The following is a 57,671-nucleotide window of genomic DNA, read 5'->3' as shown; positions in this document are numbered from 1 at the left end:
CCTATCCTGGCCCGGCCGAAGTCACGATCGGCTGGCATGGCGATCGTTACTGGGACGGAAATCGCTATTGGGAGCGCCGCGACTGGGAGGCTCAGCACCCCGGCGGGCATGACGACCGCCGCGACGATCGCCGGGACGACCATCGCGACGATCAACGTCCGCCGCAGCAGTGGTGATGCCTTTCCCCTTCCCGTGACCCGCTATTCAACGACAGGACCTCAACATGAAGACGCTACTCAAGACCCTGACCGTCGCGGCGCTCGCCGCCGCCGTGCTCGTACCGGCGATCGCCGAAGCGCATCCGCACCGCGTGTGTCACTTCGATCATCACCATCACAAGATGTGCCGCTGGGTGCGCTGAGCATCGCGCAGCAGATGTGAAAAACGCCGGCTAGCCGGCGTTTTTTTCGTCTTACCGACTCTGCGGCAGCGACCTGCATCGAGCGAGCAACGCACGACCGGTTGGTGTCCGGCATACCGCGTCAATAGATGAACAATCGAATCGTCGCCGTCCCGTTGAACGGACCGATCTTCGGCGGCCCGAACGCCTTCAGCACGGCATCGAGCGTCACGCTCTGGTAGTTCACGCTTCCCGGCATCTGGGCGAGCACGAACTGTTCGTTGAACGCAATCGCCTTGCCGTTCCGGTCCTCGATACCGATGCCGAAATTGCTGTTGGAATCCGGTACCAGCAACCCGTTTCGCACCGTCTGCGACGTTTCGAGGTAGCCGTCCACACGCACCGCCACGTTGCATTGCTTGGTCAGCGCAAGACTGAACGATTTGCGCGGCACCGCAGGCATGAAACCGTTGCCCGTCGCCTGAACCTGGCCGAACTTCACGATGCCGGGTTCCGGTGTGACCTTCACATCGACGAGACAAGGCGTCGGTTTCAGGTTCCGCAGGCCGCTCAGCTTGTAGCGAAAGCTCGGATTGATGTAGTTCAGGCCGCCCCTGCCATCGAACTGGAACACCGCGTAGATGTCGGACGGCGGCTGCGACCAGTTGCCGCGCTTGCGCACCACGACCTGATAGGTGATGCTCAGCGGAAACTTTTCGCAACGCCCGGCCTTGACCTCCGCGTCACTCAATTTGCATTCCTCTACATAGGTTTTCGTCTGTACGCCATCCCCAGGCTGACTGCTGCGGCCGAAGTAATCTTCACCAAGATAGCGAATGCCGATCTCGAGCCCCCACGCAGCCGGGGTCTGCTTTTCAGGGTTCGCATAGAAATAGATCCATTCGCCGTAGGTCTTCTCCCTGCCGCCGAGATCCTTGTAGCAGTATCCCGTCGTCGTGCGCGGCGGCGACACCCAGATCACGTATCCATCCGGCGCATCGGTCGGATACGACGCAACATTGCCGATCGCTTCCGTCAGCGACACACCGCCGCTGTTTGCGATGCAGCGCACAGCCCACGCCGGCTGCGCCAGCGCAAAGAACAGCCCGATCACGCACCACTTGAGCCACGCGGGCATGCCCGACACGATTTCGTTTCGTCGCGTGCCGCTCATTTCTTCACGCTCTTGCAAGCACCGGCCTCACACGCATACTCGACCGCCACCTGGCCGCCGTAGTCGTCCACGTGCGTGACGAACAGCGTCGCCGGCGTCGCGGCCTTGAACGGCACGTCGGCCGTGCTCATCGGGCTCACCATCACCGGCTCCAGCGGCACATGCGTCTTCTGCGCACCCGAAGCCAGGTCGACGATCGTGATGTGATACGGCGTCGGATTGTCGAACACGAGCGTGTGCGCGGCCGAATCGACCCGCAACGTCATCGGCAGCGTCCAGTCCTCGTCGCGCGCCGGCTGCACGGCCTTCGGGCGATAGAACAGCTTCATCTGCGTATGCAGCGCGATCTGCAGCGTGTTCGGCGTATCCGTCTTCGGCGGCACTTCGCGGATATTCAGGTAGAACACCGACTCGCGATCGGCCGGCAGCTCGGTGCCCGGCAGCTTCGCGATCCGCAGCACGTTGCGCTCGTTCGCCTCGACGCGCTGCAGCGGCGGCACGACCATCAGCGGCGACGTGATCTTGTTGCCCTTCGCGTCCTCGAGCCACGACTGCACGAGATACGGGTACGTCGTGCTCTTGTTGGTGATCGTGACGACCGCGGCCTGTTCGCCTTCGTTGAAGATCACACGCGTGCGATCGGGAACGATCGCCGCCTGCGCGGCGCCCGCGAACAGCGCGCCGGCGGTCGCGAGCACGCACCATGCGCGCCGCGAAAAGGAAAGGGAGAAGGAATTTTTCATCGCTTGATCCGTGAATTCATCGTTCGACCCGTGCGGCCGCTGCATGCGACTCGCCGGGCGTCTGGCACGTCACCGGAATCGGCGTGCCTTCGAGTTGGAGCTGGTTCGGCAGCGTATCGATCGTGCAGAGCGTGCGTTCGCCCGCGCGCACCGCCAGCGTGGATTTCGGCTGAACCTGGGTCAGGAACGCCGCACCGCCCTCGCCGACGATGCCGAGCTCCTTGCCGTTCGCCGCGTCCTGCACCGACGCACCGAACGGCAGCGGCTTGCCGGCCGGGTCGGTCATCGTCAGGTACAGGTTGCTGCCGCGCGCGGCGGAAAATTTCACGAAGCCGATCGCGCCATCGGTCAGCACCATGCGCTGGATCGGGTTCGACACCTGCACTTCGAGCGGCAGCTTCTCGACGTTGACGGTCGCGTCGTACACGTTGTACGGCGAGATGCCGTCGAGCACCGCATAGCCGCGCGAATCGGTATGCGAGAGCGTGCCGGAAAGCGGCACGTCGGGCACGCCGTCGGTCGATACCAGCAGGCGCGTGTCGCCCGCATTGCCGTTCGCATGCGCCGACACGCCGTATTGCGTCGCGACGAACGAACCGTCGACTTCGAGCGATGCGGCCGCATACGCATTGGCGAGCGTCGACGCCTGCGCGGTCAGCTGATATGCCGACGAGCGCTGGCGGTAGCTCGCGTTCGCCGATGCGCGTCCGTCGGTCGCGCCCGCGTTGATCTGGTAGGTGCGGCCGGCCGGATCGTCGTAGATGTAGCCCGCGTTCACGCTCGTGCTGCCGCTGCCCGTCGTCAGGTTCGACGTGACCGTGTGGCGGCCGCCGATCGGCAACGTCGCGGTGACCGAGACCTGGTTGCCGCTTGCACCGGCGCTCTGCGTGCGGAAGGCCGACACGCTCACGTTCAGGTTGCGCAGCGTGCCGATCGAGAACGCCCGCGTGAGCGTAAGGCCGACGCGCTGCTCGTTCGCACGTTCCCAGTAGGTCGTCTGGTCGTAGGAAAAATAGGTCGACGTGTCGCCGAAACGCTTCGACAGCGTCGCCGAGTAGCGCTGCTTGCTGTTGGCGAGGCCGTACGCGGTCGGGTCGCCCGAGAACTGCGCGAAGTTCGTGTATTCGCGCTCGGAGAAGCGATAGCCGAAGAAGCGCACGTCGGCATCGAGCCCGTCGAAGTGCTTCGAATAGTTGATGCGGTACGAGTTGCCGTTGCGGGTCGCGCCGTTCCACCACAGCTTCGCCCGCGCATGCGTGACGTCGGCCGACAGCGCGCCGAACGCGCCGAAATCGCGGCCCACGCCGAGCGCGATCGACGTGTAGCCCGACGCGGCGATGAAACCGCCATACGCGGTGACGTCGAACGGCAGGCCGTACGCGATTTCACCGAAGCCGAAGAACGGCGTGATGCCGGCGCCGCCGAACAGCCGCGGCTTGCCGACGGCGGCCTTGTAGCGCAATTGCCCGGCGCGCGCGAGGAACGGCACGGCTGCCGTCGTCACCTGGAAGCGCTGTACGCTGCCGTCTTCTTCCTCGACCGCGACGTCGAGCGTGCCCTGCACGCTCGTATTGATGTTCTGCAGCGCGAAGGCGCCCGGCGACACGCGCGTCACGTACAACACGCGGCCCGCCTGCGACACGGTCACGGTCGCGTTGGTGCGTGCGACGCCCGCGATCAACGGCGCATAGCCGCGCAACGATGGCGGCAGCATGCGGTCGTCGCTGCGGATCGACGCGCCCGTCAGCGCGAACGTGTCGAAAATGTCCGAAGTCAGGTAGTCGTCGCCGAACGTCACCGTCGACTGGATCGACGGTAGCGCGCGAAATGCATAAAGCCGGCTGAAGCGGAACGTGCGGTCCGCGTAAGCCGTATTGCCCACGTTCGATTGCGCCTGGTAGTCGCCGCGAAAGCGCCATGCATCCCAGTTCGCGCCAACCGTCCCGTAGGCCTGGATCGAATTCGTCTGGCTGCCGCCCGTGCCGAAGTTGCGGTTCGTGTTCGCGATCACGCGATAGTCGAGCATCGCACCCGGAATCCCTTCGGACCAGCGCGACGGCGGCAGGTAGGTCGAGTCGGTGAACTCGAGCGCGGCCTGCGGAATCGTGATCTTGAGCCGCCCGTCGCTTTTCAGGTAACGCACGGTCGCCCCCTCGATCGCGCCGAGATCGACGCAACGTCCGCCCTGGAAGCGCGGCAGGTCCTTCGCGAGCGACGGCTTCAACCCGAACTGCGCGACGAGCTCCGGCGGCAGGCACGGTTTGCCCGCCCCCGACGTGTCGACGGCGATGAACTCGATTGCCTGCAGCCCGTAGAACAGGTCGTTGACCTGTACGTCGAGCATGTACTCGCCGGGCAGCGTGAAGTCCGCCTGCGAGAACTGCGACAGGTCGACGTTGTTCGAACCGTCGATGTTCAGGAACGACGAATTGAATTCCGTCGCATGGCTCTGGCTGCCGACAACCAGCACGGAGACGCAAAGGAAGGAATGTCTGATTCGCACGCGGCGCTACCGGAAGTCCAGGAAGGGGAAAAAGGAGGAAAGCGAACGAGGAAGGGTGCGCGCACCCTTCCCCGGTACGGCGGCTTACTGGTAGCGGACCGTGAAGTTCGCCACGCCTTCGGCGGTACCCGGCGTCACGCCGGCTGCGGTCGCTTCGTACATGGCCGCGAAACGCGCGACGTTCGTACCGTTCTGCAGCACGGTCGGTGCCTTCTGCTCGGCGCCGTTGTCGAGGTATTCGCCCGACGCTGCCTGCAGGCGGATGCCGACGTTGGTTGCCGAACCGATCGTCGCGAGCAGCTTCGGCTGGCCCGCGCTCGACGTGCCCGTGAACGTGAAGTACGCGTTCTGCGCGATGCTCGTGTCGCAGTCGGTCAGCTTGATGTCGAAGTTGGTCGGCGTGGACTTGTCGCCAGCCTGCTTGAACACGTTGGTCGGCACCTTGCCGAGGTTCACGGTCTGGTTGACCGAACCCGAATCGATGCCGCATGCGCCCGCGACGATCTCGCCCGTGAAGTTGATCGTGCCGGTGCCTGCTGCGAAGGCCGAGGTCGACAGGGCCGCGAGTGCGACAGCGGTCAGGAGGGATTTTTTCATGACGTTACCCGTAAGGAGTGCAAATGGAGTAGATGACGTGGCGGACACAAACGGCAGCGTGTGGTGGCTCCCGTCCGTCACGAGGCCGCATTATCGAGATAATCGTGAAAGTTTTCTGTAAATCATTGTCAAATGCTTCTGACAATGTCCGATTTACCCCTCTAAACCGACACTCTTTCCTGTCGATTTTCAATCCATCAATTTTTATCCGCAGTCCTTTTTTATTTTCCGGAAGCAATTGAAGATTAAAGATATTTTCGGTCGATAGCCAACACCACCCCGCTCCTCCTTACTGGCATTGGCTCCCGCAAAATCATTCGCGAAAAGGACAAAACATTGTCCAACGCCGCCATCGTTGCCAGACGACAACGCCAATATCAAATCATTTTCAACAAACAGGAAATTAACCAGCGATTCAATCAATTCAATTCTTTCGCGCAAACGATTGCGACATGAATACAAACGTTTTACTGCGACACTTTGCCGCCCTCATTATTTCCAATACATGGATTAATTCGATCGTCAATTCCGGATCGTAAATCGCACGCATGAGCGGTCGCCGGAGCCCGTCATCCGGGCCGCGTCGCAGGAGAGAAAGAAGGAAAAATGACCCGCACACGTTTGCGCGGAATGGCGACGCGAGCGGTCGCAAGACGAGGGCCGTTCCGGAACGCGCGCTTGCGCGTTGCTGCAGGATGAAAAACGTCCTGACCGACCTGTCGGTGGGGAAAGATATCGCTGGGACAGCGGTATGGATCGAAGGCAGCGGCGGCACGTCGAAGCGTACCGCCGCCGTCATGCCGCCCGACGCGCTTGCGTCAGGCGACGGGCATTACGCGGAAGCCGCGGCCTCCGCGGACGCCGGCGACCAGCCGCCGCCGAGCGCGCGGTACAGCGTGATCGCATTCGCGAGCCTGAGCTGCTTGAGGCGGATCAGCTCCTGCCCCGACTCGTACGTACTGCGCTGCGCGTCGAGCAGCTCGAGATACGTTGCCACACCGCCCGCGTAGCGGCGCTCCGCGAGCTTCAGCCGCGCGCCGTCGGCCGCATACACGTCCTGCTGCGCGGCAAGCTGGCGATCGATCCAGTCGCGCGCGGCGAATGCGTCGGCCACTTCGCGGAACGCGATCTGGATCGTCTTCTCGTAATCGGCAACCGCGATGTGCTTGCGCGCGTTCGCGACGTCGAGATTCGCGCGATTGCGTCCGCCCGCGAAGATCGGCAGCGTGATGCGCGGCGCGAACGTCCACACGCTCGTGCCGCCGGTGAACAGGCTCGAGAACGCATCGCTGACCGAACCATAGTCGCTCGTCAGCGTGATGCGCGGGAAAAACGCCGCGCGCGCGGCGCCGATCTGCGCATTGGCGGCCTTGAGTCGCGCCTCCGCCTGCCGGATGTCCGGCCGCCGTTCGAGCAGCGCACTCGGTGCGCCGGGCGCCACGGGTGCGATCGACAACGTGTCGAGCGCGGTCATGTCGTCGGGCACGTTGCGCGCGAAATCGCCCGCGAGCAACTGCAGCGCCCGCACGGACTGCGCATGCTCGCGCTGCAGCGCGGCCTGCGACGCGCGCGCGGATGCCACCAGCATCTCGGCCGAGCGCAGCTCGATCGCGTCGCTCGTGCCGGCCGCATAGCGGCGCTGCGTGAGCGCGGCCATGCGTTCGCGTGCATCGAACGTACGCTGCGCCAGCGCGAGCTGCTCGTGCAGCGAGCGCTCCGATACGTACGTGCCGGCCACGTCTGCGATCACGCCGATGCGAACCGTGCGTTGCGCGTCGGCCGTCGCGAAATATTCGGCGAGTGCGGCGTCGGACAAACTGCGCACGCGGCCGAACAGGTCGAGCTCGTACGCGCTGATGCCGACACCCGCGCGATACAGCCCGCTGATCGCACTCTGGCGGACGACCGGGTCGTACTGGCGCACGCGTTCGTAGCCGAGATTCGCATCGACCGACGGCATCAGGTCCGCACGCTGCACACCGTACAGCGCGCGCGCTTCCTCGAGCCGGCCGGCCGCGACCCGCAGGTCGCGGTTGTTCGCGAGCGCCGCATCGATCCATCCCTGCAGCGCGGCATCGGTAAAGTAGGTACGCCAGTCGTCGAGCAGCGCGACGTCGGCGGGCGACACCTCGGCCGCCGGTACGGCACTCCCATCGACCGGCACATAGGTAGCCGGCACCGGCGCCGCCGGCCGCTCGTAACGCGGCGCGAGCGTGCAGCCGGCCAGCGCGAGCGCGGCGGCCAGCGCAACCTGGACCCGCAGCGCCGCGCGTGCATTCAGCGCAAACATTATTGAGAACCCTCCATCGTCGCCGGCTGTGCGCCGCCGCGCCGGCGCGGGCCGACGTCGAACAGGCGGCCGACGATCACGAAAAACAGCGGGACGAGGAACACCGCGAGCACGGTCGCCGTGATCACGCCGCCCAGCACGCCGGTGCCGATCGCCATCTGCGCGCCGGACGCGGCGCCCGATGCGAACGCGAGCGGCAGCACGCCGACGCCGAACGCGAGCGACGTCATCACGATCGGCCGCAACCGCAGGCGCGCGGCCTCGAGCGCGGCATCGACGAGCGACTTGCCCTGCGCAACCAGGTCCTTCGCGACTTCGACGATCAGGATCGCGTTCTTCGCGGACAGCCCGATCGTCGCGATCAGCCCCACCTTGAAATAGATGTCGTTCGGCATCATCCGCAGCGTGACGCCGAGCACCGCGCCGATCACGCCGAGCGGCACGACCAGCATCACCGCGAACGGAATCGACCAGCTCTCGTAGAGCGCCGCGAGCGCGAGGAACACGACGAGCACCGACAACGCGAACAGCATCGGCGCCTGCGCACCCGACAGCCGCTCCTCGAACGACTGCCCCGACCACGCGTAGCCGGTACCGGCCGGCAGTTTCCCGGCGAGCCGCTCGATCGCGGCCATCGCCTCGCCGCTGCTGTGGCCTGCCGCGGCCGAGCCGTTGATCGTGAACGACGGAAAGCCGTTGTAGCGCGTGAGCTGCGGCGGCCCGAGCGTCCAGTGCAACGTCGTGAACGCCGCGAGCGGCACCATCTCGCCGCGCGCATTGCGCACGCGCAGCTTCTTCACGTCATCCGGATCGAGCCGGTGCAGCCCGTCGGCCTGCACGATCACGCGCCGCACCTGCGTGCCGTGCATGAAGTCGCCGATATAGTCGGAGCCGAACATCACCGCGAGCGTCGTGTTGATCTCGTCCATCGACACGCCGAGCGCGGACGCCTTCGCGCGATCGATGTCGAGCTTCAGTTGCGGCGCGTCCTGCGTGCCGGCGAACATCAGGTCGGTCAGCGCCGGATCCTGGCGGCCCGTCGCGAGCAGTTGCTCGCGCGCGGCGCTGAACGTCGCGTAGTCGAGCCCGCCGCGATTTTGCAGCCGGAAGTCGAAGCCGCTCGACGAGCCGAGATCGGGCAGCGCCGGCGAGTTCATCGCGAACACCGTCGTGTTCGGCGTGCCCGCGAAGCGCTCGTTGATGCGCGCGACGATCGCCTGCACGTGATCGTGCTCGGACTTGCGCTCCTTCCAGTTCTTCAGCGTGACGAAGATCATCCCGCCGTTCGGCCCTTCGCCGTACAGGTTGAAACCGCCGAGCGCGAACGTATACGCGGCCGGTTCGTCCTTGCGGATGTACGACTCGACTTCCTGCACGCTCTGCATCGTTTCCGCGAGCGGCGTGCCTTGCGGGCGGATCACCATCACCATGAAGTTGCCCTGGTCCTCGTCCGGCAGGAACGCGGTCGGCAGTTGCGTGAGCATCACCCCCGCAGCCGCGGTCAGCGCGCCGTACACGACGAGCCAGCGCACCGGCTTCTTCAGCATCGTGCCGACGCGCGTCGCGTAGCGCTCAGTCGAGCGCGCGACGAAGCGGTTGAACCAGCCGAAGAAGCCGCGCTTCTCGTGATGGCCGCCGGACACCGGCTTGAGCAGCGTCGCACACAGCGCGGGCGTCAGCGACAGTGCGAGGAAAGCCGAGAAGCCGATCGACACCGCGAGCGACAGCGCGAACTGCCGGTAGATGTTGCCCACCGCGCCGCCGAAGAACGCCATCGGCAGGAACACCGACGTCAGCACCACGGTGATCCCGATGATCGCGCCGCTGATCTGCTTCATCGCCTTGACGGTTGCGTCGTAGGGCCCGAGCCCCTCCTCGACCATCAGCCGCTCGACGTTCTCGACCACGACGATCGCGTCGTCGACGAGAATGCCGATCGCGAGCACCATCCCGAACATCGTCAGCACGTTGATCGAGAAGCCCGCCGCATACATCACGCCGAACGTGCCCGCGAGCGCGACCGGCACGACGAGCGTCGGGATCAGCGTCGCCCGCAGATTCTGCATGAACAGGAACATCACGAGGAACACGAGCACGCCGGCCTCGATCAGCGTCGTGACGACCTTGTTCATCGACACGCGCACGAACGACGACGTCTCGTACGGGATCTGGTACTTCACGCCCGGCGGGAAATACGCGGACAGCTCGTCCATCGTCGCGCGCACGCGCTTCTCGGTGGAGACCGCGTTCGAGCCCGGCGCGAGCTTGATGCCCATCCCGGTCGCGACCTTGCCGTTCACGTACGACGGGTAGTTGTAGTCGTTGCCGCCGAACTCGACGCGTGCGACGTCGCGCAGATACAGCGCGGAGCCGTCGGCCTGCGTGCGCAGCGCGATCGCCCCGAAATCGGCGGGCGTCTTCAGCGGCGCATCGGCGAACACGGTCGCCGCGATCGGCGCGCTGGCCGGCACCGCGGCGCGGCCGATGTCGCCGATCGTCACGCGCGCGTTGTGTGCGCGCACCGCCGACGCGATATCCGACGCGGTGAGGCCGTGCCCGGCCATCTTCACCGGGTCGGGCCAGATCCGCATCGCATATTCGGCGCCCCAGAACTGCACGCGGCCGACGCCGTCGACGCGGCGCAGCGCCTGCACGACGTTCGCCGACGCGTACTCGCCGAGCTGCACGTCGGTCATCCGCCCGTCGTCGGACGTCAGCGACACGACGAGCTGGATGTTGTCGGCGGCCTTCTCGACCTGGATGCCGTTGCGCCGCACCGGTTCGGGCAGCCGCGCATCGACCGTCTTCAGCCGGTTCTGCACTTCGACGGCCGCGAGATCGGCGTTCACGCCCTGCTTGAACGTCAGGTACAGCGACGCCATCCCGGCGCTGCTGGTGGCCGACGTATACATCAGCCCCGGCGCGCCGTTCATTTCTCGCTCGATCAGCGCGGTCACCGATTCCTCGACGACCTGCGCGGACGCGCCCGGGTACGTCGCATAGATGCTGACGACCGGTGGCGCGATGTCCGGGTACTGTGCAACGGGTAGCGAGCGGATCGCGAATGCGCCGCCCAGCATGATGAAGATTGCGATCACCCACGCGAAGACGGGGCGATCGATGAAGAAACGTGCCATGGTGGTGTGGTGTTAACCAGTCAGGTTTGACGGGCGGCCGCCTGCGAAGCGGCCGCTGCCGGCACCGCCTTCGACCGCGGCGCCTGCTCGACGGGCTTGACGGCCGTATCGGGCGCGAACTGTGCGGCGTTGTCGACGATCACGCGCTCGCCGCCCGCGAGGCCGCGCGTGATGCGCCAGTCACGGCCGCTCATCTGGTCGGCTGCGACCTCGACGTCCTTGACCTTGCCGTTCGTGCCGACGACGCGCACCGACGTGCGGTCGGCCGTGCGCAGCAGCGCATCGCGCGGCACGAGGATCGCGCGCTGGTCGACCGCCGTATCGAGCGCGATCCGCACATACGCGCCCGGCAGCAGCTCGCGCTCCGGATTCGGGAACAGCGCGCGCATCGCGACGGTGTCGGTGGTCGGATCGACCGCGAGATCGCTGAACAGCAGCTTGCCCTTCAGCGGATACGCGGTGCCGTCGGCGCGCAGCAGCGTCACCGCGATGTCGTGCTGCGCAATGCCCGTCGCCCGCCCGCTCTTCACTGCGCGGCGCAGCGCGTCGACGTCGGCGGCCGGCTGCGAGAAGTTCACGTAGATCGGATCGAGCTGCTCGACGGTCGTGAGCGGCGTCGCCTCGTTCTGGCCGACCAGCGCGCCTTCGGTCACGAGTGCGCGCCGTGCGCGGCCCGCGATCGGCGCGGTGACGGTCGCATAGTCGAGCTGCAACTGCGCCCGCGCGAGTTCCGCCTTCGCGGACGCAACGTCGGCCTTCGCCTGCGTGTCGGCCGCGACCGCCTCGGTGTGATCGCGTTCGCTCACCGCGCGGTCGCGCACGAGATCGTCGTAACGGCGGCGCTTGTCGCTCGCCGCGAGCGCGGCGGCCTGCGCCTTCGCAAGCGCACCCTGCGCGGCGTCGCGCGCGGCCTTCAGCGGTGCGGGATCGATGCGAAACAGCACCGCGCCCTGCTTCACTTCCTGGCCTTCCTCATAGGTGCGTGCGGTCACGATGCCCGCGACCCGCGCGCGCACTTCCGCCTGCCGGTATGCGTCGAGCCGGCCCGGCAATTCGACGGTCATCGGCACGGCCGTCGGGCGCACCGTCACGACCGTCGCCTGTTTCGCGGCCTCCGGCGCGGCGTCCTTGTCGCCCTTTCCACACCCGGCCAGGGCCAGCACGGCCGCCAGCGCGAACGGCGCCAGACGGTGGCGCAACAGGGAGCGATTGTTGTTCATATGTGACCTCGGATCGTTCGCCACCGATAAAATGCGGCGGCTCAGGGTGGCCGATTATAATCAGTCACGACTGATTAAATACACACCGTTTCAATCTGACCGTCACACTGTCTCAATAAAACGACAGCGAATTGTAAGGAATTTCAGGACATGGCCCGCAAGACCCGCGAAGAATCGCTCGCCATCAAGCACCGGATCCTCGACGCCGCCGAACTCGTGCTGCTCGAGAAAGGCGTGGCGCAAACGGCGATGGCCGACCTCGCCGAGGCCGCCGGGATGTCACGGGGCGCCGTCTACGGCCACTACCGCAACAAGATGGAAGTGTGTCTCGCGATGTGCGACCGCGCGTTCGCGCGCACGTCGGAAGGCTTCGACGCGGGCGAAGGGCTGCCCCCGCTCGCCACGCTGCGCCGCGCCGCGTCGCACTATCTGCAGGAGTGCGGCGAGCCGGGCCCGATGCAGCGCGTGCTCGTGATCCTCTATACCAAGTGCGAACAGAGCGAAGAGAACGGCGCGCTGCAGCGGCGCCGCATGCTGCTCGAATTGCAGATGCTGCGGATCACGAAGGCGCTGCTGCGCCGCGCGATCGCGGCCGGCGAAGTCGCCGCCGATCTCGACGTGCACCTGGCCGCCGTCTATCTCGTGTCGCTGCTCGAAGGCGTGTTCGCGTCGATGATCTGGACCAACCGGCTGCGCGGCAACTTGTGGAACGACGCCGAGGCCATGCTCGACGCCGGCTTCGACACCGTGCGCACGTCCGCCGCGCTGCAAATCCGCGCGCACAAATTGCCGGACCACGCGAAATTGTCGTAATAAATGCTGATTTAACCCGATTTACCGCACTGCGAAACGAATGAGCTGACCCCCTTTAAAATTTTTAACGTTTCGCGGAACATCGGTAGACTGACGCTGTCATCTTTCTTTAGCGTCTTCGTGATAACCGGGTACGACCCGGTACGCACGCCGCCGTTCGAAGCGGGCCCGCCCCGCGCGTTGGGTCGAACGGAAACGACACAGGCCCCTGGCGGGGCCTGTTTTGTTGCACGCCCGCCGCCCGCCCCGTCGCTGCCCGATGGATGTGCCGCCGGTGGACCCTGCCCACACCCCTTTGAACCGCTTTCCTGGATGTGGACACCTTGGTCAAGTCTGCCGCTACCCCTGATGCTTTCGCGCCCGGCCGCACGCAGCGCATTGCGCGCGCGCTCGTGCCGGCCGCCGTGCTCGGCGCCCTCGCCGCTCTCGGCCTCGCTGCGCTGCCGGCCGTGTCGCAACTGCCGGGCGCCGTCGATTCGGGCACGGCCGCGCTGCCGCAGCGCGTGCTGTCCGACACGCCGTTTCCCACCGCGCAGCATTTCGTGACGAGCGAGCTCACCCGCACGATCGGCGAGCGCAACGATACCGGCGAACGCAACGAGCGCAGCCAGCAGCCGGGCCTGTTCGCGCCGCTCAGCGCGCACCGCAACGACATGCTCGGCTATGCGAACCTGTTCCAGTTCGCGGCCCCTGAAAACCAGCACGGGATGCGCGCGGGCGACATCGAGCTCTCGCTGTCCGATACGCTGAACCGCCTCGACGTGCCGCCGGAAGTGCGCATCCAGCTCGGCGACCTCGTCAGCGGCAAGGTCGCGATGCGGGCAAGTGCGCAGCGCGGTGACTACTACCGCGTCGCGTTCGACACCAACGACGGCACGCCGCGCCTCACCGCGCTCGAACTGCGCGTCGCCGGCCGCACGTTCGGCGCGATCTGGTTCCGCGCACCGGGTGCCGAGCACGGCGCGTACTACGCGCTCGACGGTTCGCCGCTCGAAGCCGCCGCATTCACGATGCCGGTCAAGTGGACGCGCATCAGCTCGTTCTTCGGCGAGCGCATCCATCCGCTGTCGCAGGCGATGGCGTTCCACACGGGCGTCGATCTCGCCGCGCCGACCGGCACACCCGTCGACGCGGCGGCCGACGGCGTCGTGTCGTTCGTCGGCACCGATCCGGGCGGCTACGGCCGTTATGTGATCGTCGATCACGCCGACGGTTACTCGACCTACTACGCGCACCTGTCCGCGTTCGCACACGGCCTCAAGACGGGCGAGACCGTGAAGCAGGGCCAGCGCATCGGCTCGGTCGGGATGACCGGCGCCGCAACGGGCCCGCACCTGCACTTCGAGGTACGCGTCGCGAACAATCCGGTCGACCCGCTCGTCACGCTCGCGAGCGCGCAGACGGCGCTGTCCGACATGCAGCTCACCGCGTTCCGCCAGGAGGCGGCGCAATGGCGCTTCCGTCTCGCGTCGATCAATACGGCACCATTCGCGTTCGCGCAGAACGACGGGCCGCTGTGGGGCGATTTCGCGACCGATTCATCGACGCTGCGCGCGGTCTTCAATACGCATTACTCGGCGTCGTAACGCACGTGCCGCGCGCCGTTGCTCGACGAGCAGCGGTGGGCGGCCGATTCTCTACCGACGTTGCCGATACTGCGCGGCGCGCGATCCGCTGCGCAGATTCGCCGACACGTCCTCACACGCAATTCGAAACGGTAGCGGCATGCCGCTACCGCGCGGGTTCCGTATGCTCGCCCGCCACCTGCGCGACGCGTTCCGCGCGCGGCCGACGCGACAGCAGCCAGCGTGCCGCGCCATCGAGCGACGTGCACAGCACCAGATAGATCAGCGCGACGAACAGGAAGATCGGCGCCGGATAGACCATCAGCCGGTTGTTCACCTGCGTCGCGACGAACGACAGCTCCGGCACGCCGACGATATACGCGAGCGACGTGTCCTTCACGAGCGCGACCCACTGGTTGACGAACGACGGCGTCATGATCCGGATCGCCTGCGGCAGCAGCACGTAGCGCACCGTCTGCCAGCGCGTGAGCCCGAGCGACAGCCCGGCCTGCCATTGCCCGTCGCCGGCCGCGACGATGCCCGCATGCACCGCGTGCGCGAGATACGCACCGCCGATCAGCGCGAGCGCGCACACGACCGTCGCGAGCCCCGGCACGTCCATGTGCAGCAGCATGGGCATCAGGAAGTAGGTCCAGAAAATCAGCATCAGCACGGGAATCGCGCGGAAGAAGCCGATGAACGCGAGCAGCAGCACGCGTGCCGGGCCACGTGCGAGCGCCATGGCAACGCCGAGCGCGATACCGAGCACGGCCGATGCGACGGCCGACGCGATCGCGAGCAGCAGCGACAGCGCGGCGCCGCCGAGCGGCCCTTCCGGGAATGCGCCGACGAGCAGGTACGGCAGATTGGCGAACAGCAGCGAAAGATCCATCGTCAGCGCCCCGCTCCCAGCCGGTCACGCCATTGCGTGGCCGCGTATGCGCCCGCTTCGATCGCGGCCACTGCCGCGACGTACAGCACGGTCGCCACGCCGAAGGCGGCGAAAGTCTTGAACGTCTCGGTCTCGACCTGCCGCGATGCATACGACAGCTCGGCCACACCGATCGCCATCGCGAGCGACGAATTCTTCACGAGATTCATGTATTGGCCGAACAGCGGCGGCAACGCGATGCGCACGGCCTGCGGCAGCACCACGTAGCGCAGCGACTGCATCGGCGTGAGACCGAGCGCGGCTGCCGCGTCGTGCTGCGCGCGCCGCACGCCGCGCAGGCCGGCTTCGCACTCCTCGGCGACGAACGCGGCCGTATAGGCACTCAGCCCGACGCAGCCCGCGACGAATTCGAACGACGGCCAGGCGAGCGTGAACGGGCCCATGCTCACCGCATGGCGCGCGTTCAGCCACGCGACCCACGTGTCGGGCAGCAGCGACGCGACGCCGAAATACCAGAACAGCAACTGCACCAGTAGCGGCGTGTTGCGGAACGTGACGACGTACGCGGCCGCCACCGTGCGCGGCACCGCGCCGCGCGCATGCCGCATGACCGCGAGCAGCAGCCCGCCGGCGGTCGCGGCGACGGCTGACGCGGCCGCGAGGCCGAGTGTCAGCAGGAAGCCCTGCCAGAGCCAGGACAGATATTTGGGAGCCAACCCGAGCATGCTGTGTTGCGGGCGCGAAGCGCGCGATCGGAAGAAAACGGAAAGCGCCGCGCGGCCGATGGTCCGGCCGGTCGCGGCGTGCGTGCGACGCGGATCAGGTCTTGTCGCCGATCCTGAAGATGCGCGTGAGCGGCGTCTTCGTCGTCGGCCCGAACCATGCGTCGTAGATCTGCACGGCGCGGCCGTTCGCTTCGAGCCCCTTCAGCGTGTCGTTGACGAAGCCGAGCAGGCGCGTCTCGCCCTTCGGCACGCCGACACCCATGTAGTCGTTCGAGATCGTGAACGCCGGGATCTCGTAGTTCTGCTTGTCGGGCACGTTCGCGAGCAACCCGATCAGCTTCGGGCCGTCCTGCGTGATCGCCTGCACGTTGCCGGCGCGCAGCGCGGCGAACGCGAACGGCGTGTCGTCATACGCGACGATCGTCGCCTTCGGGAATTTCTCGCGCAGCGTGATCTCGTTGGTCGTGCCCTTGTCGGCGCCGACGCGCAGCGCGTTCAACTGGTCGGCCGATTTCAGCACGCCCTTCTTCGCGAGAAACTGCTGGCCCGACGAGAAGTACGGAATGCTGAAGTCGACCTGCTTCGCGCGCTCGTCGGTGATCGTGAAGTTCGCGAGCACCAGATCGACCTTGCCGGACGTCAGGAACGGAATGCGGTTCGCCGGGTTGGTCGGCTGGAGTTGCAGCTTCACGCCGAGCTTGTCGGCGAGTGCCTTCGCATAGTCGACGTCGAGGCCGACGATGTGATTGCTTTTACCGTCGACATAGCCGAACGGCGGGTTGCTGTCGAACGTTGCGACGCGCAGCACACCGGCCTTCTTGATGTCGTCGAGACGGTCCGCCTGCGCGACGGTGCCTGCGGTAATGAGCGCAGCCCCGACGAGCCACGTAGCGAGCGTGTGGAATTTCATGAGCACGACCTGATTTGTTATGAAGGCCGCCGCGGATCGCGCGGCGGCCCGGTTCGAAGAACATCGCGACCGAGTGTGTCGTCGCGAAGCCGCTAACGTATCAGCGCGTGCGGCGAATCCGAACCAACAAATGGTGCTTTGCTCTGCGGGTTTCGTGATGAGGCAAGCAAACCGGAGGCGCTGCATGGCACCGCGCGCTGCACGCCACGCGCGACCAACCGCGCCAGGGCCGGCGTGCGCCGCCGCGCGCGCCCAAAAAAAGACGCCCGCTGCAAGCAGCGGGCGCGAATCCCAGTCAAGGAGGTGTCACACGAACTACGGGTTCAGATTAAGGAAATCGCCCGTCATGGACAACGAATCGATTTCAATATCGATATGACGGGATTCGCTCACGCCGGCACCTCTCGCGTCGAACAGTGGATGCCGCCGCCGCCCGACGCGATGCCGAGGATGTCGACCTGCACGATCGCCCGGTTCCCCGCATACGGCCGGATCGCGGCGACCGCAGCCGCATCGGCCGCCGCATCGTTGAACTTCGGCATGACGATCGCGCCGTTGCATGTGTAGAAATTGATGTAGCCGGCCGCGAAATTCGTCATTTGCCGGTCGTTCAGGCTCGTACCGGCCGACGTGCCGAAATTGACCGGCGGCACCAGTTCGACGATCTGCAGCGGCCGGCCGTTCGCATCGGTCTGGCCCGCGAGCCGTTGCCGGTTGGCGTCCGTCAATGCGCGTTCGCCGGTCGAATTCGACGCGTCGTAGCAGCACGCGACCACGCCCGGCGCGAGAAAGCGCGCATAGAAATCGACGTGGCCGTTCGTGATGTCGGTCTCGCCGGCCGGCGTCGCCGCGCCGCCGGCACCGCCCGCGCCGCTGCCGCGCGGATAGGTCGCCGTGCCCGGCAGCCAGATGATCTTCTGCACGCCGAGCGTGCGCTGCAGTTCGGCGAGCACGGTGTCCTTCGCCGTCGGCAGCAGCGTCGCATTCGCGATCACGCCGTTCGGGATATCGAACAGTTGCGGATTCCGGTTCACGTGCAGCACGGACGACTCGGTGAGGATCGCCGTCGCGTCGCCGTCGAATTCGATCGCGCCGCCCTCGAGCGTCAACGTGCTGCGAATCAGGTTCGCACCTTTCGTCTGCGCCATCCAGCCCGCCACCGCGCTGTCGCGCCCGAACGGCTGGAAGAACTTGCCTGCCTTCGACCGGTTGCTCGCCGCCGCGACCTCCGGCGGGACCGCCGCGCCCGGACTCATGCCGGCGCCGTCGGTATTCGCGTTGCCCCAGCCGTTGAAATTGAAGCCGACCGCATTCAGCGCATTGTCGTTCGCCGTGCCCCTGACGAACAGGCACCCCGTGTCGCGCACCCAGAAATCGTTGAAGCCGTCGGCGAGCGGCACGAGGTTGATCCCGCCCGCACCCGCGGCGCGGGCCGCATAGCGCGCATGCAGGTCGGGATTCGCCACGCTCGCGCTCGCGAGCAGCGCGCGGGCCGCGTCGAGATCCGCCGGCAGCACCAGCATGTCGACCGGTTCGGTCGCACCGATCGCCTTCGCGACGTCCATCAGGTCGGCCCGTACGCGGTCGATGCCGGCATCCGTGCTTTGCGGCGTGACAGGCACCCAGATGCCTTCCGCGCCGGACGCGAAGGCCATGCAGGTCGACGCGTGCGGCGCATCTTCGGCCGGCAGCCGGTACGTGACCCGCCGCGTCGACGGCGTCGCGCTTGACGGCGCGGAAGCTGCGCCGGATGCACCGTCGCCACCGCCACCGCATGCAGCCAGGCTGCCCAGTAGCGGCATGCCGAGAAAGGCGGCCGAATATCGGATGAAGCCGCGCCGGCCGGTATCCGGCGTGTGTCGCGTACGCTTGCCTGCACTCGCGTGGGTACGTCGTTTCGTCATGTTTCAACTCCATTGCGCGGTCGGCGCGCACGCGTGCACGCCGGCTTCCGTCTCGCAAGACGGATTCCGCATTGTTTTCAGTAGTCCGGAACGAGCCGCTGCCCGCTACGGCCGTGCGGGCCGGTCATGCATGCCGGCCCGCGGCCGCGCTCAGGCCGGCTGCTGTTGCGTGGTGCAGTGGATGCCGCCGCCGCCCGCGGCGATGCCGTCGATGTTCAGCTGGATGACCTCGCGCCCCGGAAACAGGTCGACGAGCGTGTCGCGCGTATTGCGGTCGGCGCGGCTGTCGCCGAACTCCGGCGCGATCACCGCACGATTGCACACGTAGAAGTTGATATAGCCGGCCGCGAATTCCGCGTTCTCGTATTGATGCCGGACGGTCTTCGGGCCCGGCAGCACGACGACCTTCAACGGGCGGCCCTTCGCATCCGTGGATTTCCGCAGGATCTCCAGATGCTGCCGCGTCACCGCGTGGTCGTACGAGGACGGGTCCGGGTCGAGCCCGGCCACCACGACGCCCGGGCTCGTGAAGCGCGCGTAGAAGTCGGTATGCCCGTCGGTGATGTCCTTGCCCGCGATGCCCGGCAACCAGATGATCTTCTTCAGCCCGAGCAGCCGACTCAACTCCGCGTCGCACTGTGCCTGGCTGACGCCCGGATTGCGGTTCGGATTGAGCACGCAGCTGCGGGTGATGATCGCCGTCCCCTCGCCGTCCACCTCGATGCCGCCGCCTTCGAGCACCAGCCGCGTGTCGACCAGTCGCGCACCGGCGCGCTCCGCCACGAACGGCGCGACTTCCGCGTCCTGGTCGTGCTCCTGCTTGTTGCCCCAGCCGTTGAAATTGAAGCTCACGCCGCCGAGCTGGCCCGACGCGTTCTTCACGAACACGGGCCCCGTGTCGCGCATCCACAGATCGTCGACCGGGTGCTGGACGAGCTCGACCGACGACCCGCACAGCCGCGACGCGATCGCATAGTCCTGCTCGCGCACCAGCATCTTGAGCGGCTCGTGCGCGGCGATTGCCTTCGCGATCGCAGCCAGGTTCGCGCGCGCGACGGGCAACAGCCGCGCGCCCCAGATGTCCTCGCTCGGGCCGAACGCCATCCAGGTCGCCGTGTGCGGCGCACCCTCGTCCGGCATGTGCCAGGCTGCGCCCTGCTGCGCATGCGCGGCGCGGCCGAGCATCCCGCCCAGCGCGCTGGCGGCCAGCGCCGCCCCCGATACGGACAGGCCGCGTTTCAACAGTTGACGTCTCGTTGTCATGGCATTCCTCTTTCTCGTGCCGGTTACTTCGTTTGCTTCGGTTGTTTCAATCGTTCGGTGGCTTCGTGACGCGTGCTCAAGGTCGCGCCGTCTTGAAGCCGAGCCAGGTCCGGCCTTCCAGACGCATCGCGGCCGGCGATTCGGCGATCGGCGTGAACAGCGTACGACGCGTCGCTTCGTCCGGATAGATGCCCGGATCGCGCACCAGCGCCGGATCCATCAGCTTCAGTGCACCCTGGTTCGCATTTGCGTAGCGTGTCGAATTCGAGATCTTCGCGATCACGTCCGGACGCAGGATGTAGTTGATGAACGCATGCGCGTTGTCCGGATGTTTCGCGGAGGCCGGAATGACCATCGCGTCGAACCACATCAGGGTGCCGATCCGCGGAATGTCGTACACGACGTCGCGTTCCGGATCGCGCGCCTTCGCCTTCTGCGCGGCCAGGTTGATCGCACCGGAGAAGCCCACCGTCACGCACAGCTCGCCGTCGATCAGCTCGTTGGCATCCGACGAGTTGACGAACTCGCGGATGAACGGCCGGATCTTCATCAACATCGCCTGCGCGGCCGCATAGTCCTGCGCGGACGGATGCATCGGATCGCGGCCGATATAGCGCAGCGCCAGCGGCAGCACGGTGCTCGCGGAATCCTGCAGCCCGAGCCCGCACTTCGCGGCCACGCGCGCCGCGATCTCCGGCTTGAACAGCAGGTCGAGGCTGTCGGCCGGCATGTCCTTGCCGAGGATCGCGCGCACCTTGGCGCGGTCGTAGCCGACGCCCACGGTGCCCCACATGTACGGCACCCCGTACTGGTTGCCCGGATCGGATTGCGCCATCTGCTTCAGCAGCGACGGATCGAGATACTTCAGGTTCGGCAGCCGGTTCTTGTCGAGCTTGCGAAACACGCCGGCCTGGATCTGCTTGGCCATGAAGTCGTTGGTCGGCCACACGAGGTCGTAGCCGCTGTTGCCGGTCAGCAGCTTCGACTGCAGCGTCTCGTCGCTGTCGTACGCGTCGTAGCGCACCTTGATGCCGGTTTCCTTCTCGAAGCCGGCCAGCGTATCCGGCGCGAAGTAATTGCTCCAGTTGTACAGGTTCAGCACCTTCTCTTCGTCGGCGCGGGCCGTGCCGGCCAGCACGCACAGCGCGAGGCCCGGCAGCGCGAAGCGCAACCCTCCTTTCCGTTTCATCGCGCCTCCCTCATCGATAACACGACGACACGCCGTCGCTGGTCAGCAACGTGCGGTACATCTCCGGGCGGCGATCGCGGAAAAAGCCCCACGATTGCCGGTCGGCGCGGATCGCGTCGAGATCGAACGCATGCACGAGCACGGCTTCGTCGGTGCGGTTCGCCTCGGCCCGCTTCTCGCCGGTGTGATCCGCGATGAAGCTCGACCCGTAGAACACGCCCGTGAGCCCCTGCTGCTCCGGATTGCCGTTGCCGAAGCCGACTTCGCGGCCGATCCGGTTCGCAGCCACCACCGGCACCATGTTGGCGGCCGCGTGGCCCTGCATCGTGCGCTGCCAGTGGCCGGACGAATCGAACGCACTGCTGAACGGCTCCGAGCCGATGATGGTCGGGAAGCACAGGATCTCGGCGCCCATCAGCGCGAGGCTGCGCGCCGTCTCCGGGTACCACTGGTCCCAGCAGATGCCGATGCCGATCCGGCCGAAGCGCGTGTCCCACACCTTGAAGCCGGTGTCGCCCGGCGTGAAATAGAACTTCTCCGTGTAGCCCGGCCCGTCCGGGATATGCGTCTTGCGATAGACGCCGAGCACACGCCCGTCCGCGTCCGCCACGGCGATCGAGTTGTACGCGGCATTGCCCGCGCGCTCGAAGAAGCCTATCGGCAGCACGATGCCGAGTTCGCCGGCCAGCGCCGCGAAACGGGCGATCTGCGCGTTGCCTTCGAACGGCTGCGCGAGTTCGAGATGACGCACGTTCTGGTCAAGGCAGAAGTACGGCATCGCGAACAGCTCCGGGCACAGCACGAGATTCGCGCCCTGCGCGGCGGCCGCGCGAATCAGGCGCTCCGCGGTGGCCATGTTGTCTTCGAGATTCCAGCTGCCCGACGCCATCTGGACGGCGGCGACGGTGATGTGTTTGGACGGCATTGCGATTGCTCCTCGGTGGGACCGGAAACCGCTGACGAAACGTCGCTCAGTTCGCGACGGACGGCTGCTGCTGCGTCGAACAGTGGATGCTGCCGCCGCCGATCGACAGCGTCGGGATCGGCAGCATCTCCACGTTACGCCCCGGGAACGCGCGACTGAATACCTCGCGCGCGGCCCGATCCTGCTCGACGCCGAACGCGGACACGATCACCGCGCCGTTCACCAGAATGTAGTTCGCATAGCAATCGCAATAGCGTTCGGAACCGAAGCGTTCCGTAACGATCGGCGACGGCAGGTCGAGCAGCTCGAAGCGGCGCCCCGCCGCATCGGTCGCGAGCTCCAGCGCGCGACGGTTTTCCCGCATCACGTGAAAATAGTCGCCCTGCTCCGGCAGCGCCGTCTGGCACAGCATCCGGCCAGGCGCGATGAACGACGCGATGCCGTCCACGTGTCCGTTCGTCTCCACTTCGTCCGGATTGCCCGGCAGCCACACGATCTTCTCGACGCCCAGCATGCGGCGCAGCTCCGCCTCCATCTCCGCGCGGCTCAGATGCGGATTGCGATTCGGATGCAGCAGACAGCTCTCGGTGGTGACCAGCGTGCCCTGCCCGTCGACGTAAAACGAGCCGCCCTCCAGCACCATGTGTGAATTGAAGATCTCCGCGCCGGCCGCGCGGGCGATGTCCTGCCCGGCCTGCTGGCAGCCGTCGTACGGCTGGTACTTCTCGCCCCAGCAGTTGAAGCGGAATACGGCCGCGCCCAGCCCGCGCTGTTCGCTCACGAGGAAGATCGGCCCGCAGTCGCGCAGCCAGTTGTCCTCGGCCGCGACCGGCAGCACGTCGACGCTCGCGCCGAGCAGCTCGCGCGCGGCATCGGCCTGGCTGTGATGCGCGGCCACCACGCAGCGCTGGTAGCGGGCGATCGTCCGCGCGACCAGCACGAATTCGCGGCACACCTGCGCGTAGTGGCTCCCCCACAGATCCTCGCGATCGTGGAGCACCGGCCATCCGAGCCACGTGGCGTCCATGGATTCCCATTCCGCGGGCATCCGGTAACCGCGCTGGCGAGCATCAAAGCGACCCATCGTTCAGCCTCCGTTGTGATTGATGGCCGATTGTGCGTCAGGTTAAACTTGATGAATATTGATATTTCTTGGCCGAATCAATCAATTCATCTCATACCTCGATGCAACGCGTTCCGTCCCTGAAACTGCTGACCGGCTTCGAAGCCGCGGCCCGGCTGGGCAATTTCTCGCGCGCGGCCGACGAGCTGCACCTGTCGCAATCGGCGATCAGCCATCAGATCCAGCAGCTCGAAGCCCAGCTCGGGCAGCCGCTGTTCCGCCGGCGCGGCCGTGGCGTCGAACTGACCATCGCCGGCGAGGTCCTGCAGCGCAGCGTGCAGCGCGCGATGGACACGTTGCGCGGCGGCCTCGACCGCATCGCGACCTACCTGAACCCGGGGCTCGTCGTGCTGGTATGTCCCGCGCCGTTGCTGCACGGCTGGCTGCAGCCACGCCTCGAGCAGTTGCAGCAGGTCCTGCCCGACCTGTGCCCGCTGCTGTCGACCGACGAAACCGCGCGCTATGTCGACGAAATCGACGTCGACATGACGATCGGCACGCGGCCGATGCTGCAGCCCGGCCTGCTCGATATCCCGTTCATGCGGGACGAATGGGTGACGGTGTGCGCGACGCCGCTGGCCGAGCAACTCGAACGCGTGCCACGCGACGAGCACCCGCGGCATGCGGGGCTCATCTGTCTCGAAGCCAGCCTGACCGACGAGCGCCTGGCGACGGTGTTTCGCGAGCGGCTGTCGGCGTTCCGGATGCATGCGATCTACGACGACCAGCGGCTCGTGCTGGACGCCGTGCTGCGCGGCCGCGGCATCGCGTGCCTGCCGCGCCTCGTCGCGCAGGCGGGCATCGACCAGCGCGCATTGACCGTGCTCGCCGATTACCCGCGCCTGCCCGGCACCACGTGGTGGCTGTCGCGCATGGAAGGCCCGTCGCGCTCCCCGATCGTCGAGCGGATGTTCGAATGGCTGGTCGAGCAAGGCAGCCGGTCCGGCGCCTTCGATCCGGCGCCCGCCCACGAACCGCCACCGCCCGCGTAATCGCACGCCGCAAAAAAAAACGTCCCGCCGGCTGGCGGGACGTTCGTCATGATGCCAATGCGCGCAATGCGCAGCCGGTCACGGCTCGTGACGCAGATACCCTTCCTTGCTCGGATCGCGCATCCGCCACGACACGAGCAGCGAGATCGCGCACAGCACGGTCACGTACCAGTAGAAGGTCTCCTCGCTGCCGATCGACTTGAACCACAGCGCGACGTACTCGGCGGAGCCGCCGAAGATCGCGTTCGCGACCGCATACGACAGGCCGACACCCATCGCACGCACTTCGGGCGGGAACATCTCGGCCTTGATCAGCCCGCTGATCGACGTGTAGAAGCTGACGATCGCGAGCGCGACGGTAATCAGCACAAATGCGGCTACCGGGCTCGTCACGTCCTTCAGCGCATGCATCAGCGGCACCGTGCCGATCACCGCGAACGACCCGAACAGGATCATCGACGTGCGGCGGCCGATCTTGTCGGACAGCGCGCCGAACACCGGCTGCATCAGCATGTAGACGAGCAGCGCGACGGTCATCACGTTGCTGGCCGTCTTCGCATGCATGCCGGCCGTGTTCACGAGGTACTTCTGCATGTACGTCGTGAACGTGTAGAAGATCAGCGAGCCGCCGGCCGTGAAGCCGACCACCGTGAAGAACGCACCCTTGTGCTGCCATACGCCGCGGATCGTGCCCGCGTTTTTCTTGTCGCGCGATGCGGTCGTCGACGTCTCGTCGAGCGACTTGCGCAGGTACAGCGAGATCAGCGCGGCCGCCGCGCCGACCACGAACGGAATGCGCCAGCCCCACGCCTTCAGTTCGTCGGCCGACAGCGTCTGCTGCAGGATCACGAGCACGAGCAGCGCGCACAGCTGGCCGCCAATCAGCGTCACGTACTGGAACGACGCGAAGAAGCCGCGGCGGCCCTTCAGCGCCACCTCGCTCATGTAGGTCGCGCTCGTGCCGTATTCACCGCCCACCGACAGCCCCTGGAACAGCCGCGCGACCAGCAGCAGCGCCGGTGCGAGCGCGCCGATCTGCGCATAGGTCGGCAGCACCGCGATCACGAGCGAGCCGCCGCACATCATCAGCACCGAGATCATCATCGCGTTGCGACGGCCGTGGCGGTCGGCGATACGACCGAACAGCCAGCCGCCGATCGGACGCATCAGGAAACCGGCCGCGAACACGCCGGCCGTGTTCAGCAGCTGCGTCGTCGTGTTGCCGCTCGGGAAGAACGCCGGCGCGAAGTACAGCGCACAGAACGAGTAGATGTAGAAGTCGAACCACTCGACGAGGTTGCCCGACGAGGCGCCGACGATGGCGAACACGCGCCGCCGGGTGTCATGCGCGGACAGCGCAGCTTGGTCGGTCTGGACGTCCATGGATTGGTCAGTTCCTTTTAGTGCTTTCTGGGCGAGACGGCTGGGGCCGCCGCGTGCGGTCGCACGTGGCACCGGTTCCGGCGCACGGCGCTACGGGATTTTAGCGAAATGTAAAGTAACAGGCTCTCCGGGTTCGTCCGGATGTAGAAAATTTTTCTCCCGCCACGCGTTCGTCATATGAAAACGCCAGCCGCAAGGCTGGCGTCCGATGCAAACTTTCCGCGGAGATGGTCAGATCCGCACCTCCGGCGGCACGTAGCGGCACTCGTAGCGCTTGCGCACGGTACCGGCCTCGTCGACGCTTTCCAGGAATACGTCGAACTGCCAGAGCCGCGCCATGTGCTTGAGCACCTCGTCGCTGTCGTTCGACAGGTGACGGTTGTCGGTCATGAAGTGGCGCAGCGTGAGGCTGCGGTCGCCGCGCGTGTTCACCGCCCACACCTGGATGTTCGGCTCGCGGTGATGGATGTCGTATTGTCTCGACAGCGCCTGCCGCACGTACTGGTAGCCCGAATCGTCGTGGATCGCCGACACCTCGAGCGAGTCGCGCATGTCGTCGTCGAGCACCGAGAAGAGCCGCATGTCGCGGATCAGGCTCGGCGACAGGTACTGCGCGATGAAGCTCTCGTCCTTGAAGTTGCGCATCGCATAGTGCATCGCCGGCAGCCACGGGGTGCCCGCGATTTCCGGAAACCACTTGTAGTCTTCTTCCGTCGGCGCTTCGCAGATCCGCCGGATGTCGCTCATCATCGAGAAGCCGAGCGCATACGGGTTGATCCCGCTGTAGTACGGCTTCGTGACGGGCGGCTGGTAGACCACGTTGCTGTGCGAATGCAGGAACTCCATCATGAAGCCGTCTTCCAGCTTCCCCTGGTTGTACAGCGTGTTCAGCAGCGTGTAGTGCCAGAAGGTCGCCCAACCTTCGTTCATCACCTGCGTCTGCCGCTGCGGGTAGAAATACTGGCCGATCTTGCGCACGATGCGGATCACTTCCCGCTCCCACGGTTCGAGCAGCGGCGCGTTCTTCTCCGCGAAATACAGCAGGTTTTCCTGCGGCTCGGGCGGATAGCGGCCTTCCTGCTCCTCCATCAGCTCGGGCTTCTTGCCCGGCAGCGTGCGCCACAGTTCGTTCACCTGCGACTGCAGGTACGCCTCGCGCTCGCGCCGCAACGCGGCTTCCTTCGACAGCGACGGCTTCTGCGGCCGCTTGTAGCGGTCGACGCCGTAGTTCATCAGCGCATGGCACGAATCGAGCAGTTCCTCGACGCGATCGAGGCCGTAGCGCTCCTCGCATTCCGCGACGTAGTTCTTCGCGTACACGAGATAGTCGATGATCGCGTGCGCGTCGGTCCACAACCGGAACAGGTAGTTGCCCTTGAAGAACGAGTTGTGCCCGTACGCCGCGTGCGCGATGACGAGCGCCTGCATCGTCATCGTGTTCTCTTCCATCAGGTACGCGATGCAGGGGTTCGAGTTGATGACGATTTCGTACGCGAGCCCCATCTGGCCGCGACGGTAGCTCTTCTCGGTCGACAGGAAGTGCTTGCCGAACGACCAGTGACGGTAGTTGACGGGCATCCCGACCGACGCATACGCGTCCATCATCTGCTCGGCGCTGATCAGTTCGAGCTGGATCGGGTAGATGTCGAGCTCGTATTGTTCGGCGACCTGCGAGATGTGCGTGTCGTATTCCTCGAGCAGTTCGAACGTCCAGTCGGACGGGCACGGCAGCGGCTTGCGTTCGGCAACGTTCATACGCGCTTCCTTTTGCCCTGGGCCGGGCAAGTCGGCGGCCGGCGGCGACGGTTCGGCCTGCCCGCGTTGCTGCGATGCGGCAGGACCGGCCGTGTCGTCGCCGGAAGGGCGCGGCGCATAGCCGCGCGACTCGTTGTGCAGATGGCGGGTCGTCATGACATTTCCACCTGCTTTTCGAACAATTCGCGAAACACCGGGTAAATGTCGGCAGCCGATTCCACTTTTTTCATCGCGAGATGCGGCTGCGACAAGGCCAGTTGCGCGTATTCCAGCCACAGGTTCTGCTCTTCCGGCGCGACCTGGATATACGCGAAGTAACGCGTCTTCGTGAGGATATCCTCTTCCAGGATTTTGCGACACTTGGGCGAATCGTCGGTCCAGTTGTCGCCGTCGGACGCCTGCGCGCCGTAGATGTTCCACTCGGTCGGCGAGTAGCGCTCGTTCATCACCTTGCGCATCAGCTCGAGCGCGCTCGACACCACCGTGCCGCCGCTCTCGGTCGAATGGAAGAAGGTGTCTTCGTCGACTTCCTCGGCACGCGTGTGGTGACGGATGAACACGACCTCGATGCGCTCGTAGTTCCGCTTGAGGAACAGGTAAAGCAGGATGAAGAAGCGCTTCGACAGATCCTTGCGCTGCTCGTCCATCGAGCCCGACACGTCCATCAGGCAGAACATCACGGCCTGGCTCGACGGTTGCGGCTGCTTCACGCGGTTGATGTAGCGCAGGTCGAACGGATCGATGAACGGAATCCGCCAGATGCGCCCTTTCAGGTGATGGATCTCGGCCTCGAGCACCGCGATCTCCGCGCGCCGGTCTTCCGGATCGCTCTTCATCGCCTCGAGTTGCGCCTCGAGTTCGCGCAGCTCGTTGACGAGCGGCGAGCCGAGCGCGATGCGACGCCCGAGCGCGCTGCGCAGCGAACGCACGACGTCGATGTTGTTCGGCGTGCCTTCCGCCGACCAGCCCGCGCGCACGTTCTTCCAGCTCGGCACCGTGAGCAGGTGCGTCTTCACGAGGCGCGGCAGTTCGAGATCGTCGAAGAAGTACTGCATGAACTCGTCGCGCGACAACTCGAACACGAAGTCGTCCTGCCCTTCGCCCTCGTTGCTCGCCTGACTGCCTCCGCCACCCGCGCCGCCCTGCGGACGCGGGATCTTGTCGCCGCGCACGTAGTCCTCGTTGCCGGGGTGCACGTATTCACGACGGCCGCCAGGGGCGTGCCGAAAATTCGGCTCCGCGATGTCCTTGCGCGGGATCGTGATGCTCTGCGTGCTCTGGATATCCTTGATGCTACGGTCGCGCACCGCGTCGGACACGGCACGACGAATGTAGTTCTTGACGCGACGCAGAAAGCGTTCGCGGTTGGCGATGCTCTTGTTCTTGCCGGCCAGCCTGCGGTCGATGATTTGATGAAGCACTCCCGGTCTCCCGCTCGAAAGTCGATATGCCGGGACGCTCGCCGCACATGCCGTCTCCCGTCATGCGGGCGGCGTCTCTGAAAACACCCGTACGGCGACGCCGTACGGGCGCGGTACCGCGCGCGTCATGACGACTTGCGCACGCGCAGGTACCAGTCGCAAAGCAGCCTCACCTGCTTCGGCGTATAGCCCTTCGCGACCATCCGGTTCACAAAGTCCTCATGCTTGCGCTGCTCCTCCGCCGAACCCTTGGCGTTGAACGAAATCACCGGCAACAGTTCCTCGGTGTTCGAGAACATCTTCTTCTCGATCACGACGCGCAGCTTCTCGTAGCTCGTCCACACGGGGTTCTTGCCGGCATTCGCCGCCCGTGCACGCAATACGAAGTTCACGATCTCGTTGCGGTAATCCTTCGGATTACTGATGCCCGCCGGCTTCTCGATCTTCTCCAGCTCCGCGTTCAGCGCGGCGCGGTCGAAGCTCTCGCCCGTGTCGTGATCGCGGAATTCCTGGTCCTGGATCCAGAAGTCCGCATACGTGACGTAGCGGTCGAAGATGTTCTGGCCGTACTCCGAATACGACTCGAGGTAGGCCGTCTGGATCTCCTTGCCGATGAATTCCGCGTAGCGCGATGCGAGCACGTCCTTCACGAAGGACAGGTACTTCTGCTCGGTTTCCGGCGGGAACTGCTCGCGTTCGATCTGCTGTTCGAGCACGTACATCAGGTGCACGGGGTTGGCCGCGACCTCGCTCGAATCGAAGTTGAACACGCGCGACAGGATCTTGAACGCGAAGCGTGTCGACACGCCCGTCATCCCTTCGTCCACGCCCGCGTAGTCGCGGTACTCCTGGTACGACTTCGCCTTCGGATCGGTGTCCTTGAGGTTTTCGCCGTCATACACCTGCATCTTCGAGAACAGGCTCGAATTCTCCGGCTCGTGCAGGCGCGACAGCACCGAGAACTGCGACATCATCTTCAGCGTGCCCGGCGCGCAGACGGCCTCGGCCAGCGACGAGTTGCGGATCAGCTTCTCGTAGATCTTGGTCTCTTCCGATACGCGCAGGCAGTACGGCACCTTCACGACGAAGATCCGGTCGAGCAGTGCCTCGTTGTTGCGGTTGTTGCGGAACGCCTTCCACTCCGACTCGTTCGAGTGCGCGAGGATGATCCCGTCGAACGGAATCGCGCCGAAGCCCTCGGTACCCTTGAAGTTGCCTTCCTGCGTGGCGGTGAGCAGCGGGTGGAGCACCTTGATCGGCGCCTTGAACATTTCGACGAACTCGAGCAGGCCCTGGTTAGCCAGGCACAGGCCGCCCGAGTAGCTGTACGCGTCGGCGTCGTCCTGCGCGTACTGCTCGAGCTTGCGGATATCGACCTTGCCGACCAGCGACGAGATGTCCTGGTTGTTCTCGTCACCCGGCTCGGTCTTCGCGATGCCGACCTGCCGCAGGATCGACGGATAGCGACGGACCACGCGGAACTGGCGGATATCGCCGTTGTATTCGTGCAGGCGCTTGACGGCCCACGGACTCAGGATGTTCTTCAGGTAGCGGCGCGGAATGCCGTACTGTTCCTCGAGGATCGGGCCGTCTTCGTCGTAGTCGAACAGCCCGAGCGGCGATTCGTTGACGGGCGAACCCTTCAGCGAATAGAACGGCACGCGCTCCATCAGTTGCTTCAGACGCTCGGCGATCGACGACTTGCCGCCGCCCACCGGACCCAGCAGATAGAGGATCTGCTTCTTCTCTTCGAGCCCTTGCGCAGCGTGACGGAAATACGCGACCACTTGCTCGATCACTTCCTCCATTCCGTAGAACTCACGGAATGCCGGATAGACCTTGATGACCTTGTTCGCAAAGATCCGCGACAGGCGCGGCTCGTTGCGGGTATCGATGTGTTCAGGTTCCCCGATTGCTGCCAGCATGCGTTCACCAGCCGTCGCGTACGCGGATGGATCGTTCTTGCAGAGCGCGAGATACTCCTCCAGCGAGAGCTCTTCCTCTCGCGTTTTTTCGAAGCGGTTCGCGAAGCTGCTGTAAATATCCATGCTACCTCCCTCGCCTGAGTCTGAAGACGTGCCTGCCTTCGTACGACTGCGCAGAAGCAAGCGCGTTCGAATTCATCCTAAACCCTTTCTTATTTTTTTTCACGAACTCTTCGTCTGAAGTTCGTTATTCTCGACAACACCGCTTGGACAACACATTTCGTCGTTTTACAATCGATCTCCCGAGCCGCAGAAACTGCATCCGTCGCGTCTCGTCGAACGACGGAACGTCTTGTGCGTTGGACACATCCGACGTCGTCACTTCCCCCTTCATCCCTATACGTTCGAGCGATCGCGTGCGATGACACGTTGCGCGCGCCGTTACAAATTTTTTTCGCGGTGCCCTTACGGAGATACCCGTACAGCGGATGCGGGAACATGACGCACAACCTGTGCACACATCCATCGATGCATGTTTCACCCTGCACGCGACGTTGCACGATCGTCATTCATGCACATCGCCTGTCACATTTCTCCGGCGCAGAAACGACGACGCCCGCATGTCGCGGGCGTCGTTCGTCACCAAATGGGGATAGATGCGCGGCACGCGCGAATCAGAAGGTCTCCCAGTCGTCTGCGTCAGTGGTCGCGGCAGCCTGCGCAGGCGCAGCAGAAGCTGCGGCGGGCCTGCGCAGCGGCGCCGCTGCAGGCGCGCGTTTCGGCGCCGCGTCGCGATCGTCGCGCGCAGCTGGCTGAACGGGCGCGGCAACCGCGGCGGCGGCACGCGGTGCGTGACGCACTGCAACCGGCGCTGCGGCGCCCGGGCGTGCCGTGTCTTCGTTGAGCTGAAATACCGCTGCCGTTTCGCGCAGGCGCCCGGCCTGTTCGTCGAGCGATTGCGCGGCGGCCGCGGCTTCCTCGACGAGTGCCGCATTCTGCTGCGTGACCTCGTCCATCTGCGCGACCGCGCGCGCCACCTGGTCGATCCCGCCGCTCTGCTCCTCGGACGCCGCCGCGATCTCGCCCATGATGTCGGTCACGCGCTGCACCGCACCGATCACGTCGCTCATCGTGCGCCCGGCTTCGTCGACCAGCGTGGAACCCGACCGAATGCGCTCCACCGATGCGTCGATCAGCACCTTGATCTCCTTGGCCGCGGTCGACGATCGCTGGGCCAGGCTGCGCACCTCGCCCGCGACGACCGCGAAACCGCGGCCTTCCTCGCCGGCCCGCGCGGCTTCGACTGCCGCATTCAGCGCAAGAATGTTGGTCTGGAACGCGATTCCTTCGATGATCGCAATGATGTCCGCGATCTTTGCCGAACTGTCGTTGATCTCGCCCATCGTGCCGACCACCTGGCCGACCACCGTATTGCCCTTGTTTGCAATCTCCGACGCATTCGCGGCCAGCGAACTGGCCTGGCGTGCATTGTCCGCGTTCTGTTTCACGGTGCCGGTCAGCTGTTCCATGCTCGACGCGGTTTCCTGCAGCGCCGCGGCCTGCTCCTCGGTACGCGACGACAGGTCGATGTTGCCGGCCGCGATCTGGCGCGCCGCCGTCGCGATCGACTCGCTGCCGCCGCGCACGGTGCGCACCGTGTCGACGAGCCCGCGCTGCATCTTGCCGAGGCCCTCGAGAAGCTGGCCCATCTCGTCATGCCGGTCCACGACGATCGGCCGGCGCAGGTCGCCGGCGGCAATGGCGTCGAAATGCGCCAGCGCGTCGGCAATCGGGCGGCCGATCGCACGGCTCAGCGTCAGCCACGACATCAGCGCGGCGCCGATCCCGGCCACGAGCGCAACGATCGACAGCACGCGCAGCGTGTCGAACGCCGATTCCGCATGGTTGAAGCTTGCCTGCGCATCGGTGAACTGGAAGTTGCGCAGCGCCTCGCTGGCCACCGCGAGGTCGTTGTAGAGCGACTGGAGCTGCTTGGCGCCGTCGCCGATGCGATCGCGCTGATCCGCACCGAGGACGCTCGCGAACGCGTCACAGCCGCGCTGCAGCGCCTGGCGCTTCGCGATGACATCCTGCGCGAGCCGATCCTCCTCCGGCCCGCGCGGCAGCGCGAGATACTTCTGCCACCACGCGTCGGCCTGCGTGCGCATCGCGCGGCTGCGCTCGACGGCGGCCGCCGAATCGGGCGTGCCGGCCAGCAGCGCCGCGCGGTCGAGTGCGAGACGCTCGCGCGCCGCATACATTTCCGCCATCGCCACGTCGACTGCGCTCGGCATCTGGTTCGTGAAAATGTCGAGCGTCGTGTCGTTCGACCGCGTCATCCCGTACACCCCGAGCACGCCGGTTACACCCAGCAGCACCGCCAGAAACGCCATCGTCAAACCGATGCGCGCGCGAATCGTCAGGTTCCTGAACACCATCATCCATCCTGTGTTGCGTCATGAACGGGCCCGGCCCGTTGGCTCGAAGCGTTGCTTCACCTGATGCATTTACGACCATGCACCGCACAACTTGATGGTGTTTCCGCTACTTTTTCGAATTATTCGTCTGTTTATTACAAATAGCTGAACAAATAATGCGCACTTCGGGGTGTGCTGAAAGCAAGGCGATGGAAGGCCCGCCGCTGCCGGCGAGCGTCGCAGACGCGCGGCCGGCCGTCGGTTGCGACGAGCCGGCCGCGATGCGTGATCAGGCCCTATCCGGCCAGTTCGGCAAGCGTTGGAATCGACGGCTGCGCACCCGCTCGCGTGACCGACAGTGCCGCTGCGCGTTGCGCGAAGCGGATGGCCGTGTCAACGTCCGCGCCGGCCGCCAGCCGTGCGGAAAAGCCGCCGATGAAGGTATCGCCGGCCGCCGTCGTGTCGACGGCCTGCACGGCCGGCGCCGGATAATGCCGCGCCGCGCCATCGGCCGTCAGCGCCAGCACGCCGCGCGCGCCCAGCGTGACCAGCACGTTGCGTGCGCCGCCTGCCTGCAGCACGCGTGCAGCGGCTTCAGCCTCCGCCGGGTCGCGCACGGGCAGCGCGGTCAGCGCGGCCGCCTCGACCTCGTTCGGGATCAGGTAATCGACGAGCGGCAGCCAGCCGGCGGGCAGCGGTGCGACGGCCGGGGCCGGATTGAGCACCACCGTGCGGCCGAGCCGGCGCCCGGCCGACAACGCCGCGAACACCGCATCCGGCGGCGTCTCGAGCTGGCAGATCAGCACGTCGGCCGACGCCAGCGCGGCCTCGTGCCGTGCGACCGTTTCGGTCGTGACCTCTCCGTTGCCGCCCGCGACGATCACGATCGCGTTCTGGCTCGCATCGTCGACGACGATCAGCGCGACGCCGGTCGATGCCGACGCGCTCGTCGCGAGCCCGCCGCAGTCGACCCCCTCGGCTTCGAGGCCCGCGCGCAGTGCCGCGCCGTGCGCATCCGCGCCGACACAGCCGATCATCGCGACCTGCGCGCCGAGCCGCGCGGCGGCGACGGCCTGGTTGCCGCCCTTGCCGCCCGCCGCCTGCGCGAACGCATGACCGGCGAGCGTTTCGCCCGGCAGCGGCAGACGCGGCGCGCGCACGACGAGATCCATGTTGAGACTGCCGACCACCGTCACGCGGCCGGCGTTTGCTGCGGGCGCCGTCATGCGCGACCGCCGGAGGCCGGCGGCTCACGGTAGACCGCCGTCGATTCGCGCAGCACGAGGCGCGGCGATACGACGCGACGGCGGCTCGGCACGGCCGTCGAGCCGCCACCGATCCGCTCGATCAGCGTCTGCGCGGCCATTTCGCCGAGCGCGCGCACCGACTGGCCGACCGTCGACAGCGCCGGATACGTGTAGCGGGAAAATTCGATGTCGTCGAACCCGATGATCGAACAGTCGTCGGGCACGCGCATGCCGCGTTCTGCCGCCGCCCGCAGCGCGCCGACGCCCATCAGGTCGTTGCCCGCGAAGATCGCGCTCGGCCGCACCGATTCGAACAGCCGCGACGCCGCGTGATAACCGCCGAGGCACGAGAAGTCGCTTTCTGCGATCGCACCCGGCACGATGTCGACCCCGCGCTCGGCCATCGCACGGATGAAGCCGTGCACGCGCATCGCGCTGACGGCCGTATCGGTCGGCCCCGTGATGCAGCCGATCTTCGCGTGCCCGAGCTCGAGCAGGTGACGCGTCGCCAGATACGCGCCGCGCTCGTGATCGATCTGCACGAGGTCGGCCGCGAGCCCCTCGATGTTGCGGTCGACGACGACGAGCGGCGCGTGGATATCCGCGAGCGTCTGCGCGAGCACCGCATCCTCGCCGGCCGATGCGACGATCAGCCCGTCGATGCGCTTTTCCTGCAGCACGCGCAGGTAGTTGCGCTGCTTCACCGGATCGTCGTCCGAGTTGCAGAAGAACACGCAATAGCCGTTGGCCGCGCACTGATCCTCGATGCCGCGCGCAAGCTCCGCGAAGTACGGATTCGTGCTGTTCGGCACGACGAGGCCGATGGTCGCCGTCGCACGCGCCTTCAGCGAGCGCGCCACGGCCGACGGCACGTAATTCAGCTCGCGGATTGCGCCCTCGACCTTCGCACGCACATCCGCGGACACCGGCCGCGAATTGTTCACCACGTGCGAGACGGTCGTAAACGACACGCCCGCCATGGCCGCCACATCCTTGATCGTCGCCATTTCCCGTTTCTCTCTGGTCTGTTCTGTCTGTCTTTCTACCGCACGCGTGTGCGCCGGCTGCGATACGTATCGAGCACGACCGCCACCACGATCACCGCGCCGGTGATGATCCGTTTCGTCGGCTCGTTCGCGCCGATCTGCGCCAGCCCCGCGGCCAGCACGGAGATGATCAACACGCCAAAGAACGTGCTGATCACCGAGCCGCGCCCGCCCATCAGGCTCGTGCCGCCGATCACGACGGCAGCAATCACCTGCAGTTCGAGGCCGACGCCCGCGTTCGGGTCGGCCGCCTCGAGCCGCGAAATCTGGAACAGCGACGCGAGTCCTGCGAGCGCGCCCATCAATGCGAATACGAGAATTTTATACGGACGCGGGTTAACCCCTGCAAGTCGGACGGCTTCTTCGTTCGTGCCGATCCCGACGAGATAGCGTCCGAACACGGTGCGCGTCAGCACGAACTGGGCCGCGATCATCACCGCGACCGCGATCAGGAACGCCGGCGAGATGCCGAGCGCGATCGGGTTCGACAGGAAATCGAACGCGTCGCCGATATAGGCCGTGCGCGAATTCGTCAGCTGGTACGCGAGGCCGCGCGCGGCCTCCAGCACGCCGAGCGACACGATGAACGACGGGATCCGCCAGCCGACCGTGACCGCGCCCGTCAGCGCGCCCGTGACGGTCGCGACCGCGATGCCGATCAGCGCGGCCGGCAGCGGCCCCCACTGCCATTTCAGCGCGGCGACGCTGACCATCGACGCGGCCAGCGCGAGCACCGAGCCGACCGACAGGTCGATCCCGGCGATGATCAGCACAAAGGTCATCCCGACCGACATCACGACGAGATCGGGAATCTGGTTCGCGATCGTGCTGAACGTATCGTAGGTCAGGAAATGCGAGCTCAGCACCGAAAACAGCGCAATCATCGCGGCGAGCGCACCGGCGAGCCCGAGGTAGTTCGACAGGCCGAGCCGCGTGCCGGACAGCGTGCGCGCACGGCGCCCCGCCACGTCCTGCTGCGCGCCTGCGTCGGTCGGGGTTACGGGAGGCTGGGTCATGGATGTCGTCCTGTCTTCGAAGTGCCCGGAGCGGCGCCACGCGCCTGCCCCGCGTCCGGATGCTGCGCGCCGCCTGACGACGCTTCGCGGCCGAAGCCGGCGAACGCCGCGGCCAGCAGCGCATCCTGGGTCCAGTTGCCGCGCTCGAACACGGCGGTCATGCGGCCGGCCGACATCACGCCGATCCGGTCGCAGATCAGCATCAGCTCGCGCAGGTCGCTCGACACGACGACGAGCGCGCGGCCTTCGCGCGCGAGCGCGCCCATCAACGTGTAGATCTCGAACTTCGCGCCGACGTCGATCCCGCGGGTCGGCTCGTCGAACAGCAGCACGCCCATGTCGCGCGCGAGCCAGCGGCCGATCACGACCTTCTGCTGGTTGCCGCCCGACAGCTCGCCGACCGTCTGCGTCGCGCCGTGCGTGCGAATCCGCAGCGTGTCGATCTGCTGCTCGGCGAGCGCGGTTTCGCGCGCGCGGTCGACGATGCCGCCGCGCGCGAGCCGGTCGAGCTGGCCGAGCGACACGTTCGCGGTGATCGACTGCGACAGCAGCAGCCCCTCGCCCTTGCGATCCTCGGTGATCAGCGCAATGCCCAGCTTCACCGCATCGACGGGCGAACCGATTCGCGCCGGCTTCAGCGGCTGGCCGACCGCGATCGTCCCCGCATCCGGCGTATCGGCGCCGTAGATCAGCCGCAGCAGCTCGGTGCGTCCCGCGCCGATCAGCCCGGAGATGCCGAAAATTTCGCCCGCGCGCACTTCGAGCGACACGTCGCGCACCGCCGCCCCGCGGCTCAGGCCCGATACGACGAGCCGCGGCGCGCCAAAATGGCGCTCGCCGAGATCGATGTGCTCGCCGATCTCGCGCCCGACCATCAGCGTGACGAGTCCGTCGGACGTCGTCGCCGCCATGTCGCCCGTATGGACGAGCCGGCCGTCGCGTAGCACCGCGACGCGCTCGGCGACGCGCGCGAGCTCCTCGAGTCGATGCGAGATGTAGACGATCGCAACCCCGCGCGCCTTCAGCCGGTCGATCTGCTCGAACAGCAGCTCGACTTCGCGCGCGGTCAGCATCGCGGTGGGTTCGTCGAGAATCAGCACGCGACAGTCGCCGATCAGGTTGCGCGCGATCTCGACCATCTGCTGATGGCCGATGCCCAGTGCGCCCACCGGCGTATCGGGATCGACCGTGTCGAGCCCGACCTGTGCCATCGCCGCCCGTGCATCTTCACGCAGCCGCGCACGATCGATGATCCCGAAGCGCCGCGGCAGGCGATTCAGGAACAGGTTCTCGGCAACCGTCAGCGTCGGCAGCAGGTTCAGTTCCTGCATCACCATGCGCACGCCGAGCGCCTCGGCCTGCGTCCGGCTCGCCGGCGCATACGGCTGGCCGCCGAGCTGCATCGTGCCGGCGGTCGGCTCGACGAGCCCGCCGATGATCTTCGACAGCGTGCTCTTGCCGGCGCCGTTCTCGCCCGTCAACGCTAGCGCGTGGCCCGGCTCGAGCGTCAGCGTGACGTCGGCGAGCACGGGTTCGGCATAGGTCTTGCCGATGCCGGATACGGACAGCACGGGAGTGGCTGCGCGGGAGGGTTGGAAAGTCGGGTCCATCGCGATCCTGGTTGCGGCCGCGCGCACGCGGCGCGCGGGTGTGACGCTCACAAGTGCATGTGCATGCAGTGGCCGTGATCGCGCTCACCCCGGATAACGGCCGCCGCGCCAAATTCTTGAGGGCAGCGGCCGCATCGGGGTTGCGTCACTTCGTCACGAGATCCACCGGCGTCTCGACCACGCCCGACATGTCGGCCTGCTTGCGATGCTCGGCAATCGCCTTGAGCGCCGTGTCGATGCCGAACACGGCCTGCTTCGCCGCGTATTGATCGGCGGTCGCGAGCACGCGGCCATCCTTCAGCATCGGCTTGATCGCGTTGATGTTGTCGTAGCCGACCACCAGCACCTTGCCCTGCTTGCCGGCCGCGCGCACGGCCGACACGGCGCCGATCGCCATGTTGTCGTTGCCGCACAGCAGCGCCTTCAGGTTCGGGTATTCGTTGAGCATCGCGGCAGCGACCGCATTGCCCTTGTCGATCTCCCATTCGCCGGACTGCACCGACACGACCTTCATGCCGCCCGCCTTCATCGCGTCCTGGAAGCCGGCCGTGCGCTGCTGCGCGTTGGTCGTCGTCGACACGCCTTCGACGATGCCGACCTGGTCGCCCGCCTTCAGCCGCTTCGCGAGGTAATCGCCGATCTTGCGCGCGCCCTTGCGGTTGTCCGGGCCGACGAACGGCACGTTCAGGTTCTTCGACTTCAGCACGTCGGGGTCGAGCCGGTTGTCGATGTTCACGACGATGATGCCTGCGTCGACCGCCTTCTTCACGACCGGTACGAGCGCCTTCGAATCGGCCGGTGCGAGCACGATCGCGTCGACCTTCGACACGATCATCTGCTCGACGATGCGGATCTGGTTCGCGGTGTCGGTCTCGTCCTTGATGCCGTTGGTGATCAGGTCGAACTGGCTCGCGTTGTGTTTCTGGTATTCCTTCGCGCCCGTTTCCATCGTCAGGAAGAACTCGTTAGCGAGCGACTTCATCACGAGCGCCACCTTCGGCTTGGCGGCAGCTTGCGCGTGGACGGCCGGGGCGGCGGCGACCGCGACGGCGGCGAGCGCGGCGGTCAGGAAGCGACGGCGAAAGAGGACATTCATACACATCTCCTGGCGACTGGCCCAACGGGCCGGACGATTGTTTGACTGTTGTTTTAATGTGAGCAAACGTTTGCGCCACACTACCCGGGCAATGGCCATCGATGCTGCTGTCGGTACCACGGAATGGAAGCGAGGCAGACGGCCGACTGCCTGGCGCGTGCTGTCGTTTACGCGCCGCCGCCGGCGGGACGCCGGCGGAGTGAAGGCTATGCTGTACCGATTCGCGTCGGCGCGCAACCTGTCTGATCAATATTTAAGGGTTTATTCTGAGCGCGCGTCACGCCGGGTCCTGCGGTGCCGGCTCGTCCTCATCAACCGACGGCGGCTCGCCGAATCGGTTCGCATGCGGCGTGCCGGCGATGAAGCCGTTCATCACGAACAACGCGATCGCGCCGACGATCGGCACGAACAGCAACAGCATCCACCATCCCGACTTGTCGATGTCGTGCAGCCGCTTCACGCCGACCGCAATCGACGACCACACTGCAACGACGGCAATGACGACGAGCACCAGCATCGCCAGCAGCGGCAGATGGTCATCCGGCGCGCCTCGGGAACCCGCATCGAGAATCGCGCTGAGTACAGTGGAAACCAGCGCGTAGATCCACCACGGCAGGCGCCCGATCCGGCCTTCGAAGGAAAAGAGAAACCATTTCAGATTCATTGTTTACCTCTTCGTCACGCGTGTTGCGTGCTGCACGATATGTTGCCCAGTGTGTCGGGACGGGCAAGCCGCGTGCATGGTTTTGTGGAGGTGGACGGCCTGCCGGCTTTGCTTTTCTCGCTTCGTTCCGGTGTTGTGCCGCTGGTGCGGACCGGCCGGTCAGGATGGTCGTCGAGGGGTGGCCCGAACGCTCGTCACCGGGCATTCACGCGCATTGAATCACATTTGCCGGGCAACGGATCGCTCGATATGGCAGATGGCCGAATCCAGAACGACGCGTTCAAGCGTGCCGTGTTGCTCTGGTAGTTGTGCAGGCAATCAAATACATGTCGTTCGCCGCGGGCGGCGAAGAATCGGACGGGAAACCGCGATCGCGGTCGATGATTCGGTAAGTCGAACAACCAGGGCGGCGGCAGATTACCTGTCGCTGCCCGATGCATGCCATCTCGTGCACGTACATCGCGCCATCCGCGGCAATGGCGCGGATGGCGTACGACGCGCTGTCGTCAAACGGCTTCGCGCAACAGCCCGGCGATTTCCGCTTCGTTCAGGTGCGGAGCGAACATCTCGATCAGCCGGTACGCATACGCGCGCAGGAACGCACCCTTGCGCAGCCCGACCCGCGTCGTGCTCGCCTCGAACAGGTGCTGCGTATCGAGCGCGACGAGCCCCGTGTCGCGCTGCGGATCGTAGGCCATCGCCGCGACGACGCCGATCCCCATCCCGAGTTCGACGTAGGTCTTGATCACGTCCGCGTCGATCGCGGTCAGCACGACGTCAGGTACGGCGCCCGCCTGCGTGAATGCCTGGTCGATGTGCGAGCGGCCCGTGAAGTCCTGGTCGTACGTGATGATCGGGTACTCGGCGATTTCCTCGAGCGTCAGGTTCTCGCGGCCGACGAGCGGATGGCCCTTCGGCACGACGACCGTGTGGTGCCACGAATAGCACGGGAACGTGACGATGTCCGGATAGCGGTCGAGCGCCTCGGTCGAGATGCCGAGATCGGCCTCGCCGTTCAGGATCATCTGCGCGATCTGCTGCGGGCTGCCCTGGCGCAGCGCGAGATGCACCTTCGGGAACACGTCGGTGAACTGGCGGATCACCTTCGGCAGCGCGTAGCGCGCCTGCGTGTGCGTCGTCGCGACGACGAGGTGGCCGCTGTCCTGGTCGGCGAACTGGCGCGCGACGCGGCGCAGGTTCTCGGCGTCGAGCAGCATCCGCTCGATCAGCTGGTGCACGGCCTTGCCGGGCTCCGTGAGCCCCGTCAGCCGCTTGCCGCGGCGGATGAAGATGTCGACGCCCAGCTCGTCCTCGAGATCCTTGATCTGCTTCGACACGCCCGACTGCGACGTGTACAGCACGTTCGCGACTTCCGTCAGGTTCATGTTCTGGCGCACCGCTTCGCGCACGAACCGCAATTGCTGAAAATTCATGGGTATGCCTCTTAGGCTGTCGTTGTTTGATTATCGAATCGGAGCAATTTCCGCCCCCTGCCCTGCATGCTTGCGTCAACGCGCGGGAAACACCCTCACGGCGCGCGGCACGGCCGTCGCGCCATCGCCGACCTGCAGCGACAGCGCACGCCAGGCATCGCGATCGAGTTCCGCCTCGAGCGCACCGCCTGCACGTGCCTCGAGTTCCACGCGCACCGACCCGCCGAGCGGGATCACGCGACGCACGTCCACCGCGATGCCGTCGCGGTGCCCTTCACCCACCGGCCACAGCTGCAGGTCGTGCGGCCGCACGTAGGCGTTCGCGGGGCCCGCGAAATCGGCGTCGACCTCGATCGGCGCGGCTGCGCCCTCGGCCACGAAACCACGCCCGGCGACCGTGCCCGGCAGCCGGTTGGCCGCGCCGAGGAACTCGTAGACGAACGCGCTCTGCGGATGATCGTAGACGTCCTGCGGGCTGCCGACCTGCTCGACGTGGCCGCGGTTCAGCACGACGATGCGATCCGCGACTTCCAGCGCCTCCTCCTGGTCGTGCGTGACGAAGATCGTCGAGATGTGCAGGTCGTCGTGCAGACGACGCAGCCAGCCGCGCAGCTCCTTGCGGACCTTCGCGTCGAGCGCGCCGAACGGCTCGTCGAGCAGCAGCACCTTCGGCTCGACGGCGAGCGCGCGGGCGAGCGCGATGCGCTGGCGCTGGCCGCCCGACAGCTCGGACGGATAGCGCTGCGCGAGCCAGTCGAGCTGCACGAGCTTCAGCAGCTCGTGCACCTTGTCGCGGATCGCGCTTTCCGACGGCCGCTCGCGGCGCGGCTTCACGCGCAGCCCGAACGCGACGTTCTCGAACACCGTCATGTGGCGAAACAGTGCGTAGTGCTGGAACACGAAACCGACCTGGCGGTCGCGCGCGCCGACCGATGCCACGTCGAGCCCCTGCAGCACGACCTGACCGGCATCCGCGTGCTCGAGGCCCGCGATCACGCGCAGCAGCGTGGTCTTGCCGCAGCCGGACGGCCCGAGCAGCGCGACCAGTTCGCCGGGCGGGAAGTCGAGCGATACGTTGTCGAGCGCCGTGAAATCGCCGAAGCGCTTCTGAAGGTTACGGACGGTGATACCCATTCTGGTTGCCTCTTTACGATTTCGACGAAACGACGCCGACGGGGCCGGCATGTGCGGGAACGGTGTCGCGCGCGCCGGCCAGTTCGGCGGCGAGATGGCGCTCGGCGAGCAGCTTCAGCGCGAGCGTGACGAGCGCGAGCAGCGCCAGCACCGACGCCACCGCGAACGCCGCCGCGAAGTTGTATTCGTTGTACAGGATCTCGACGTGCAGCGGCATCGTGTCGGTCTGGCCGCGGATGTGGCCGGACACGACCGACACCGCGCCGAACTCGCCCATCGCGCGCGCGTTGCACAGGATCACGCCGTACAGCAGACCCCACTTCACGTTCGGCAGCGTCACGCGGCGGAAGATCTGCCAGCCCGATGCACCGAGCACGCGCGCGGCTTCTTCCTCGTCGGTGCCTTGCGCCTGCATCAGCGGAATCAGCTCGCGTGCGACGAACGGGAACGTGACGAAGATCGTCGCGAGCACGATGCCCGGCACCGCGAAGATGATCTGCACGTCGTGATCCTGCAGCCACGGCCCGAACCAGCCCTGCGCGCCGAACAGCAGCACGTACACGAGGCCCGAGATCACCGGCGACACCGAGAACGGCAGGTCGATCAGCGTCGTCAGCAGCGCCTTGCCGCGGAATTCGAATTTCGCGATCGCCCACGATGCGCACACGCCGAACACGAGGTTCAGCGGCACGGCGATTGCGGCGACGGTCAACGTCAGCTTGATCGCCGACCACGCGTCGGGATCGGCCAGCGATTCGAGATAGAAGCCGACGCCCTTTCTCAGCGCCTCGACGAACACCGCGGCGAGCGGCACGACGAGGAAGAACGCCAGGAACGCCAGCGCGATGCCCGTCAGCAGCCAGCGCACGACGCGCGACTCGCTGACGGGGTCGAGCCGCTTCGCGGCGCGCCCTTGCGCGGCCGAAGACGGGGTTTTCAGCACGACGGTGGCCTCCTGGCTCATTGCTGGCCTCCTGCTGCGACGGCGGTGACGGTGGCGGGCGCGGGGCCGCTCGCCCCCTTGCTCGTGCGGCGCTGCAGATACCATTGCAGCGTGTTGATCAGCAGCAGCATCAGGAACGACACGACGAGCATCACGACCGCAAGCGCGGTCGCGCCCGCGTAGTCGTACTGCTCGAGCTTCGTGATGATGAGCAGCGACGTGATCTCGGATTTCATCGGCACGTTGCCGGCGATGAAGATCACCGAGCCGTATTCGCCGAGCGCACGCGCGAACGCGAGCGCAAACCCGGTGAGGAGCGCCGGCAGCACGGCCGGCAGCACGACGCGGCGGAACGTCAGCCAGCGCGACGCGCCGAGGCACGCAGCGGCCTCTTCCTGCTCGCGCTCGAAATCCTCGAGCACCGGCTGCACCGTGCGCACGACGAACGGCAGCCCGATGAAGGTCAGCGCGACCAGCACGCCGGCCGGCGTGAACGCGATCTTGATGCCGAGCGGCGCGAGATACTGTCCGACCCAGCCGTTGGTCGCGTAGACGGCCGCGAGCGAAATGCCGGCGACCGACGTCGGCAGCGCGAACGGCAGGTCGACGATCGCATCGACGATCCGCTTGAACGGGAACGTGTAGCGCACGAGCACCCACGCGACGAGGAAGCCGAACACGGCATTGATCAGCGCGCCGCCGAGGGCGGACGTGAACGTCAGCCGGTACGACGCGAGCACGCGCGGCGACGTGACGGCGGTGACGAACTGGTCCCACGACAGCGTCGCGGTCTTCAGGAACGTGGCGGCGAGCGGTATCAGCACCACGAGGCTCAAATAGGCCACCGTGATGCCTAGCGTCACGCCGAAACCGGGCAGCGCGCTCGGCTTGCGAAAGGTGTACGTCGTCATCGGATGCTCTTGCTGGGTCGATGCTGCTCATGGGTCCGACGCAAACGCCGGCGCAATCCATCGCGCCGGCGGGCCGTCGGGGATGCGGCGCGCTGTCGTGGCGCGCCGCTGTCGTTATGGCGTTACTGCGGCTTGTAGATCGAATCGAACACGCCGCCGTCCGCGAAATGCGTCTTCTGCGCATTCGTCCAGCCGCCGAAGGTATCGTCGACCGTGTACAGCTTCAGCTTCGGGAACTGCTTCGTCAGCTCCGCCGGCACGTTCTTCGAACGCGGCCGGTAGTAGTTGCGCGCCGCGATCTCCTGGCCCTGCGGGCTGTACAGGAAGTTCAGGTACGCATCGGCCAGCTTGCGCGTGCCCTTCTTGTCGACCACCTTGTCGACCACCGCGACGGGCGGCTCGGCCAGGATGCTCACCGACGGCACGACGATCTCGAACTTGTCGGTGCCGAATTCCTTCACCGACAGGAATGCCTCGTTTTCCCATGCGATCAGCACGTCGCCGATTCCGCGCTGCACGAAGCTCGTGGTCGCGCCGCGCGCGCCCGAATCGAGCACGCCTGCGTTCTTGTAGAGCTTCGTGACGAATTCCTTCGCCGTCTGCTCGTTGCCGCCCGGCTTGTGCACCGCGTACGCCCATGCGGCCAGGTAGTTCCAGCGCGCGCCGCCCGACGTCTTCGGATTCGGCGTGACGATCGAGATGCCCGGCTTGGTCAGGTCGTCCCAGTCCTTGATCCCCTTCGGATTGCCCTTGCGCACCAGGAACACGATCGTGGACGTGTACGGCGACGCGTTGTCGGGCAGGCGCTTCTGCCAGTCCTTGTTGACGAGCCCCTTGTTCGCGAGCGCGTCGATGTCGTACGCCAGCGCCAGCGTGACGACGTCGGCCTGCAGGCCGTCGAGCACCGAGCGCGCCTGCGCGCCCGAACCGCCGTGCGACTGCTTGAAGTTGACGGTCTCGCCCGTCCTCGCCTTCCACTCCTTGCCGAACGCCTGGTTGAAGTCCTGATACAGCTCGCGCGTCGGGTCGTACGACACGTTCAGGAAAGTCGTATCGGCCTGCGCGTGCGTCGCGACGCCCAGCGCCGCCGCCGCGCCCAGCGCGAGTGTTGCGATCAGGCGGCCCACTCCGCCCACCAGCCCCGTATTGCGCTTGCCCATCCTTGGTTCTCCAGTGTTGTCGGTATTGCGATGTCGGGCCAGTCTAACGAACGGGTTACATGATTAAAAATAATCGTTCCTCATTTTTTAATACTCAAAAGTGCTAACGCAGACGGGACGGACGGTTGCGGCAGACGAACCGGCGTCCTGGCGTCGCGAAATCGCGTCGGAACCGGCGCGATCGCGTCGAACCTCACGTAACACTTGAAATTCGCGAACTACTGTATAAAAATACAGCTCACTGTCTATCCATACAGTTGAGCCATGACCAAACTCACCGCCCGTCAGCAGCAAGTGTTCGACTTGATCCGTCGCGCGATCGAGCGCTCCGGATTCCCGCCCACCCGTGCCGAGATCGCGGCCGAACTGGGCTTCAGCTCGCCGAATGCGGCCGAGGAACACCTGCGTGCGCTGGCACGCAAGGGTGTGATCGAGCTGGCCGCCGGCGCGTCGCGCGGCATCCGCCTGCTCGGCATCGACGACGCCCCGCACCAGTTCACGCTGCCGCATGCCGGCCTGATGCAGCTGTCGCTGCCGCTCGTCGGCCGCGTGGCGGCCGGTAGCCCGATCCTCGCGCAGGAGCACATCTCGCAGCATTACGCGTGCGATCCCGCGCTGTTCTCGAGCAAGCCCGACTACCTGCTGAAAGTACGCGGCCTGTCGATGCGCGACGCCGGCATTCTCGACGGCGACCTCCTCGCCGTGCAGAAGCGCACGGAAGCGAAGGACGGCCAGATCATCGTTGCGCGTCTCGGCGACGACGTCACGGTCAAGCGCCTGATGCGCCGGCCCGGCGGCCTCGAGCTGATCGCGGAGAATCCGGATTACGAAAACATCTTCGTCAAGGCCGGCAGCGCGGAATTCGCGCTGGAAGGCATCGCCGTCGGGCTGATCCGCTCGGGCGAACTCTGACATTCCGTCTCGCTGAGGAGAACATCATGGAACGCCTTGCCCGTCTGCTGCCTTTCCGTCAATTCGGCCGCCTGCGTCACCTGCGCGGCCGCACGCCCTGCGCACCGCTGTCCGCGGCGGCGCCTGTGCAAGAAGAAGTCGCAGTCGAACGGCAGGCGTCCCTGCTGCCGTCGGCGCTCCCCGCTTTCGCGCGGGTATCGCTGAACGCCGGCCTGAATCACGCAGAACCCGCACGCCGCGCGCCGGTGCGCGTCTATCACGGCCGTTCGCGCCTGATCATGGTCGGCACGATCGATGCCGTGTGCCGGATGATCGATCGCTGCATCGCAGAGGAACGATCGGCCACGCCGGGCGGTCTCTGATAGCGGAACATCCCCGCACCGGAGGCAACGTGACCGGATCTTCGGGCCGCGCATGGCGGTTCAAGCCCCTGTTGATTGTCGTGCTGGCCGTCGCCGTCATTGCGGCGATCGGCTATGCGTACGCGTCGCCGTACGTCACGCTCGGTCGCCTGAAATCGGCGATCGATGCGCGCGACGCGCAAGCCATCAGTGAATATGTCGATTTTCCGTCGCTGCGCGTCAGCCTGAAGCAGCAGGTCACGGAAGAGCTGATGCGCCGGATCGACGCGGTGAAGAAGAACAATCCGTTCGCGGTGATCGGTGCGCTGATCGGGTCTGCACTGATCGGCCCGCTGGTCGATGCGTACGCGACCCCGGAGGGGGTGGCCGCGCTGATGAGCGGATTGCCACCGCGTGGCAATCCGGGCGAGCGTCCGCCTGAATGGTCGAATCTGCCGCCAGGGAGTCATGCGCCGGGCAACACGCCAGCCGCACCAGCTGCCAATCCGGCGCCGGCGAGCGCAGCCACGCCGAGTAGCAACGCGGCCGCGACGGCTGCGTCATCGCCGCCTCCGGCGGCTGTCGTACCGGCCAGCCCGGTCGATGCAACGCATGCGCCGCACCAGCAGCAAACCAGCGCCGGATACCGGAATATCGATGAATTTGTCGTGACCTACCAGCGCAGTGCCGACGGCACACGCTATGCGGCGATATTCCACCGCTTCGGCCTGTTCTCGTGGAAGTTGTCCGCGATCGACCTGCACGCTTGACGAGGTCTGACAGGCCGCGCAGCGCCCGCGCCACGAATGCGGCGACGCCTGACCGGCGCGATTCGCCGGTCAGGTAGCCATCGAATCATTGGATCATTTGCCGTTCGCCGTGGCCGCTTCACGCTCGCGCGCGATTTCGGCCTTCTGCTCCTGAGCCGACGAACACGCAACCAGAATGCTGCAGTTCACGCGATCGAGCAGTTGCGTATTGCCCGAGCCCATCCACCATCTCGACAGCCCGCTGCGGCACCGATGGCCGACGACGACGAGGTCGGCCTGCAGCTCCGTCGCGAGATTCGCGATTTCGTCGATCGGATAGCCGAACGCGAAATGGCCTTCGGCCTGCACGCCGCGCTCGCGCAGCCAGTTCACCCCTTCCTGCAGGATTTCACGCGCGGTTTCCTCGAACCGGCCGCACGCGACGTCGGTCAGCAAACCCGCGCTCTGTGCAATGCTCGAGCGCATGTCGACGACCGACAGCAAATGCGTCTCGGCTTTCAGATCCATCGCGAGATTGGCGCCGCAGCGCAGTGCCTTGCGTCCCTCGAGCGTACCGTCGTAACACAGCAGAATCTTGTTGTAGCTAGCCATGAAACCTCCCTATCGCAACAACGAGCCTACGCATTCATCATGGTGCGCCGCAATTCAGGACGCAAGGGATGGAAAACGCTGATTCGCCCCGCTCGGCGCGTGCGCGATGATGCGGTGCACGATCGGTGCGGCATGCATCGCACCGTGCCGGCATGCACTGAAGAGACGCAGCCGATGCACTAGAATGGCTCGTTCGTACTCCAGCGGGCCATCAGGCGCCGGCGTCGTGCGCTTCGGTCATGCCCGTGTGACACGCAATCGTCCGATCGGTTCGCCAACCGGCCACGCATCCGGCTGCGGAACGCTTCCGCGCCCGCTTACAACGACAACATGCCCATGTCCGTTGCACCGATCGATTTCCGGAACGTCGAAAAGCACTATGGCGACAAGCTCGTCGTCAACGGCCTGTCCTTCACTGTACAGGCCGGCGAATGCTACGGCCTGCTCGGGCCGAATGGCGCCGGCAAAACCACCACGCTGAAAATGCTGCTCGGCCTCACGCATCCCGATGCAGGCACCATTTCGCTCTGCGGCGAACCGGTTCCATCGCGTGCGCGGCATGCGCGCCAGCGCGTCGGGGTCGTTCCGCAGTTCGACAATCTCGACCCCGACTTCACCGTGCGCGAGAACCTGCTCGTCTTCAGCCGCTATTTCGGCATGTCGGCGCAGGCTGCGCGCGCGCTCGTGAAGCCGCTGCTCGAATTCGCGAAGCTCGAGAACAAGGCCGATGCGAAGGTCGGCGAGCTGTCGGGCGGCATGAAGCGCCGCCTGACGCTCGCCCGCGCACTCGTCAACGATCCCGATGTGCTGGTGCTCGACGAGCCGACGACCGGGCTCGACCCGCAGGCCCGGCACCTCATGTGGGAGCGGCTGCGCTCACTGCTCGCACGCGGCAAGACGATCCTGATCACCACGCACTTCATGGAAGAAGCCGAACGCCTGTGCGACCGCCTGTGCGTGATCGAGGAAGGCCGCAAGATTGCCGAAGGCGCACCGCATGCGCTGATCGAATCGGAGATCGGCTGCGACGTGATCGAGATCTACGGGCCCGATCCGGCCACGCTGCGCGACGAGTTGGCGGCGTTCGCGAAGCACACCGAGATCAGCGGCGAAACGCTGTTCTGCTACGTAAGCGACCCGGAACCGCTCAGTGCGCGACTCAAGGGTCGCACGGGGTTGCGCTATCTGCATCGCCCGGCCAATCTTGAAGATGTGTTCCTGCGGCTCACGGGCCGCGAAATGCAGGACTGATCGATCATGGACGTCCGCAACTATTCCACCGCCGCACCGTCGGCACCAGCGCGCGTGTCACGCTTCGCGATCGCAATGCCCGCGAACGCGACCAACTGGATCGCCGTCTGGCGGCGCAACTATCTCGTCTGGCGCAAGCTTGCGCTCGCGTCGATGTTCGGCAACCTTGCCGATCCGATGATCTATCTGTTCGGGTTGGGGTTCGGGCTCGGGCTGATGCTCGGCCATGTCGACGGCGTGTCGTATATCGCGTTCCTCGCGGCCGGCACGGTCGGGTCGAGCGTGATGATGTCCGCGAGCTTCGAATCGATGTACTCGGGATTCTCGCGGATGCACGTGCAGCGCACGTGGGAAGCGATCATGCATACGCCGCTCGCGCTCGGCGACATCGTGCTCGGGGAAATTGTCTGGGGAGCCAGCAAGGCGATGCTGTCGGGGGCCGCGATCATGCTCGTCGCGGGTGCGCTCGGCTATGCGCAGTTTCCGTCGATGCTCGCGGCGCTGCCCGTGATCGCACTCGCGGGCCTCGCGTTTGCGAGCATCGCGATGATCGTCACGGCGCTCGCGCCGTCCTACGATTTCTTCATGTTTTATCAGACGCTCGTCCTGACGCCGATGCTGCTGCTGTCGGGCGTATTCTTCCCGACCACGCAGTTGCCACCGGTCGCGCAACACGCGGCGCAGGCGCTGCCGCTCGCGAACGCGGTCGAATTGATCCGGCCCGCGATGCTCGGCCGGCCGGCGACCGATGTCGCGTTGCATGTCGCGGTGCTGGCCGGCTACGCGGTCGGCGGCTTCCTGCTGTCCGCGTGGCTGTTCCGGCGGCGGATGATGCGCTGACGGCCGGCGCACAGGCGCCGGCTTGATGCGACGACCTTACTCGTCGTCGTCGCTCCACGGGATCTCGACGTCGGTCAGGAACGCGACGGTCGCGAGCGGGCCACCTTCCTGGCGGCCGAGCTTGCCGTCCGCGCGATGCCATTCGACGCGAAACTGCGTGCCCGGATCGTCGGCAACCAGATAGACCGAGCGCAGCTCGTCCTTTTCGGCTTCGTCCACCGGGCCGTCGAACGACACCAGCATCTTCTGCGGCCACAGGCCGTTGACCGGATCGTAAATGCGGTCGCCCTGAGGAATGTCGATGCTGGCGTCGACGCCGATCGTTGCGGAGGCCTCGATGATCATCGTGCCGAGTGCGTTCAGCACGGCAGTCGCCCGCGCGGAATTGGCCTGGCGGATCGCGAGATCGCCGCGCGTCAGCGCCTTTTCGAGTCGAGGATGGATCTTCGGTTGGGTCATGCGTTTTCCTGTTTGCTTCTTGTAAATGGCGCCGCACGCGTGAAACGGCGGCGCCGGATAAATACGACGATTGCGCCCGTTTGGCGCGCCGCTTGCGCGCGTCAGAACCCGAGCGCGACCGCGAGCAGGCCGCTCGCGATCCCGAACACGACGACGAGGATCGCGACGATGGCCAGCATGTAAGGCTTGAACGAACGCGCGAGCATCGCGAGCGACGGCACGCTGATCGGCGGCAGCGTCATCAGCAGCGCGGCGGCCGGGCCAACGCCCATGCCGAGCGACAGCATCGCCTGGATGATCGGCACCTCGCCGGCCGTCGGGATCACGAACAGCATGCCCGCGACCGCGAAGGCGACGATCCAGCCGAGATGATTGCTGATGTCCGGGCCGATATGCGGGAACAACCATGCGCGCGCGGCGCCGAGCAGCAGCACGAGCACGATATATTCAGGCACGAGCCGCACGGCCATGCGCGCAAGCAGCTTCACCCAGCGAACGAACGGATTGCCGGCCGCGGCCTGCTCGGCCGCCAGCGCGGCGAGCTGTGCATCGTCGATGCTGCGGTCTTCAGGACGTGCGATGCGGTTCAGCAGATAGCCGATCCCGAACACCATCGCGATGCCGAGCACGAGGCGCAGCGCACTCCACTGCCAGCCGAGCACGAAGCCCATGAAGACCAGCGCCGCCGGGTTCAGCACCGTGTTGCCGAGCCAGAACGCGACCGCGCCGCCCGGCGATGCATGACGCGCACGCAGCCCCGCGACGACCGGCGCCGCGCAGCACGTGCACATCATGCCGGGCAACGACAGCAGGCCGCCCGCGGCAACGCTGCCGAAGCCGGTGCGACCGAGCACGCGCGCGACCCAGTGCGCGGGCAGCAGCGCCTGCACGGCCGAACCGAGCAGCAGGCCCAGCACCATCGCCTGCCAGATCGCCTTGCCGTACGCCCACGCGTAGTCGAGCGCGGCCTTCAGCGACGGCTCGGGCGCGGCCGCCGACGTGCCCATCAGGATCGACTGGCCGATCGAATGATGCTCGGCGGCAACGAACGCCTTGTTGTAGTACGGGAACCATTTCACATAGAACAGGCCCGCGACCGCGATCAGCAGGAAGGTCATCCAGCCGAGGGCCGGACTGGATTGGGTGCGTGTGGTCGTCATCGTGTGGTCGTCGATTGGTCTTGGTCGATTGCGGAGGTCGCGCCTGCGGCGAGCGCGGCCGATGCGGGCAACCCGGCTTGCGCGAGTTCGGCCAGCAGCACACGCGCCTGATCGCGCCCGTCGGCGGCATTGGGCCGGAACGTGAACGTTAGCGCCCGGTTCGGCTTGTTGTACGTTGCGCGATAAGTGCGTGCATAGGCGGGATCGTAATGCTTGTCGATCAGCTCGGTGAACAGTTCGGCCCGTGCGTCCGCATCGATCAGCGCCTTCCAGTGCGTCACCTGTTCGCGGCTGTGCAGGCCGATCAGCCGATGGAGCTGCGCCTTGAACGCGTCCGGGTCGTTGAACAGGTGCGCGTAATCGTCGAGGAGGAACGCAATGCGCTCGTCGTGCGCCGCGTCGACATGCACCCACGGCCCTGCGTGAAACGCTTCGATCAACGCGATCGGCAACTGCACGAGCCCGATCCTGCGGCTTTCCGATTCGACGAACACCGGCCATTCGGGGTCGAAACGCCCGAGCGTTTCGACGAGCCCCGAATCGAATCCCTTCTGCGCCGGCTGCGGCTTGCCCGGCAGCGCGCCGAGCAGCGACCCGCGATGGCACGCAAGTGCCTCGAGATCCAGCGTCTGCGCGCCCACGTCGCCCAGTGCGTTCAGCAGGCGCGTCTTGCCGCAGCCCGTATGGCCGACGAGCGCGATGTAGCGAAAGCGCGTCGGCAGCGAATCGAGCGTCGCGCACACCGACTGGCGGTACGCCTTGTAGCCGCCGTCGAGCTGGCGCGCCTTCCAGCCGATCAGGTTGAACCAGGTCGTCATCGAGCCCGAGCGCTTGCCGCCGCGCCAGCAGTAGATCAGCGGCCGCCAGTTGCGCGGACGGTCGGCGAACGTCGTGTCGAGTTGGCGCGCGATGTTGCGCGCGACGATGGCCGCGCCGACCCGCGTCGCCTCGTAGGGCGACACCTGGCGGTACATCGTACCGACGAGCACGCGTTCCTCGTTGCTGAGCACGGGCGCGTTCAGCGCGCCGGGAATATGATCCTCGGCGAACTCGAGCGGCGTGCGCACGTCGATGATCTCGTCGAACTCGCCGGCGCGATCGAGGGTGACAATCAGGTTCTTCAATTTGGCGTCGGACAGGGGCAATGCGGCTCGATGAGCCGCATGGGCACGGAAGGCGGATTGACGATTATCTCACGGGCCGGCGTCTCGGGCCGCGTGCGGCAGCCGGCGGTGTCGATGCGGCCTGCATCGCGTCGATCAGATGGTCGCGGAACGCGCGAACCGACGCGGGCAGATCGCGCCCCGCCATCGTCTGTACCTGGATGCTGCGCTCGCGCAGTTGCGGGTTCGTCACCGGTACGACGACGAAGCCGTCCGCGGCACAGCGGTCGCGCACCGACAGCAGCCCCGTGAACATCACCGCGCCCGTGCGCCGCGCGTAGCCGTACATCGCCGCCGTGTTGTTGCTCGTCAGTTCGGGCTCGAGCAGCAGCCCGTCGAGCGCGCACGCGATGTCGATGAGCTGGCGCACCGTCGTGCCGGCCTCGGGCAGCACGTGCGGGTGACGCGCGACATCGGCGAGCGACACCGCTTCCCGCGTCGCGAGCGGATGGTCGTGCCGCACCAGCGCGAAAATCGGCGCGCGCTCGGTATGGTCGACGCGCACGCCCTTCTCCGGCGCGAGGCTGAAGCTCAATGCGATGTCCACATCGCCGTCGCGCACGCGCCGCGTCGCATCCGCCGGTGACACCACCCACACGGAAAAATCGACACCCGGATGGCGTGCCTTGAAGCTGGCGAGCGTGCCCGGCAGGAAGTCGATCGCGAACCCTTCCGAGCACGCAATCTTCAGCAGGCTGCCGTGCAGCGCGTCGAGCCCGCCGATGTCCTTCATCACGTGCTCGGCCTCCAGCAGGCTGCGCTGCGCGAACGCCATCAGCCGCTCGCCGGCCTCCGACAGCGCCATCCCGCGCGGCCTCCGCTCGAACAGCGGTGCGCCGAGCTCGCTCTCGAGTTTCGCGATCTGGCGGCTGATCGCCGATACGGCCACGTGCAGCCGCGCGGACGCGTCGCTGATCGAGCCGGTGCGCGCCACTTCGACGAAATACCGCAACGCCAGGCCATGCAGGAAAGCCGCCATCGTTCTGTCTCCGCCCGGCCGCTGGCCGCGCTGCTTTGCCTTTTCGGCAAAGAAAGGTTCGAAATTCGATCATTGTGACAAAAAAAACGGCTTTCTAGAATCGATCGCACTTCACGCTGCACGCCCGATCCGGCGCATGCGGCGAACCCGACAGAGGAGACACGACTTGAGCCGTACCGCCGCCATCCAGCACGCGCTGAACCAGTTCGAATCCGGTGCGTTCTTCACGACCCTGAGCCGCCGCGTCGGCCTGCGTACCGAAAGCCAGGAAAGCGGCAACGAAGCCGCGCTGCGCGCCTACCTGACCGACGAGATCGCCCCCGAGGCCGCAGGCCTCGGCTTCACGTCGCGGATCGTCGACAATCCCGTCGACGGCGGTGGCCCGTTCCTGCTCGCCTCGCGCCGCGAAGACGACGCGCTGCCGACCGTGCTGATCTACGGCCACGGCGACGTCGTGCGCGGCTACGACGCGCAGTGGCGCGCGCCGCTGTCGCCGTGGACGCTGACGGCCGACGGCGACCGCTGGTACGGCCGCGGCAGCGCCGACAACAAGGGCCAGCACACGATCAACCTGGCCGCGCTGGCGAGCGTGCTCGACGCGCGCGGCGGCCGGCTCGGCTTCAACGCGAAGCTGCTGATCGAGATGGGCGAGGAAACGGGTTCGCCGGGCCTCGACGCGCTGTGCCGCCAGGAGCGCGACGCGCTTGCAGCCGACGTGCTGATCGCATCCGACGGCCCGCGCATCGCCGCCGCGCGCCCCACGGTCTTCCTCGGCTCGCGCGGCTCGGTCAATTTCAAGCTGAGCCTGCGCGCCCGCGACGGCGCGCATCACTCCGGCAACTGGGGCGGGCTGCTGCGCAATCCGGCGATCGTGCTCGCGCATGCGCTCGCGAGCCTCGTCGACGCGCGCGGCGCGATTCGCGTCGCGGGGCTGCGTCCGCCGCCGATCCCGGCCGCCGTGCGCGATGCGCTCGCCGATCTCTCCGTCGGCGGCGGCCCCGGCGATCCGGCGCTCGACGCCGACTGGGGCGAGCCCGGCCTCACCGCGCCCGAGCGCGTGTTCGGCTGGAACACGTTCGAGATCCTCGCGTTCAAGGCCGGCAACCCCGAGCACCCCGTCAATGCGATCCCGCCCGCCGCGTATGCGCACTGCCAGTTGCGCTTCGTCGTCGGTACCGACTGGGAAGCGCTGCCCACGCATCTGCGCACGCACCTCGATGCGCACGGCTTCACCGACATCGAGATCGACGTCGAGCGCGGCGCACCGGCGACGCGCGTGCCACCGGACGATCCGTGGGTCCGCTGGGCCGTCGCATCGCTGGCGCGGACCACCGGCAAGAAGCCCGCGATCCTGCCGAATCTCGGCGGCACGCTGCCGAACGAAGTGTTCGCCGACACGCTCGGGCTGCCGACGCTGTGGGTGCCGCACTCGTACCCGGCGTGCTCGCAGCACGCGCCCGACGAGCACCTGCTCGTGAGCGTCGTCAGCGAGGGGCTGCAGATGATGGCCGGCCTCTTCTGGGATCTCGGCGACGACGCACCGACCGTTCGCCGCGCGGCGCCCGCCGCGGCCGGCGCCGCCCTGTAACGCGCTTCGCCCCTTTCACGGGACCTGCATACACGATGAATACGACCACCCTGACCTCGCAGGAAGCCGCCCGCCCCAGCGCCGCGAAGATCCGGCGCATCATCTTCGCGGCGTCGATCGGCAACGCACTCGAATGGTTCGACCTGATCGTCTACGGCTTCTTCGCGGTGACGATCGCCAAGCTGTTCTTCCCCGCCACGAGCGAAGCGACGTCGTTGATGCTCACGCTCGGCACGTTCGGGCTGTCCTACCTGATCCGGCCGGTCGGCGGCTTCATACTCGGTGCATACGCGGATCGCGCGGGCCGCAAGGCATCGCTGCTGCTGTCGATCGCGATGATGATGGCCGGCACGCTGCTGATCGCGCTGATGCCGACCTACGCATCGATCGGCATACTCGCGCCGCTCGGGATCATGTTGTCGCGGCTGATGCAGGGCTTTTCCGCGGGCGGCGAATTCGCGAGCTCGACCGCGTTCCTCGTCGAGCACGCACCGCAGCGGCGCGGTTTCATGTCGAGCTGGCAGTTCGCGAGCCAGGGCCTCGCGACGCTGCTCGCATCGGGCTTCGGTGCGCTGTTGACGTCCACGCTGACGACCGCGCAACTCGAAAGCTGGGGCTGGCGCGTGCCGTTCCTGTTCGGGCTCGCGATCGGCCCGGTCGGGCTGTACATCCGCCGCTACGTCGACGAAGGCGTCGAGTTCAAGACGCAGGTGCGCTCGGAAGCGCCCGTGCGCGAGCTGTTCGCGGAACAAAAGCTGCGGGTGCTGCTGTCGATCGGCGCGCTCGTGATCTCGACCGCGATCAACTACATGATCCTGTACATGCCGACTTACGCGATCAAGCAGCTCGGGCTGCCTGCGTCGACGGGCTTCGCGGCCACGCTCGCGACCGGCTTCGTGCTCACGCTCGTCACGCCGGTCGTCGGCCATCTGTCCGATCGCACCGGGCGGATCCGCATGATGGCGGTCGCGGCGGTCCTGATGCTCGTCACCGTGTACCCGACGTTCGCGTGGCTCACGCGCCACGCATCGTTCGCGACGATGCTCGCCGCCCTGGTCTGGATCGGTGCGCTGAAGGCGATGTACTGCGGCGCGCTGCCGGCGCTGATGGCCGAGCTGTTCCCGTCGCAGACGCGCGCAACGGGGCTCGCGGTCAGCTACAACACCGGCGTCACGCTGTTCGGCGGCTTCGCGCCGTTCGTGATCACCTGGCTGATCAGCGCGACCGGCAACCGGCTGTCGCCGGCGCTCTATCTGATGGGCTGCGCGCTGCTGAGCCTCGCCGCGCTGTTCGTCGCGCGCACACGGCTCAAGATGCGATAACGGACGAAACGACGGCGCAGCAATGCTGCCGCCGTTGCGGCCCGTCGCGGCATCGCTGCCGCGCGGGCCGTGCGCCGCCTGGCTCGGGTCAAGGTGCCGGGTTCGGCTGCAGTTCGTGCAGCGCGTCGATCTCGGCAAAGATCTCGTCGGACAGCTTCACGTCGACGCTGCCGATGTTCTCCTTCAACTGTTCGAGCGACGTCGCCCCGACCAGGTTGCTGCGCGTGAACGGCCGGCTGTTGACGAACGCCAGCGCGAGCTGCGCGGGCGACAGCCCGTGACGCCGCGCGAGCGCGACATAGCGCGACGTCGCCTCGACGGCCTGCGGCTTGCTGTAGCGCTGGAAGCGCTCGAACAGCGTGATGCGCGCGCCAGCCGGACGCGCGCCGTTCTCGTACTTGCCGGACAGCCAGCCGAACGCGAGCGGCGAATACGCGAGCAGGCCGACGCCGTCACGATGCGCGAATTCCGACAGCCCGTTCTCGAACGTGCGGTTCAGCAGGCTGTACGGATTCTGGATGCTCGCGATGCGCGGCAGCCCGAGCTTCTCGGCCGCGCGCAGGAACTGCGCGACGCCCCACGGCGTTTCGTTCGACACGCCGATCGCGCGCACCTTGCCGGCCTTCACGAATTCCGCGAGCACGCCGAGCGTTTCCTCGATCGGCACCGTATAGGCGTCGTCGACCCACGGATAGGCCGGACGGCCGAACGTCGTCGTACTGCGATCGGGCCAGTGCAGCTGGTAGAGATCGACGTAGTCGGTCTGCAGGCGCTTGAGGCTGCCGTCGAGCGCTTCGGTCAGGTTCTTGCGGTCGAACTGGTTGCCTTC

Annotated in this window: 49 protein-coding genes (2 of these 49 only partly in view); 12 read left to right on the top strand and 37 right to left on the bottom strand. The window is 66.3% G+C overall.

Annotated elements, in window-relative coordinates; translation table 11 throughout:
* Both BDI24065_RS04540 and BDI24065_RS04535 read left to right on the top strand, forming a co-directional pair.
* Positions 1-176, top strand: partial view of a hypothetical protein gene (locus BDI24065_RS04540; RefSeq protein ID WP_175030178.1) — the 3' portion only. Its footprint begins 70 nt before the window's first position; the window shows 176 of its 246 coding nt (coding positions 71-246); its start codon lies off the left edge, out of view; its stop codon occupies positions 174-176.
* A gap of 47 nt (positions 177-223) precedes the next feature.
* Positions 224-361 (top strand): HHHH-motif protein, encoded by a 138-nt coding sequence (locus BDI24065_RS04535; RefSeq protein WP_011351930.1) that lies wholly within the window; start codon positions 224-226, stop codon positions 359-361.
* A 121-nt stretch (positions 362-482) separates the two neighbouring features.
* On the opposite strand, the gene BDI24065_RS04530 is transcribed toward BDI24065_RS04535, so the two are convergent.
* The 7 genes from BDI24065_RS04530 to BDI24065_RS04500 form a co-directional block, all read right to left on the bottom strand.
* Entirely contained in the window at positions 483-1,514 is a 1,032-nt protein-coding gene (locus BDI24065_RS04530; protein WP_175030177.1) for a fimbrial protein, read from the bottom strand.
* Positions 1,511-2,257 (bottom strand): fimbrial biogenesis chaperone, encoded by a 747-nt coding sequence (locus tag BDI24065_RS04525; protein WP_175030176.1) that lies wholly within the window; start codon positions 2,255-2,257, stop codon positions 1,511-1,513. Before BDI24065_RS04525 ends, BDI24065_RS04530 begins: the two co-directional genes overlap by 4 nt.
* A 16-nt stretch (positions 2,258-2,273) precedes the next feature.
* Positions 2,274-4,727, bottom strand: coding sequence for a fimbria/pilus outer membrane usher protein (locus BDI24065_RS04520; RefSeq protein WP_175030175.1), 2,454 nt, complete (start codon positions 4,725-4,727; stop codon positions 2,274-2,276).
* A gap of 117 nt (positions 4,728-4,844) precedes the next feature.
* Entirely contained in the window at positions 4,845-5,357 is a 513-nt protein-coding gene (locus tag BDI24065_RS04515; RefSeq protein ID WP_175030174.1) for a fimbrial protein, read from the bottom strand.
* Positions 5,358-6,189: 832 nt separating this feature from the next.
* Complete coding sequence (locus BDI24065_RS04510; RefSeq protein ID WP_175030173.1) at positions 6,190-7,647, bottom strand: efflux transporter outer membrane subunit; 1,458 nt, start codon at positions 7,645-7,647, stop codon at positions 6,190-6,192.
* Entirely contained in the window at positions 7,647-10,784 is a 3,138-nt protein-coding gene (locus BDI24065_RS04505; RefSeq protein ID WP_175030172.1) for a multidrug efflux RND transporter permease subunit, read from the bottom strand. The genes BDI24065_RS04510 and BDI24065_RS04505 overlap by 1 nt, the downstream gene beginning before the upstream one ends.
* 20 nt (positions 10,785-10,804) lie before the next feature.
* Positions 10,805-12,004 (bottom strand): MexX/AxyX family multidrug efflux RND transporter periplasmic adaptor subunit, encoded by a 1,200-nt coding sequence (locus BDI24065_RS04500; protein WP_175030171.1) that lies wholly within the window; start codon positions 12,002-12,004, stop codon positions 10,805-10,807.
* A gap of 150 nt (positions 12,005-12,154) precedes the next feature.
* Here BDI24065_RS04500 and BDI24065_RS04495 point away from each other — a divergent pair, with 150 nt between their 5' ends.
* Together BDI24065_RS04495 and BDI24065_RS04490 are read left to right on the top strand one after the other, a co-directional pair.
* The gene (locus BDI24065_RS04495) at positions 12,155-12,817 is read left to right on the top strand and encodes a TetR family transcriptional regulator (RefSeq protein ID WP_175030170.1); all 663 of its coding nucleotides are present in this window, start codon (positions 12,155-12,157) and stop codon (positions 12,815-12,817) included.
* A 323-nt stretch (positions 12,818-13,140) separates the two neighbouring features.
* Positions 13,141-14,403: a M23 family metallopeptidase gene (locus tag BDI24065_RS04490; protein ID WP_175030169.1), complete on the top strand. Its 1,263-nt coding sequence runs from the start codon at positions 13,141-13,143 to the stop codon at positions 14,401-14,403.
* 145 nt (positions 14,404-14,548) lie between these two features.
* On the opposite strand, the gene BDI24065_RS04485 is transcribed toward BDI24065_RS04490, so the two are convergent.
* The 8 genes from BDI24065_RS04485 to BDI24065_RS04450 form a co-directional block, all read right to left on the bottom strand.
* Entirely contained in the window at positions 14,549-15,274 is a 726-nt protein-coding gene (locus tag BDI24065_RS04485) for an amino acid ABC transporter permease (protein ID WP_175030168.1), read from the bottom strand.
* A gap of 2 nt (positions 15,275-15,276) precedes the next feature.
* Positions 15,277-15,999 (bottom strand): amino acid ABC transporter permease, encoded by a 723-nt coding sequence (locus tag BDI24065_RS04480; protein ID WP_175030167.1) that lies wholly within the window; start codon positions 15,997-15,999, stop codon positions 15,277-15,279.
* Positions 16,000-16,093: 94 nt separating this feature from the next.
* Positions 16,094-16,909, bottom strand: a complete 816-nt coding sequence (locus BDI24065_RS04475; protein WP_175030166.1) for an ABC transporter substrate-binding protein — start codon at positions 16,907-16,909, stop codon at positions 16,094-16,096.
* A 389-nt stretch (positions 16,910-17,298) separates the two neighbouring features.
* Positions 17,299-18,813, bottom strand: a complete 1,515-nt coding sequence (locus BDI24065_RS04470; protein ID WP_175030165.1) for an agmatine deiminase family protein — start codon at positions 18,811-18,813, stop codon at positions 17,299-17,301.
* Between the two features lie 150 nt (positions 18,814-18,963).
* The gene (locus tag BDI24065_RS04465) at positions 18,964-20,076 is read right to left on the bottom strand and encodes an agmatine deiminase family protein (protein WP_175030164.1); all 1,113 of its coding nucleotides are present in this window, start codon (positions 20,074-20,076) and stop codon (positions 18,964-18,966) included.
* A 76-nt stretch (positions 20,077-20,152) separates the two neighbouring features.
* Positions 20,153-21,265 carry a polyamine ABC transporter substrate-binding protein gene (locus BDI24065_RS04460; RefSeq protein ID WP_254609676.1) on the bottom strand — a complete coding sequence of 371 codons (1,113 nt, stop codon included), beginning with the start codon at positions 21,263-21,265 and terminating at the stop codon, positions 20,153-20,155.
* A 10-nt stretch (positions 21,266-21,275) separates the two neighbouring features.
* Complete coding sequence (aguB, locus tag BDI24065_RS04455) at positions 21,276-22,190, bottom strand: N-carbamoylputrescine amidase (RefSeq protein WP_175030163.1); 915 nt, start codon at positions 22,188-22,190, stop codon at positions 21,276-21,278.
* Between the two features lie 46 nt (positions 22,191-22,236).
* On the bottom strand, positions 22,237-23,238 hold the full coding sequence (locus BDI24065_RS04450) for an agmatine deiminase family protein (protein WP_302479448.1): 1,002 nt from the start codon (positions 23,236-23,238) through the stop codon (positions 22,237-22,239).
* A 137-nt stretch (positions 23,239-23,375) separates the two neighbouring features.
* On the opposite strand from BDI24065_RS04450, the gene BDI24065_RS04445 reads away from it, so the two are divergent.
* On the top strand, positions 23,376-24,305 hold the full coding sequence (locus BDI24065_RS04445) for a LysR family transcriptional regulator (RefSeq protein WP_175030161.1): 930 nt from the start codon (positions 23,376-23,378) through the stop codon (positions 24,303-24,305).
* Between the two features lie 78 nt (positions 24,306-24,383).
* On the opposite strand, the gene BDI24065_RS04440 is transcribed toward BDI24065_RS04445, so the two are convergent.
* The 16 genes from BDI24065_RS04440 to BDI24065_RS04365 all read right to left on the bottom strand — a co-directional run bounded on the left by BDI24065_RS04440 (position 24,384) and on the right by BDI24065_RS04365 (position 45,466).
* A complete protein-coding gene (locus BDI24065_RS04440; RefSeq protein WP_175030160.1) occupies positions 24,384-25,688 on the bottom strand; it encodes an MFS family transporter in 1,305 nt (434 codons plus the stop codon).
* 231 nt (positions 25,689-25,919) lie between these two features.
* Entirely contained in the window at positions 25,920-27,599 is a 1,680-nt protein-coding gene (locus tag BDI24065_RS04435) for a SpoVR family protein (protein WP_175030159.1), read from the bottom strand.
* On the bottom strand, positions 27,596-28,864 hold the full coding sequence (locus BDI24065_RS04430) for a YeaH/YhbH family protein (protein WP_175030158.1): 1,269 nt from the start codon (positions 28,862-28,864) through the stop codon (positions 27,596-27,598). Before BDI24065_RS04430 ends, BDI24065_RS04435 begins: the two co-directional genes overlap by 4 nt.
* Before the next feature lie 125 nt (positions 28,865-28,989).
* Positions 28,990-30,912, bottom strand: a complete 1,923-nt coding sequence (locus BDI24065_RS04425; protein WP_043182748.1) for a PrkA family serine protein kinase — start codon at positions 30,910-30,912, stop codon at positions 28,990-28,992.
* 551 nt (positions 30,913-31,463) lie between these two features.
* Positions 31,464-33,227 (bottom strand): methyl-accepting chemotaxis protein, encoded by a 1,764-nt coding sequence (locus BDI24065_RS04420; protein ID WP_175030157.1) that lies wholly within the window; start codon positions 33,225-33,227, stop codon positions 31,464-31,466.
* 275 nt (positions 33,228-33,502) lie between these two features.
* Positions 33,503-34,432 (bottom strand): ribokinase, encoded by a 930-nt coding sequence (gene rbsK / locus BDI24065_RS04415; RefSeq protein WP_175030156.1) that lies wholly within the window; start codon positions 34,430-34,432, stop codon positions 33,503-33,505.
* Positions 34,429-35,460, bottom strand: a complete 1,032-nt coding sequence (locus BDI24065_RS04410) for a LacI family DNA-binding transcriptional regulator (protein ID WP_039358736.1) — start codon at positions 35,458-35,460, stop codon at positions 34,429-34,431. The genes rbsK and BDI24065_RS04410 overlap by 4 nt, the downstream gene beginning before the upstream one ends.
* Positions 35,461-35,495: 35 nt before the next feature.
* A complete protein-coding gene (locus BDI24065_RS04405) occupies positions 35,496-36,515 on the bottom strand; it encodes an ABC transporter permease (protein ID WP_175030155.1) in 1,020 nt (339 codons plus the stop codon).
* Positions 36,512-38,125 carry a sugar ABC transporter ATP-binding protein gene (locus tag BDI24065_RS04400; RefSeq protein WP_175030154.1) on the bottom strand — a complete coding sequence of 538 codons (1,614 nt, stop codon included), beginning with the start codon at positions 38,123-38,125 and terminating at the stop codon, positions 36,512-36,514. The genes BDI24065_RS04405 and BDI24065_RS04400 overlap by 4 nt, the downstream gene beginning before the upstream one ends.
* 145 nt (positions 38,126-38,270) lie before the next feature.
* Positions 38,271-39,221: a sugar ABC transporter substrate-binding protein gene (locus BDI24065_RS04395; protein WP_175030153.1), complete on the bottom strand. Its 951-nt coding sequence runs from the start codon at positions 39,219-39,221 to the stop codon at positions 38,271-38,273.
* 277 nt (positions 39,222-39,498) lie between these two features.
* Positions 39,499-39,885, bottom strand: a complete 387-nt coding sequence (locus BDI24065_RS04390; protein WP_175030152.1) for a DUF805 domain-containing protein — start codon at positions 39,883-39,885, stop codon at positions 39,499-39,501.
* Positions 39,886-40,391: 506 nt separating this feature from the next.
* Positions 40,392-41,318 (bottom strand): CysB family HTH-type transcriptional regulator, encoded by a 927-nt coding sequence (locus BDI24065_RS04385; protein WP_006484201.1) that lies wholly within the window; start codon positions 41,316-41,318, stop codon positions 40,392-40,394.
* 75 nt (positions 41,319-41,393) lie between these two features.
* Positions 41,394-42,452, bottom strand: a complete 1,059-nt coding sequence (locus BDI24065_RS04380; protein ID WP_011351896.1) for a sulfate/molybdate ABC transporter ATP-binding protein — start codon at positions 42,450-42,452, stop codon at positions 41,394-41,396.
* A 13-nt stretch (positions 42,453-42,465) separates the two neighbouring features.
* Positions 42,466-43,416, bottom strand: a complete 951-nt coding sequence (cysW, locus tag BDI24065_RS04375; protein WP_175030151.1) for a sulfate ABC transporter permease subunit CysW — start codon at positions 43,414-43,416, stop codon at positions 42,466-42,468.
* On the bottom strand, positions 43,413-44,306 hold the full coding sequence (cysT, locus tag BDI24065_RS04370) for a sulfate ABC transporter permease subunit CysT (protein WP_175030150.1): 894 nt from the start codon (positions 44,304-44,306) through the stop codon (positions 43,413-43,415). The genes cysW and cysT overlap by 4 nt, the downstream gene beginning before the upstream one ends.
* A 122-nt stretch (positions 44,307-44,428) precedes the next feature.
* The gene (locus tag BDI24065_RS04365; RefSeq protein ID WP_175030149.1) at positions 44,429-45,466 is read right to left on the bottom strand and encodes a sulfate ABC transporter substrate-binding protein; all 1,038 of its coding nucleotides are present in this window, start codon (positions 45,464-45,466) and stop codon (positions 44,429-44,431) included.
* 264 nt (positions 45,467-45,730) lie between these two features.
* Between BDI24065_RS04365 and lexA the strand changes: the two genes are divergently transcribed.
* The 3 genes from lexA to BDI24065_RS04350 are packed head-to-tail and all read left to right on the top strand — an operon-like array spanning position 45,731 to position 47,489.
* The gene (gene lexA / locus BDI24065_RS04360; protein WP_009689103.1) at positions 45,731-46,378 is read left to right on the top strand and encodes a transcriptional repressor LexA; all 648 of its coding nucleotides are present in this window, start codon (positions 45,731-45,733) and stop codon (positions 46,376-46,378) included.
* A gap of 26 nt (positions 46,379-46,404) precedes the next feature.
* Positions 46,405-46,740: a hypothetical protein gene (locus BDI24065_RS04355; RefSeq protein WP_006476078.1), complete on the top strand. Its 336-nt coding sequence runs from the start codon at positions 46,405-46,407 to the stop codon at positions 46,738-46,740.
* Positions 46,741-46,769: 29 nt separating this feature from the next.
* Positions 46,770-47,489 carry a DUF2939 domain-containing protein gene (locus tag BDI24065_RS04350; protein ID WP_175030148.1) on the top strand — a complete coding sequence of 240 codons (720 nt, stop codon included), beginning with the start codon at positions 46,770-46,772 and terminating at the stop codon, positions 47,487-47,489.
* A gap of 93 nt (positions 47,490-47,582) precedes the next feature.
* Here BDI24065_RS04350 and BDI24065_RS04345 read toward each other — a convergent pair whose 3' ends face one another.
* Positions 47,583-48,080 (bottom strand): universal stress protein, encoded by a 498-nt coding sequence (locus BDI24065_RS04345; RefSeq protein WP_011351890.1) that lies wholly within the window; start codon positions 48,078-48,080, stop codon positions 47,583-47,585.
* A gap of 336 nt (positions 48,081-48,416) precedes the next feature.
* Here BDI24065_RS04345 and nodI point away from each other — a divergent pair, with 336 nt between their 5' ends.
* The gene (gene nodI, locus BDI24065_RS04340) at positions 48,417-49,331 is read left to right on the top strand and encodes a nodulation factor ABC transporter ATP-binding protein NodI (RefSeq protein WP_175030147.1); all 915 of its coding nucleotides are present in this window, start codon (positions 48,417-48,419) and stop codon (positions 49,329-49,331) included.
* A gap of 6 nt (positions 49,332-49,337) precedes the next feature.
* Complete coding sequence (locus BDI24065_RS04335) at positions 49,338-50,171, top strand: ABC transporter permease (protein WP_175030146.1); 834 nt, start codon at positions 49,338-49,340, stop codon at positions 50,169-50,171.
* 36 nt (positions 50,172-50,207) lie between these two features.
* Here BDI24065_RS04335 and BDI24065_RS04330 read toward each other — a convergent pair whose 3' ends face one another.
* The 4 genes from BDI24065_RS04330 to BDI24065_RS04315 all read right to left on the bottom strand — a co-directional run bounded on the left by BDI24065_RS04330 (position 50,208) and on the right by BDI24065_RS04315 (position 53,932).
* On the bottom strand, positions 50,208-50,630 hold the full coding sequence (locus tag BDI24065_RS04330) for a hypothetical protein (RefSeq protein ID WP_175030145.1): 423 nt from the start codon (positions 50,628-50,630) through the stop codon (positions 50,208-50,210).
* Positions 50,631-50,731: 101 nt separating this feature from the next.
* Positions 50,732-51,790: a permease gene (locus BDI24065_RS04325; protein WP_175030144.1), complete on the bottom strand. Its 1,059-nt coding sequence runs from the start codon at positions 51,788-51,790 to the stop codon at positions 50,732-50,734.
* Entirely contained in the window at positions 51,787-52,914 is a 1,128-nt protein-coding gene (mnmH, locus tag BDI24065_RS04320) for a tRNA 2-selenouridine(34) synthase MnmH (protein WP_175030143.1), read from the bottom strand. The genes BDI24065_RS04325 and mnmH overlap by 4 nt, the downstream gene beginning before the upstream one ends.
* 64 nt (positions 52,915-52,978) lie before the next feature.
* Positions 52,979-53,932, bottom strand: a complete 954-nt coding sequence (locus BDI24065_RS04315; RefSeq protein WP_175030142.1) for a LysR family transcriptional regulator — start codon at positions 53,930-53,932, stop codon at positions 52,979-52,981.
* A gap of 166 nt (positions 53,933-54,098) precedes the next feature.
* Between BDI24065_RS04315 and BDI24065_RS04310 the strand changes: the two genes are divergently transcribed.
* Positions 54,099-55,520 (top strand): M20 family metallopeptidase, encoded by a 1,422-nt coding sequence (locus BDI24065_RS04310; protein WP_175030141.1) that lies wholly within the window; start codon positions 54,099-54,101, stop codon positions 55,518-55,520.
* A gap of 35 nt (positions 55,521-55,555) precedes the next feature.
* Positions 55,556-56,842 (top strand): MFS transporter, encoded by a 1,287-nt coding sequence (locus tag BDI24065_RS04305; RefSeq protein WP_175030140.1) that lies wholly within the window; start codon positions 55,556-55,558, stop codon positions 56,840-56,842.
* An 88-nt stretch (positions 56,843-56,930) separates the two neighbouring features.
* On the opposite strand, the gene BDI24065_RS04300 is transcribed toward BDI24065_RS04305, so the two are convergent.
* Positions 56,931-57,671: the 3' portion of an NADP(H)-dependent aldo-keto reductase gene (locus BDI24065_RS04300; protein WP_175030139.1), read on the bottom strand. 312 nt of this gene lie beyond the right edge of the window; 741 of the gene's 1,053 nt are visible here — the last part of the coding sequence; its start codon lies off the right edge, out of view — the gene reads right to left on this strand; the stop codon is at positions 56,931-56,933.

Origin of the sequence: Burkholderia lata (assembly GCF_902499025.1) — a bacterium.
GTDB classification, from domain to species: Bacteria; Pseudomonadota; Gammaproteobacteria; order Burkholderiales; family Burkholderiaceae; genus Burkholderia; species Burkholderia lata_C.
The sequence above is the reverse complement of the archived record's forward strand: the minus strand, read 5'-3'. Positions and strand labels throughout refer to the sequence as shown.

What these genes read in the sequence shown, in the direction of transcription:
- BDI24065_RS04390 (WP_175030152.1), bottom strand. Translation starts at nt 39,885, where the DNA reads ATGAATCTGAAATGGTTTCTCTTTTCCTTCGAAGGCCGGATCGGGCGC.
- BDI24065_RS04495 (WP_175030170.1), top strand. Translation starts at nt 12,155, where the DNA reads ATGGCCCGCAAGACCCGCGAAGAATCGCTCGCCATCAAGCACCGGATC.
- BDI24065_RS04460 (WP_254609676.1), bottom strand. Translation starts at nt 21,265, where the DNA reads ATGAAACGGAAAGGAGGGTTGCGCTTCGCGCTGCCGGGCCTCGCGCTG.
- BDI24065_RS04525 (WP_175030176.1), bottom strand. Translation starts at nt 2,257, where the DNA reads ATGAAAAATTCCTTCTCCCTTTCCTTTTCGCGGCGCGCATGGTGCGTG.
- BDI24065_RS04410 (WP_039358736.1), bottom strand. Translation starts at nt 35,460, where the DNA reads ATGGCGACGATCAAGGATGTGGCGGCCATGGCGGGCGTGTCGTTTACG.
- BDI24065_RS04530 (WP_175030177.1), bottom strand. Translation starts at nt 1,514, where the DNA reads ATGAGCGGCACGCGACGAAACGAAATCGTGTCGGGCATGCCCGCGTGG.
- BDI24065_RS04395 (WP_175030153.1), bottom strand. Translation starts at nt 39,221, where the DNA reads ATGAATGTCCTCTTTCGCCGTCGCTTCCTGACCGCCGCGCTCGCCGCC.
- BDI24065_RS04500 (WP_175030171.1), bottom strand. Translation starts at nt 12,004, where the DNA reads ATGAACAACAATCGCTCCCTGTTGCGCCACCGTCTGGCGCCGTTCGCG.
- BDI24065_RS04305 (WP_175030140.1), top strand. Translation starts at nt 55,556, where the DNA reads ATGAATACGACCACCCTGACCTCGCAGGAAGCCGCCCGCCCCAGCGCC.
- cysW (WP_175030151.1), bottom strand. Translation starts at nt 43,416, where the DNA reads ATGAGCCAGGAGGCCACCGTCGTGCTGAAAACCCCGTCTTCGGCCGCG.
- BDI24065_RS04470 (WP_175030165.1), bottom strand. Translation starts at nt 18,813, where the DNA reads ATGACGAAACGACGTACCCACGCGAGTGCAGGCAAGCGTACGCGACAC.
- BDI24065_RS04335 (WP_175030146.1), top strand. Translation starts at nt 49,338, where the DNA reads ATGGACGTCCGCAACTATTCCACCGCCGCACCGTCGGCACCAGCGCGC.
- BDI24065_RS04420 (WP_175030157.1), bottom strand. Translation starts at nt 33,227, where the DNA reads ATGGTGTTCAGGAACCTGACGATTCGCGCGCGCATCGGTTTGACGATG.
- BDI24065_RS04475 (WP_175030166.1), bottom strand. Translation starts at nt 16,909, where the DNA reads ATGAAATTCCACACGCTCGCTACGTGGCTCGTCGGGGCTGCGCTCATT.
- rbsK (WP_175030156.1), bottom strand. Translation starts at nt 34,432, where the DNA reads ATGACGGCGCCCGCAGCAAACGCCGGCCGCGTGACGGTGGTCGGCAGT.
- BDI24065_RS04505 (WP_175030172.1), bottom strand. Translation starts at nt 10,784, where the DNA reads ATGGCACGTTTCTTCATCGATCGCCCCGTCTTCGCGTGGGTGATCGCA.
- BDI24065_RS04385 (WP_006484201.1), bottom strand. Translation starts at nt 41,318, where the DNA reads ATGAATTTTCAGCAATTGCGGTTCGTGCGCGAAGCGGTGCGCCAGAAC.
- BDI24065_RS04330 (WP_175030145.1), bottom strand. Translation starts at nt 50,630, where the DNA reads ATGACCCAACCGAAGATCCATCCTCGACTCGAAAAGGCGCTGACGCGC.
- nodI (WP_175030147.1), top strand. Translation starts at nt 48,417, where the DNA reads ATGTCCGTTGCACCGATCGATTTCCGGAACGTCGAAAAGCACTATGGC.
- BDI24065_RS04355 (WP_006476078.1), top strand. Translation starts at nt 46,405, where the DNA reads ATGGAACGCCTTGCCCGTCTGCTGCCTTTCCGTCAATTCGGCCGCCTG.
- BDI24065_RS04515 (WP_175030174.1), bottom strand. Translation starts at nt 5,357, where the DNA reads ATGAAAAAATCCCTCCTGACCGCTGTCGCACTCGCGGCCCTGTCGACC.
- BDI24065_RS04315 (WP_175030142.1), bottom strand. Translation starts at nt 53,932, where the DNA reads ATGGCGGCTTTCCTGCATGGCCTGGCGTTGCGGTATTTCGTCGAAGTG.
- BDI24065_RS04510 (WP_175030173.1), bottom strand. Translation starts at nt 7,647, where the DNA reads ATGTTTGCGCTGAATGCACGCGCGGCGCTGCGGGTCCAGGTTGCGCTG.
- BDI24065_RS04425 (WP_043182748.1), bottom strand. Translation starts at nt 30,912, where the DNA reads ATGGATATTTACAGCAGCTTCGCGAACCGCTTCGAAAAAACGCGAGAG.
- BDI24065_RS04445 (WP_175030161.1), top strand. Translation starts at nt 23,376, where the DNA reads ATGCAACGCGTTCCGTCCCTGAAACTGCTGACCGGCTTCGAAGCCGCG.
- BDI24065_RS04365 (WP_175030149.1), bottom strand. Translation starts at nt 45,466, where the DNA reads ATGGGCAAGCGCAATACGGGGCTGGTGGGCGGAGTGGGCCGCCTGATC.
- BDI24065_RS04485 (WP_175030168.1), bottom strand. Translation starts at nt 15,274, where the DNA reads ATGGATCTTTCGCTGCTGTTCGCCAATCTGCCGTACCTGCTCGTCGGC.
- BDI24065_RS04400 (WP_175030154.1), bottom strand. Translation starts at nt 38,125, where the DNA reads ATGGACCCGACTTTCCAACCCTCCCGCGCAGCCACTCCCGTGCTGTCC.
- BDI24065_RS04450 (WP_302479448.1), bottom strand. Translation starts at nt 23,238, where the DNA reads ATGCCCGCGGAATGGGAATCCATGGACGCCACGTGGCTCGGATGGCCG.
- cysT (WP_175030150.1), bottom strand. Translation starts at nt 44,306, where the DNA reads ATGACGACGTACACCTTTCGCAAGCCGAGCGCGCTGCCCGGTTTCGGC.
- BDI24065_RS04380 (WP_011351896.1), bottom strand. Translation starts at nt 42,452, where the DNA reads ATGGGTATCACCGTCCGTAACCTTCAGAAGCGCTTCGGCGATTTCACG.
- aguB (WP_175030163.1), bottom strand. Translation starts at nt 22,190, where the DNA reads ATGCCGTCCAAACACATCACCGTCGCCGCCGTCCAGATGGCGTCGGGC.
- BDI24065_RS04465 (WP_175030164.1), bottom strand. Translation starts at nt 20,076, where the DNA reads ATGACAACGAGACGTCAACTGTTGAAACGCGGCCTGTCCGTATCGGGG.
- BDI24065_RS04435 (WP_175030159.1), bottom strand. Translation starts at nt 27,599, where the DNA reads ATGACGACCCGCCATCTGCACAACGAGTCGCGCGGCTATGCGCCGCGC.
- BDI24065_RS04405 (WP_175030155.1), bottom strand. Translation starts at nt 36,515, where the DNA reads ATGACCCAGCCTCCCGTAACCCCGACCGACGCAGGCGCGCAGCAGGAC.
- BDI24065_RS04535 (WP_011351930.1), top strand. Translation starts at nt 224, where the DNA reads ATGAAGACGCTACTCAAGACCCTGACCGTCGCGGCGCTCGCCGCCGCC.
- BDI24065_RS04325 (WP_175030144.1), bottom strand. Translation starts at nt 51,790, where the DNA reads ATGACGACCACACGCACCCAATCCAGTCCGGCCCTCGGCTGGATGACC.
- lexA (WP_009689103.1), top strand. Translation starts at nt 45,731, where the DNA reads ATGACCAAACTCACCGCCCGTCAGCAGCAAGTGTTCGACTTGATCCGT.
- BDI24065_RS04480 (WP_175030167.1), bottom strand. Translation starts at nt 15,999, where the DNA reads ATGCTCGGGTTGGCTCCCAAATATCTGTCCTGGCTCTGGCAGGGCTTC.
- BDI24065_RS04440 (WP_175030160.1), bottom strand. Translation starts at nt 25,688, where the DNA reads ATGGACGTCCAGACCGACCAAGCTGCGCTGTCCGCGCATGACACCCGG.
- BDI24065_RS04345 (WP_011351890.1), bottom strand. Translation starts at nt 48,080, where the DNA reads ATGGCTAGCTACAACAAGATTCTGCTGTGTTACGACGGTACGCTCGAG.